Origin of the sequence: Rheinheimera pleomorphica, assembly GCF_011634895.1 — a bacterium.
Lineage (GTDB): Bacteria > Pseudomonadota > Gammaproteobacteria > Enterobacterales > Alteromonadaceae > Alishewanella > Alishewanella pleomorphica.
In genome coordinates, this window is record NZ_SIRR01000001.1 from 1 (window position 1) to 56,949 (window position 56,949).

At 52.4% G+C, this 56,949-nt stretch carries 57 protein-coding genes and 1 pseudogene (1 of these 58 only partly in view); 6 read left to right on the plus strand and 52 right to left on the minus strand.

What is annotated here, in order from left to right; genetic code table 11:
• From EYB30_RS00005 to wecB, 3 genes and pseudogenes are all read right to left on the minus strand, one after another.
• A pseudogene (locus EYB30_RS00005) lies at positions 1-134 on the minus strand (Vi polysaccharide biosynthesis UDP-N-acetylglucosamine C-6 dehydrogenase TviB); the annotation flags it as partial.
• Positions 135-193: 59 nt separating this feature from the next.
• Positions 194-1,198, minus strand: a complete 1,005-nt coding sequence (locus EYB30_RS00010; RefSeq protein ID WP_166835660.1) for an SDR family oxidoreductase — start codon at positions 1,196-1,198, stop codon at positions 194-196.
• Positions 1,199-1,231: 33 nt separating this feature from the next.
• Complete coding sequence (wecB, locus tag EYB30_RS00015; RefSeq protein ID WP_166835663.1) at positions 1,232-2,365, minus strand: non-hydrolyzing UDP-N-acetylglucosamine 2-epimerase; 1,134 nt, start codon at positions 2,363-2,365, stop codon at positions 1,232-1,234.
• A 101-nt stretch (positions 2,366-2,466) separates the two neighbouring features.
• Here wecB and EYB30_RS00020 point away from each other — a divergent pair, with 101 nt between their 5' ends.
• Positions 2,467-2,769 carry a DUF6170 family protein gene (locus EYB30_RS00020; RefSeq protein ID WP_166835667.1) on the plus strand — a complete coding sequence of 101 codons (303 nt, stop codon included), beginning with the start codon at positions 2,467-2,469 and terminating at the stop codon, positions 2,767-2,769.
• 145 nt (positions 2,770-2,914) lie between these two features.
• Positions 2,915-4,471 (plus strand): peptide MFS transporter, encoded by a 1,557-nt coding sequence (locus EYB30_RS00025; RefSeq protein WP_166835670.1) that lies wholly within the window; start codon positions 2,915-2,917, stop codon positions 4,469-4,471.
• A 262-nt stretch (positions 4,472-4,733) separates the two neighbouring features.
• On the opposite strand, the gene EYB30_RS00030 is transcribed toward EYB30_RS00025, so the two are convergent.
• Positions 4,734-5,057 (minus strand): DUF440 family protein, encoded by a 324-nt coding sequence (locus EYB30_RS00030; protein ID WP_166835673.1) that lies wholly within the window; start codon positions 5,055-5,057, stop codon positions 4,734-4,736.
• Positions 5,058-5,354: 297 nt separating this feature from the next.
• Between EYB30_RS00030 and rlmA the strand changes: the two genes are divergently transcribed.
• On the plus strand, positions 5,355-6,149 hold the full coding sequence (gene rlmA, locus EYB30_RS00035) for a 23S rRNA (guanine(745)-N(1))-methyltransferase (protein ID WP_166835676.1): 795 nt from the start codon (positions 5,355-5,357) through the stop codon (positions 6,147-6,149).
• A 50-nt stretch (positions 6,150-6,199) separates the two neighbouring features.
• On the opposite strand, the gene EYB30_RS00040 is transcribed toward rlmA, so the two are convergent.
• The 6 genes from EYB30_RS00040 to EYB30_RS00065 form a co-directional block, all read right to left on the minus strand.
• Entirely contained in the window at positions 6,200-7,636 is a 1,437-nt protein-coding gene (locus EYB30_RS00040) for an alpha-amylase family glycosyl hydrolase (RefSeq protein WP_206674534.1), read from the minus strand.
• Positions 7,637-7,728: 92 nt separating this feature from the next.
• Complete coding sequence (locus EYB30_RS00045; protein WP_166835679.1) at positions 7,729-8,910, minus strand: serine hydrolase domain-containing protein; 1,182 nt, start codon at positions 8,908-8,910, stop codon at positions 7,729-7,731.
• A gap of 19 nt (positions 8,911-8,929) precedes the next feature.
• A complete protein-coding gene (locus EYB30_RS00050; protein ID WP_166835682.1) occupies positions 8,930-11,638 on the minus strand; it encodes a S8 family serine peptidase in 2,709 nt (902 codons plus the stop codon).
• Positions 11,639-11,741: 103 nt separating this feature from the next.
• Positions 11,742-12,371 (minus strand): hypothetical protein, encoded by a 630-nt coding sequence (locus tag EYB30_RS00055; RefSeq protein ID WP_166835685.1) that lies wholly within the window; start codon positions 12,369-12,371, stop codon positions 11,742-11,744.
• Complete coding sequence (locus tag EYB30_RS00060) at positions 12,358-12,936, minus strand: RNA polymerase sigma factor (RefSeq protein WP_166835688.1); 579 nt, start codon at positions 12,934-12,936, stop codon at positions 12,358-12,360. Before EYB30_RS00060 ends, EYB30_RS00055 begins: the two co-directional genes overlap by 14 nt.
• A 35-nt stretch (positions 12,937-12,971) precedes the next feature.
• The gene (locus tag EYB30_RS00065) at positions 12,972-13,613 is read right to left on the minus strand and encodes an energy transducer TonB (RefSeq protein ID WP_166835691.1); all 642 of its coding nucleotides are present in this window, start codon (positions 13,611-13,613) and stop codon (positions 12,972-12,974) included.
• A gap of 194 nt (positions 13,614-13,807) precedes the next feature.
• Between EYB30_RS00065 and EYB30_RS00070 the strand changes: the two genes are divergently transcribed.
• Positions 13,808-15,352 (plus strand): methyl-accepting chemotaxis protein, encoded by a 1,545-nt coding sequence (locus EYB30_RS00070; RefSeq protein ID WP_166835694.1) that lies wholly within the window; start codon positions 13,808-13,810, stop codon positions 15,350-15,352.
• A 7-nt stretch (positions 15,353-15,359) separates the two neighbouring features.
• On the opposite strand, the gene EYB30_RS00075 is transcribed toward EYB30_RS00070, so the two are convergent.
• From EYB30_RS00075 to ccmA, 10 genes are read right to left on the minus strand one after another with little or no spacing between them, the layout of a single operon-like run.
• Positions 15,360-16,145 (minus strand): MlaA family lipoprotein, encoded by a 786-nt coding sequence (locus EYB30_RS00075; protein ID WP_166835697.1) that lies wholly within the window; start codon positions 16,143-16,145, stop codon positions 15,360-15,362.
• A gap of 1 nt (position 16,146) precedes the next feature.
• Entirely contained in the window at positions 16,147-17,343 is a 1,197-nt protein-coding gene (ccmI, locus tag EYB30_RS00080; protein WP_166835700.1) for a c-type cytochrome biogenesis protein CcmI, read from the minus strand.
• Complete coding sequence (locus EYB30_RS00085) at positions 17,340-17,801, minus strand: cytochrome c-type biogenesis protein (RefSeq protein WP_166835703.1); 462 nt, start codon at positions 17,799-17,801, stop codon at positions 17,340-17,342. Before EYB30_RS00085 ends, ccmI begins: the two co-directional genes overlap by 4 nt.
• Entirely contained in the window at positions 17,798-18,370 is a 573-nt protein-coding gene (locus EYB30_RS00090; RefSeq protein ID WP_166835705.1) for a DsbE family thiol:disulfide interchange protein, read from the minus strand. The genes EYB30_RS00085 and EYB30_RS00090 overlap by 4 nt, the downstream gene beginning before the upstream one ends.
• Complete coding sequence (locus tag EYB30_RS00095; protein ID WP_166835707.1) at positions 18,363-20,321, minus strand: heme lyase CcmF/NrfE family subunit; 1,959 nt, start codon at positions 20,319-20,321, stop codon at positions 18,363-18,365. Before EYB30_RS00095 ends, EYB30_RS00090 begins: the two co-directional genes overlap by 8 nt.
• Entirely contained in the window at positions 20,321-20,836 is a 516-nt protein-coding gene (gene ccmE / locus EYB30_RS00100) for a cytochrome c maturation protein CcmE (RefSeq protein WP_166835709.1), read from the minus strand. Before ccmE ends, EYB30_RS00095 begins: the two co-directional genes overlap by 1 nt.
• Entirely contained in the window at positions 20,836-21,036 is a 201-nt protein-coding gene (gene ccmD, locus EYB30_RS00105; RefSeq protein ID WP_166835712.1) for a heme exporter protein CcmD, read from the minus strand. Before ccmD ends, ccmE begins: the two co-directional genes overlap by 1 nt.
• On the minus strand, positions 21,037-21,774 hold the full coding sequence (locus tag EYB30_RS00110) for a heme ABC transporter permease (protein ID WP_166835714.1): 738 nt from the start codon (positions 21,772-21,774) through the stop codon (positions 21,037-21,039).
• Between the two features lies 1 nt (position 21,775).
• Positions 21,776-22,441 carry a heme exporter protein CcmB gene (gene ccmB, locus EYB30_RS00115; protein WP_166835716.1) on the minus strand — a complete coding sequence of 222 codons (666 nt, stop codon included), beginning with the start codon at positions 22,439-22,441 and terminating at the stop codon, positions 21,776-21,778.
• Positions 22,435-23,133, minus strand: a complete 699-nt coding sequence (gene ccmA, locus EYB30_RS00120; protein ID WP_166835718.1) for a cytochrome c biogenesis heme-transporting ATPase CcmA — start codon at positions 23,131-23,133, stop codon at positions 22,435-22,437. The genes ccmB and ccmA overlap by 7 nt, the downstream gene beginning before the upstream one ends.
• A 65-nt stretch (positions 23,134-23,198) precedes the next feature.
• On the opposite strand from ccmA, the gene EYB30_RS00125 reads away from it, so the two are divergent.
• On the plus strand, positions 23,199-25,022 hold the full coding sequence (locus EYB30_RS00125; protein WP_166835720.1) for a flagellar hook-length control protein FliK: 1,824 nt from the start codon (positions 23,199-23,201) through the stop codon (positions 25,020-25,022).
• Between the two features lie 11 nt (positions 25,023-25,033).
• Positions 25,034-25,342 carry an EscU/YscU/HrcU family type III secretion system export apparatus switch protein gene (locus EYB30_RS00130; protein WP_166835722.1) on the plus strand — a complete coding sequence of 103 codons (309 nt, stop codon included), beginning with the start codon at positions 25,034-25,036 and terminating at the stop codon, positions 25,340-25,342.
• A 37-nt stretch (positions 25,343-25,379) separates the two neighbouring features.
• Here EYB30_RS00130 and EYB30_RS00135 read toward each other — a convergent pair whose 3' ends face one another.
• From EYB30_RS00135 to EYB30_RS00290, 32 genes are all read right to left on the minus strand, one after another.
• Complete coding sequence (locus EYB30_RS00135; protein ID WP_166835724.1) at positions 25,380-25,817, minus strand: DUF2802 domain-containing protein; 438 nt, start codon at positions 25,815-25,817, stop codon at positions 25,380-25,382.
• Positions 25,818-25,825: 8 nt separating this feature from the next.
• Complete coding sequence (locus tag EYB30_RS00140) at positions 25,826-26,320, minus strand: chemotaxis protein CheW (RefSeq protein WP_166835726.1); 495 nt, start codon at positions 26,318-26,320, stop codon at positions 25,826-25,828.
• A gap of 29 nt (positions 26,321-26,349) precedes the next feature.
• Positions 26,350-27,150, minus strand: a complete 801-nt coding sequence (locus tag EYB30_RS00145) for a chemotaxis protein CheW (protein ID WP_166835728.1) — start codon at positions 27,148-27,150, stop codon at positions 26,350-26,352.
• Positions 27,151-27,153: 3 nt separating this feature from the next.
• The gene (locus tag EYB30_RS00150; RefSeq protein WP_166835730.1) at positions 27,154-27,930 is read right to left on the minus strand and encodes a ParA family protein; all 777 of its coding nucleotides are present in this window, start codon (positions 27,928-27,930) and stop codon (positions 27,154-27,156) included.
• Position 27,931: 1 nt separating this feature from the next.
• Entirely contained in the window at positions 27,932-28,918 is a 987-nt protein-coding gene (locus tag EYB30_RS00155) for a flagellar motor protein MotB (RefSeq protein ID WP_166835732.1), read from the minus strand.
• 3 nt (positions 28,919-28,921) lie between these two features.
• A complete protein-coding gene (locus tag EYB30_RS00160) occupies positions 28,922-29,665 on the minus strand; it encodes a flagellar motor protein (RefSeq protein ID WP_166835734.1) in 744 nt (247 codons plus the stop codon).
• Entirely contained in the window at positions 29,658-30,803 is a 1,146-nt protein-coding gene (locus EYB30_RS00165) for a protein-glutamate methylesterase/protein-glutamine glutaminase (protein ID WP_166835735.1), read from the minus strand. Before EYB30_RS00165 ends, EYB30_RS00160 begins: the two co-directional genes overlap by 8 nt.
• Positions 30,804-30,815: 12 nt before the next feature.
• The gene (locus EYB30_RS00170) at positions 30,816-32,969 is read right to left on the minus strand and encodes a chemotaxis protein CheA (protein WP_166835736.1); all 2,154 of its coding nucleotides are present in this window, start codon (positions 32,967-32,969) and stop codon (positions 30,816-30,818) included.
• A 15-nt stretch (positions 32,970-32,984) separates the two neighbouring features.
• On the minus strand, positions 32,985-33,737 hold the full coding sequence (locus tag EYB30_RS00175; protein ID WP_166835737.1) for a protein phosphatase CheZ: 753 nt from the start codon (positions 33,735-33,737) through the stop codon (positions 32,985-32,987).
• A 25-nt stretch (positions 33,738-33,762) separates the two neighbouring features.
• Positions 33,763-34,134, minus strand: coding sequence for a chemotaxis response regulator CheY (gene cheY / locus EYB30_RS00180; RefSeq protein WP_206109480.1), 372 nt, complete (start codon positions 34,132-34,134; stop codon positions 33,763-33,765).
• A gap of 52 nt (positions 34,135-34,186) precedes the next feature.
• Entirely contained in the window at positions 34,187-34,906 is a 720-nt protein-coding gene (locus EYB30_RS00185; protein WP_166835738.1) for an RNA polymerase sigma factor FliA, read from the minus strand.
• Positions 34,903-35,781: a MinD/ParA family protein gene (locus tag EYB30_RS00190; protein WP_166835739.1), complete on the minus strand. Its 879-nt coding sequence runs from the start codon at positions 35,779-35,781 to the stop codon at positions 34,903-34,905. The genes EYB30_RS00185 and EYB30_RS00190 overlap by 4 nt, the downstream gene beginning before the upstream one ends.
• Entirely contained in the window at positions 35,774-37,147 is a 1,374-nt protein-coding gene (gene flhF, locus EYB30_RS00195) for a flagellar biosynthesis GTPase FlhF (RefSeq protein ID WP_166835740.1), read from the minus strand. The genes EYB30_RS00190 and flhF overlap by 8 nt, the downstream gene beginning before the upstream one ends.
• A 10-nt stretch (positions 37,148-37,157) precedes the next feature.
• A complete protein-coding gene (gene flhA, locus EYB30_RS00200; protein WP_166835745.1) occupies positions 37,158-39,260 on the minus strand; it encodes a flagellar biosynthesis protein FlhA in 2,103 nt (700 codons plus the stop codon).
• A gap of 90 nt (positions 39,261-39,350) precedes the next feature.
• Positions 39,351-40,478 (minus strand): flagellar biosynthesis protein FlhB, encoded by a 1,128-nt coding sequence (flhB, locus tag EYB30_RS00205; protein ID WP_166835748.1) that lies wholly within the window; start codon positions 40,476-40,478, stop codon positions 39,351-39,353.
• Positions 40,479-40,493: 15 nt separating this feature from the next.
• A complete protein-coding gene (gene fliR, locus EYB30_RS00210; protein WP_166835751.1) occupies positions 40,494-41,267 on the minus strand; it encodes a flagellar biosynthetic protein FliR in 774 nt (257 codons plus the stop codon).
• 6 nt (positions 41,268-41,273) lie between these two features.
• Positions 41,274-41,543, minus strand: a complete 270-nt coding sequence (gene fliQ / locus EYB30_RS00215; protein WP_166835753.1) for a flagellar biosynthesis protein FliQ — start codon at positions 41,541-41,543, stop codon at positions 41,274-41,276.
• A complete protein-coding gene (fliP, locus tag EYB30_RS00220) occupies positions 41,540-42,286 on the minus strand; it encodes a flagellar type III secretion system pore protein FliP (RefSeq protein WP_166835756.1) in 747 nt (248 codons plus the stop codon). Before fliP ends, fliQ begins: the two co-directional genes overlap by 4 nt.
• A gap of 8 nt (positions 42,287-42,294) precedes the next feature.
• Positions 42,295-42,897: a flagellar biosynthetic protein FliO gene (gene fliO, locus EYB30_RS00225; RefSeq protein ID WP_166835760.1), complete on the minus strand. Its 603-nt coding sequence runs from the start codon at positions 42,895-42,897 to the stop codon at positions 42,295-42,297.
• On the minus strand, positions 42,897-43,289 hold the full coding sequence (fliN, locus tag EYB30_RS00230) for a flagellar motor switch protein FliN (RefSeq protein WP_166835764.1): 393 nt from the start codon (positions 43,287-43,289) through the stop codon (positions 42,897-42,899). The genes fliO and fliN overlap by 1 nt, the downstream gene beginning before the upstream one ends.
• A 5-nt stretch (positions 43,290-43,294) precedes the next feature.
• Complete coding sequence (gene fliM / locus EYB30_RS00235; protein ID WP_166835767.1) at positions 43,295-44,383, minus strand: flagellar motor switch protein FliM; 1,089 nt, start codon at positions 44,381-44,383, stop codon at positions 43,295-43,297.
• A gap of 12 nt (positions 44,384-44,395) precedes the next feature.
• A complete protein-coding gene (gene fliL / locus EYB30_RS00240; protein ID WP_166835770.1) occupies positions 44,396-44,917 on the minus strand; it encodes a flagellar basal body-associated protein FliL in 522 nt (173 codons plus the stop codon).
• Between the two features lie 95 nt (positions 44,918-45,012).
• Entirely contained in the window at positions 45,013-46,761 is a 1,749-nt protein-coding gene (locus EYB30_RS00245; protein WP_166835773.1) for a flagellar hook-length control protein FliK, read from the minus strand.
• 89 nt (positions 46,762-46,850) lie between these two features.
• Positions 46,851-47,303 carry a flagellar export protein FliJ gene (fliJ, locus tag EYB30_RS00250; RefSeq protein WP_166835776.1) on the minus strand — a complete coding sequence of 151 codons (453 nt, stop codon included), beginning with the start codon at positions 47,301-47,303 and terminating at the stop codon, positions 46,851-46,853.
• Entirely contained in the window at positions 47,300-48,646 is a 1,347-nt protein-coding gene (fliI, locus tag EYB30_RS00255) for a flagellar protein export ATPase FliI (protein ID WP_166835778.1), read from the minus strand. Before fliI ends, fliJ begins: the two co-directional genes overlap by 4 nt.
• Positions 48,647-48,648: 2 nt before the next feature.
• Entirely contained in the window at positions 48,649-49,593 is a 945-nt protein-coding gene (gene fliH / locus EYB30_RS00260; RefSeq protein WP_166835780.1) for a flagellar assembly protein FliH, read from the minus strand.
• A 33-nt stretch (positions 49,594-49,626) separates the two neighbouring features.
• On the minus strand, positions 49,627-50,661 hold the full coding sequence (fliG, locus tag EYB30_RS00265; protein WP_008220066.1) for a flagellar motor switch protein FliG: 1,035 nt from the start codon (positions 50,659-50,661) through the stop codon (positions 49,627-49,629).
• Positions 50,654-52,342 (minus strand): flagellar basal-body MS-ring/collar protein FliF, encoded by a 1,689-nt coding sequence (fliF, locus tag EYB30_RS00270; protein WP_166835782.1) that lies wholly within the window; start codon positions 52,340-52,342, stop codon positions 50,654-50,656. The genes fliG and fliF overlap by 8 nt, the downstream gene beginning before the upstream one ends.
• A gap of 14 nt (positions 52,343-52,356) precedes the next feature.
• On the minus strand, positions 52,357-52,692 hold the full coding sequence (gene fliE / locus EYB30_RS00275) for a flagellar hook-basal body complex protein FliE (protein ID WP_166835785.1): 336 nt from the start codon (positions 52,690-52,692) through the stop codon (positions 52,357-52,359).
• 128 nt (positions 52,693-52,820) lie between these two features.
• The gene (locus EYB30_RS00280; RefSeq protein WP_166835787.1) at positions 52,821-54,257 is read right to left on the minus strand and encodes a sigma-54-dependent transcriptional regulator; all 1,437 of its coding nucleotides are present in this window, start codon (positions 54,255-54,257) and stop codon (positions 52,821-52,823) included.
• Positions 54,258-54,260: 3 nt separating this feature from the next.
• Positions 54,261-55,406, minus strand: coding sequence for a sensor histidine kinase (locus tag EYB30_RS00285; RefSeq protein WP_166835789.1), 1,146 nt, complete (start codon positions 55,404-55,406; stop codon positions 54,261-54,263).
• Between the two features lie 107 nt (positions 55,407-55,513).
• Positions 55,514-56,949, minus strand: the 3' portion of a protein-coding gene (locus tag EYB30_RS00290) for a sigma-54 dependent transcriptional regulator (protein ID WP_166835791.1). It continues 19 nt past the right edge of the window; the window shows 1,436 of its 1,455 coding nt (coding positions 20-1,455); the start codon falls outside the window, past its right edge; it ends in the stop codon at positions 55,514-55,516.

Sequence of the window (56,949 nt, forward strand, 5' to 3'; positions counted from 1 at the left end):
TTTAGCTCTTTTATCCGCGCTTGGTTGATGTCAAACCCCAACGTCGGGTAATGCTTGCCAAACTCGACCGCCAGCGGCAGACCGACATAGCCCAGCCCGATAATGGCGATATGGCTGTCTGTGATATTTTTCATGCTATCAATCCTGTGTAAATCCGTTTACGTGCTTTAAGTTAATGCGTTTTGCCGGATGGCTATTGCTGCTGAATATACCACGGCATCGCCAGTTTCAGGCCATCGCGGATGCGATACTCCGGCGTATAACCGAGCATAGCGCTGGCTTTACTGATATCGGCCTGGGAGTGGCGCACGTCGCCGGCGCGAAAATCAGCGTACTGCGCCGTTTTTGTATACTGAACGCCATTGTCGGCCAGGCTTTGACGAATCGCCGCAAAAAGGTCATTTAACGTGGTGCGATCGCCCACGGCGACGTTAAACACTTCGCTTTGGCTGATACCAGCCAGCGCCGCACGAATATTGGCCTGTACCGCATTGGCGACGAAGCAAAAATCGCGGCTGGTTTCGCCGTCGCCATTGATAGTAACGTCCTGGTTAGCGATCATCGCGGCGGTCCATTTCGGGATCACTGCGGCATAGGCGCCATTGGGGTCTTGCCGTGGGCCGAACACATTAAAGTAGCGCAGGCCAACAGAGTGAAAACCATAGCTGCGCGAGAAGACGTCGGCATACAGCTCGTTAACGTATTTGGTAATAGCATAAGGCGATAATGGCTTGCCTATCACCGCTTCTACCTTAGGCAGCGCCGGATGATCGCCATAGGTAGAGCTGGACGCGGCATAAACAAAGCGTTTAACGCCGGCATCACGCGCCGCCAGCAGCATATTTAAAAAGCCACTGATATTGGTGTCGTTAGTGGTGATAGGGTCGTTTATTGAGCGCGGCACCGAGCCCAGCGCCGCCTGATGCAATACATAGTCAACGCCGGCGCAGGCTTGCTGGCAAACACTAAGGCTGCGGATATCGCCGTTAATAAATTTAAAATTAGCCCACTGCGCCGGGCTGACCAGCTGTTGTACTTCGTCCAGATTACGCTGATGACCAGTGGCAAAGTTGTCCAGCCCCACCACCTTCTGATTGGCTTTTAGCAAGGCCTCTATCAGGTTAGAGCCAATAAAACCGGCACAACCGGTTACCAGCCAGGTATAGGTCCCCGTCGCTAACTGCTTGGTAATATCCATATTTTTATCTCCGTGTGGGGTCTTGGTATGGTGTCAGAGTGCTCTGACCCCATTTTTAATGGCGTCGATTATACGCTGACAAGCCTTGCCATCACCATAGGGGTTATGGGCAAAACTCATGCTGTCATAATAGGCGCTATCGGTAAGTAAGCGGCTGGCCTCACTGACTATTTTCGCCTTATCAGTGCCCACCAGCTTAACAGTACCGGCAGCAACGGCTTCCGGGCGCTCTGTGGTATCGCGCATTACCAGCACGGGTTTGCCCAGCGACGGGGCTTCTTCCTGAATACCGCCAGAGTCGGTCAGCACCAGGGTGGCGCGGCTCATCAGATAGACAAAAGGCAGATAATCCAGCGGTGCGATTAAATGGACATTCGGCGCATCTGATAACAGTCGATAAACGGGCTCGCGTACATTCGGGTTTAAATGCACCGGATAAACAATATCGCAATGGGGGAAGTCGTTGGCCAACTGTTTTAACGCGGCACAGATATTGTCAAAGCCTGCACCGAAACTTTCGCGGCGGTGGCCGGTAACCAATATAAGCTGTCTGTCTTGCTGGCCATAAGGAAACTGTGCCGCAAAACTGGCCTGTAGGGCGCTATCCTGGTCTATTTTTGCCACCACCTGCAGTAAAGCATCAATGACCGTATTACCGGTTACCACGATGTGCTCAGGGTTAACCTGTTCATTTAACAAATTTTGCTCTGAGGTAGCCGTTGGCGCAAAGTGAAAACGGGTAATGGCACCGGTTAATTTGCGGTTAGCCTCTTCTGGCCAGGGGCTGTAAATATTGCCGGTGCGTAAGCCGGCTTCAACATGGCCGACGGCAATTTTTTCATAGTAACAGGCCAGCGCCGTTGCAAAGGTGGTGCTGGTATCACCATGCACCAACACCACGTCGGGTTTAAAGTCGCGTAGTACCGGTTTAATATTCAGCAGTATGCTGGTGGTCACATCATACAAGTCCTGGCCGGCTTTCATGATAGCCAGGTCATATTCAGGCTTAATATCAAACAGTTGCAGCACCTGATCTAACATTTCCCTATGCTGACCGGTAACACAGACGCGGCTGTCGATATCAGTTTGCTGTGTTAATAAATTGACCAGCGGTGCCATTTTTATGGCTTCAGGGCGGGTACCGAACACACTGAGAACTTTAATCATCACAGATCCTTATGTGGTTAATGACGTAAAGCTTACCAAAAGCCCTTTTAAAGCGATAGGCACAACCGCTAAACTAGCGCGCCGACGACGAGGACTCAAGTATGTTATATCTAAACAGCCAGAACATTCCCGAGCTTGCCGGGTTAACCTTTGCCCAGCGCATGGCGGTGATCCGCAAAGCTGCCGATAATTTACCGGTGCCAACCAAAATTACGTTGAATATTATTAAATTACTGGTGCTGGTGCCGCTATTTTTATTGATTGCCCGTGCCGATGGCTGGGCCATAGCCGGCTATGCCTTGTTGCTGGTGGTCGTGTATCCGCTTATTACCCGCCCTGTTACCTTTGCGCTGTGCCGCAAAGACTTTGCCCGTCTGCGCGCTCAGCTTTACCCTGAGTCTTAAGCAAAACCGGCGCTAACGCCGCTAATATCAGTCTTTTTATCCGATCCAAACCGTGCCGGTGATGACAACGGCACTTAACATCTGCATAATCGGCGCAGCTTCGGCATAAAAAGAAGCAGATAATTCTAATAAAACTGGGGACTCCATGACTGATTCAAGCACTGCGACGCTGGCACCGGCCAGTCAGCCGCAATTTCTCGGCCACCCGGTCGGGCTTTATGTGTGCTTTCTCACCGAGATGTGGGAACGCTTTTCGTTTTACGGCATGAAATACCTGTTGTTGCTGTATTTAACAAAGTATCACTTATTCAGCGATGCCGGCGGCCTGGATGTGCTGGGTAGCTATGCCGGTTTGGTGTATGCGATGCCGGTGATTGGCGGCATGCTGGCCGACCGTTATCTGGGGATGCGTAAAGCTGTCACCTTTGGTGCCATTTTGTTGTGTCTGGGCCATTTAGGCTTGGCCTATGAAGGCTTTCAGGCCTACATAGAAAACGGCGTGGTGGTGCAGGACAGTGGCGCTATACAGGTGTTTTACTTTTCACTGGCGCTGATCATTATGGGCGTCGGTTTTTTAAAGCCGAATATCTCTACCATAGTGGGCCAGCTGTACGGTAAAGAAGATGCGCGGCGCGACTCAGGCTTTACCATCTTTTATATGGGCATTAACCTGGGCTCTTTTATTGCCACTATTACGGTAACTTATCTGGGTGAAACCTACGGCTGGGGTTATGGCTTCGGTCTAGCCGGTATTGGTATGGTGCTGGGCTTAATCGTGTTTTTAGCCGGCCAAAAATACTTGTTTGGCTATGCAGAGCCGGCCAACCCGGCGCTGCTAAAAGAAAAAGTGTTCGCCGGCATTAATAAAGAGTGGTTAATTTACCTGGCCACCCTGCCTGCGCTGTTTGTGGTGTGGCAGCTGGTACAATACAACCCTGTGGTACACAACACCCTGTTGGGTATGTCGGTTGTTGTATTAATTGGCGTGATCTGGTTTATGGTAACCCAGTGCAACAAGGTAGAGCGCGACCGCATGTTAGTGCTTATCGTATTAACCTTCTCTACCGTAGTGTTTTGGGCGTTGTTTGAACAAAGCGCCTCGTCGATGACCTTATATGCTGACCGGGTGTTAGACCGCAACGTGTTTGGTTATGACGCTACCGCCGGCCAGTTTGGCTCGCTTAACGCTTTCTTTATTATTACGCTGGCACCGTTTTTCGCCATGCTGTGGATTTTTCTGGCGAAAAAGGGCTTAGAGCCCAGTACACCGGTGAAATTTGCTTTGGGCATTATTCAGGCAGGTTTGGGCTTTGGCGCGCTGGTATATGGCGCACAGCACCCGAATGACGCCGGTTTAGTGGCGGCCTGGTGGTTAATTCTGGCGTATATGCTGCATACGATGGGTGAACTTTGTTTGTCGCCGGTGGGTTTATCAGCGGTAACTAAGCTGGCAGTGCATAAAGTGGTTGGCGTAATGATGGGTGCCTGGTTTTTGGCTACCGCTTACTCCGAACTGCTGGCCACCCAGTTGGCCAAGCTGGCGGCCATTGATACCCACGCCGGTGAAGTGGCTGACGTAAGCCAGGCGTTAAATGCTTACACTGAGTTATTCAGCTTTTTGATGTACTTTGGTGTGGGTGTGGGCGTGTTTATGTTGCTGATTAGCCCCTGGCTGAGAAAGCGGATGCACGGCGTGCATTAAGCGCAAAATGTTACTGTAGGGGCGTATTGTTACGCCCCTTTTTTATGGCGGATGGTTTATAAACCAGCGGGCGCAGTATTGGGAATAATATCGGGCGCAATATCGGGCGCAATAATGCGCCCCTACAGGGTTGGTGCTCAGGGCGCAATGATGCGCCCCTACTGTTGGTTTATTGTCGGGCGCAATAATGCGCCCCTACAGGGTTGGTGCTCAGGGCGCAATAATGCGCCCCTACAGCTTAGCTTCGCCATTGTTAGTTTATTTAGTGGCTTCGCCACTGGGCATGGCACAGTGATTCGTGTTTTTCGCGGCTAAGTAAGATGCGGGCCAGCACCCTGTCAGCTTCACCGTTTTCACCGCTTAAGCCTATTTGTGCTTCAAAGTGCAGCTCGGGTTCAAGCTCCTGCATCATGATCTCTACCCAGTCTTCGCCCGGCGGTGTTAAGTCGACATAGCCGCGGCTTTCATAATGTTGCTGATATAACGCATAATCTTCAGCGGACAGGTTTTCGCTGGCCAGTTCTTCAAATATATCAAAGGCGTGGTCGCACAGTTCGTCCAGTGTCCATAATTCTAAATCTTGCATTGCTGCTCCGGTTTAATACTTAAAAATGTTGCCCAGAATTTGGCCTCTAACTCTTCTGTACTGGCCGGTTAACGTACATCTAAACCGCAGGCCTTGCGTTACAACGCTGCTGTGCTCGCCGAAGCAACTCGCTCGCACAAGGCTCGCTCAGACACTCTTCGCCTGTGCGCAGCAGGTTCTAACCGGCCTGCTACCTGAGCTGCACCGTCGGTTTGTCGCCCGCCAGTATAGCAAGGCTTTGGCTAAAACACTGCTGTGCTGCTACACTAACCGCCTTTTTTCCAGCCAGACGTTGCTATGTACCTGTGCCCGCTTTGCCAGCAGCCGCTGCTGCTGACCGACAACTACTACCAGTGTGCTAACCGCCACAGCTTTGATCTTGCCCGCGAGGGCTATGTTAACTTATTACCGGTGCAGCAAAAGAACTCGAAAGACCCCGGCGATAATAAAGATATGATGCAAGCCAGGCGCAGCTTTTTACAGGCCGGCTGGTATGCGCCACTGGCCAAGGCGGTAACCACTATGCTGGCACCACTGCCAGCGCACAGCATACTGGATTTGGGCTGCGGCGAAGGTTACTACACAGCCTTTATCAAACAAGCACGGCCACAGTCGCAACTGTATGGCGTGGATATTTCGAAAAGCGCCATTAAATTTGCTGCCAAAGCCAACCGCGATATTCAGTTTAGTGTTGCCAGCGCGTATCAGCTGCCGTTTGCCGATAACAGCTTGGACGCCATAGTGCGTATTTATGCCCCGTCGAAAGCCAGCGAACTGCAGCGGCTGGTGAAAACCGGCGGTTATTTGTTGACCGTCACCCCAGGCCCACAGCACTTAGTGCAAATTAAGCAAGCGGTATACGACAGCGTACGCTTGCATGATGATGCGGTTGCACAGATCGACGGCTTTGCGCATAGCAAGCGGCAGCGGTTGCAATTTACACTGCACTTTAACCGCAGCGAAGATGTGCTGGCACTGGTGCAGATGGTGCCGCTGGCATGGAAATTCAGCGCTGAGCAAAAGCAGCAGTTTGCCGAAGGCCTGCCGGCCATCAGCGTCGATTTTTTACTGGATATATATCAGCGCAACTGAAGCTGAGGTAGGGGCGCACTAATGCGCCCCGGATGCCGAGTGTTGAGCGTTTAATTTTTAATGTAAATACGGTAAGACCAGGGCGCCAGCATCAGCTTAGTGTCAGCGCTAAACTCAGCGTTATCGCCAGTTAAATATTCACGATACTGGCCATGATGTAAATGCGCTTTAAAGTTAACGCTCTGCTCGCTGTCGCTAAAGTTAAACACCGCAAAAACTTTATCCTTGTCGTTTTGCCGGACAAAACTCAGCACCTGCGCAGCCTGGCTGTTATGCACCGGGATCATCCTTGCGCCCCAATCAGCATTCCACAGCGCGGTGTTGGCTTTTTTCAGCGCAAACAGCTTTTGGTACAAGGCGCCGTTTTCATGCTGGATAAAGTTACCCTTGTCGTCATGCCAGATAATAGGGTCGCGTTCAAAAAACGCCAGTCGCCGGTTGTTACCCACTTCCTGACCGTTATAGATCATCGGCATGCCCTCACCGACGACCGATAACGCTATCACCGCTGGTAGCGCATCGCCAAACATCTCAAACTCAGTGCCTTCCCAGGCGTTTTGGTCGTGGTTGCTCACCCCCAGCATGCGCATAATATTCTGCGGGTAGTATTTTTCATTCCAGGAGTAATAGACGTACAGCTTGTTAACGTCAGCATGGCCCTGCGCTATGGCATGCACGGCCTGATGCCAGGTCCAGCCGTAGGTCATATCAAAGGCCCGGGCGTGAAAATCGCGGCCTTCAAATTCGGCCAGCATAAAGACGGGCTTAATAGCATCCAGCTCCTTACGGGCGTTGTTCCAAAAATCCAGTGGTACAAAGCCGGCAACATCGGCACGAAAACCATCGAAACCAACCTCTTTTACCCAATACTTCATCGCCTCTGTCATATACTTGCGCAGGCCCGGTTGGTTGTAGTCCAGCTCGATAATATCGCTCCAATCCCACCAGGGCGTGGGGCGAAAATCCCCTTTCCAATCGCGGATATACCATTCGGGATGTTCACTCACCAGTTTATTGTCCCAGGCACTGTGGTTGGCGACCCAGTCAAGGATCACGTACATGCCCTGCTCATGGGCGGCACGGATAAAGGCTTTAATGTCGTCCAGGCTGCCAAACTCGGGGTTAACACCATAGTAGTCTTTTATTGAATAGGGGCTGCCGAGGCGGCCTTTACGGTTTAACTCTCCTATTGGCTGAATTGGCATCAGCCAGAGAATGTCCACCCCCAACGCCTTTAGCCGCGGTAACTGCTGTTGTGCGCTGGCAAAGGTGCCTTCGGGCGTAAACTGCCTGGTGTTAATCTGATAAATAACCGCGTTTTTGCTCCACTGCGGGTGCGCCACCTGCACGTAAGGCGTGGCCTGGTATGGGTCACTGTGCGCAGCTGTCGTGCTAAGTGGCTGGCTGCATGCCGTCAGCATGCTCAGGCTGGCCAGCAGCCAGGCCAGGCGGTGCCAGAGATCAGTAAAACCGGCTTGATAATACATCTTGTTGTCCCCCGTCTTGTCAAAGCAGTTATAATCTTTATCGTTTAAGATTAATACGCCCTGTACAGAAAAGACTCAAGTTGAATACGTATTCAGTCGGCAGTGGTTGTGTTGTCTAAACGCTGCTGATGGATAGCTGACAGCATGCCCGACCAGAAATAGGTGCCCAGTTCGTTAATCAGATTAGACTCGGCGTTCATCAGCATCACCAGCCCCAGCTGATGCTCACGCGAGTAAGCAATCTCAGCGCGGTAGCCCTTGACCCAGCCACCATGGTACATCAGGGTGTCCTGGCCAAACTGGTATACGCGCCAGCCCAGTGCATAGTGGGCATCCGTTAAATAACGCCGCCACTCTTTACGGCGTAAATCGCGCCGGGTTTTAATGCGCTTGTCGGTGAGACTTTGCAGTAAAGTGTCAGAAAACACCTGCGGGTTGTGGCCCAGTTGGGCGATCAGCCAATAGCCTAAATCGATGGCACTGGCATTAACCCCTGCTGCCGGAGCAAACCGGTAATAGCTTTCTGCCACTTTGGTGCTGTGCCATTTTCCGCGCGCTCGCACATGCGGCATAGCGCGGTTTTCTGTGCTAAAAAACCCATCCAGCCCCACAGAAGCGGTAGGTAACTGTAAGGGGGTAAAAATACGTTCCTGCAGCAACTGGGCATAGTTTTTACCGGTGGCCTGCTGCATGACCGGCTCAATTAAACTAAACAGCACATTCTGATAGCCATAGCACTGGCCGGGTGGGCAAAGCGGGTCAATTTTGCCAAACTGCGGCAAAATCCGCTGCAGCGGCACATTGGCTTCAATTAAATTATCATAGGCGTTAGGCATAACACCGGTACTTTGCGACAACAGATGTTTTAGCTTCAGTTGCTGGTTATATTTTTTGCTTTTAAATGAGAACCCGGGCAGATAGTCCACCAGCTTATCGTCCCAGCTAAAGTGGCCTTCGGCTTCGAGCAACCCCGCCAGACCAGCGGCAAAGGTTTTTGACACTGACGCAATGCGAAACACGGTATAGGGATCGACGGCGGTGTTGCTGCCACGCTGGCGCACACCAAAGCCAGCAGTAGCAATAATTTTATTGCCCTGCACTATGGCGTAAGTCGCGCCCGGAATATCGTGTTCGGCCAGTTTAGCTGCATAGTACTGATCAAAATCAGCCACCAGCGGTGCCAATACCTCTGTCGGTAAGGGGCTGCTATCAGCAGTGGCCCATGGCGAAACTGCCAGAAAACAGCCTGCAACTGCAGAAAAAAACGCTTTCACCCTGCCTGTTTATCCTTTGTTATGCTGTACCACAACGGCAAAGCCGGCCGGCATTGTAGGCAGTCAGCGCGCCGTTGCCAAGCCTTAAGGCGAATAACACCACCAGCAATACCAACGCTAAAACGGCCATACTGCCGCCCGAAGTCCCGCCGCTACTGCTGCCGCTGCCAGCTGTAGCGCGCACCGTAATGCTGACCTCGGCGCTACTTTGGCTAATGCCGTCGTCAGCAGTAAAGCGAAACCGCAGCTGGGTATCATTACTGACAACGGGGGCGGTAAAACGGCTGGTTAAAGCCTCTGGCTCACTTAAGCTGACCGCCGGGCCAGACAGTTGCTGCCATTGGTAAGACAACACATTAAATTCTGCATCGGTTGCACTGGCGCTTAGCTGCACAGTGGTGCCGCTGCTAACGGTTTGCGCACTGCCCGCCGACACCTGAGGCGCGGTATTGGCGCAATCGGTGTTTATTTCCAGCACCTCAAGCTGGGCCAGCCAGCTGCCAAAGCCGGCGTTAGCCGGGGCGCATACATCGGTGCCGGCAAAACTAAACGACTGCAGCTGGCTTAGCTCAATTAAACTTTGCGGCAAGGTGCCGGAAAAATCGTTATTCTCCAGCCATAATATTTGCAACTGGCTAAGCTGGCCCAGTGTCGAGGGCACAGCGCCACTGAGAAAGTTATTCTCGACAAACAGCTCACGCAACTGGGGTAAATTGCCCAATCCGGATGGCAGCGCGCCGCTAAAACGGTTAAAGGATAAATCCAGCGCGACAAGCTCGGTTAAATTGGCTAATGCTGGCGGAATGGCGCCATCAAAGGCATTGTTCCATAACTGCAAACGTTGCAGTTTAGTCAGTTGCAGCAGCGCAGGCGGAAAACTGCCCTGCAGCGCATTAAAGCTAAGATCCAGCTCGGTCAGCTCACTTAACTGATTCAGGCTGTCCGGTAACTGCCCGACCAGGCCATTGTCATCCAATACCAGCGAGGTTACCCGGCCAGCACTGCAACTGACGCCGTGCCAGTTACAGGGCGTGGCCGTTTGCAGCCAGTTTTGCTGATTTAGCCAGTCCTGCCCCTGAGTGTCATAGTACAGTTGCACCAGGGCCGCACATTCTGCCTGGGGAATTTCGCTCACATTATTCAGCATGCAAAAATCATCGTTGCGCAGCTGCACCTGTACCTGGCCATCAGGAAAATTAAGCACGGTATTGTTGCCGTCAAAGGTCCAGCTGCCGCTGTGCAGACCATCATCAGCAAAACGGTCAAATTGCTGGCCGGCATCATTCAGCGCCAGTGGCTGGGCGTCATCGCCCTGGGTGACGCTGGTGGCGATGCTGTTGCCGTCGCAATCCAGGCTCAGCACCTGGAGTTCCAGCGCGGTATTAGCCGCCAGAAATACCTGGTTGCTTAACGGTTTGACACGCCGTTGCAGCTGCGCATTAACGCAGTTAAGCGCGCCACTTTGGTTATCACCACTGGCCAGCAGCAGCCGGCCGGTGCTGGTTTGCTGCGCCAGCGTATCGTCACTGGCCTGCACGCCGGACACCAGCAGCCTGGCCCGCAATTGCGCCGCGTTAAGTGAGGGTTCGGCTGCTTTTAACAAGCCCGCTACCGCGCTTACCATCGGCGCCGACATAGAGGTGCCGGAGGCCTGGCTATAGGCATCGGCTAAATCGGTGGCATAAATGGCCACGCCGGGGGCGGATAAGTCGACCCAGTGGCGGCCATAATTGGCAAAACCGGCCTTAGCGCCGCTTTGCTGATGTGCGCTGACGCTAATAATATTGGGTAAATCAAAGGCCGCCGGATAAAATGCGGCCTGGGTATTATCATTACCGGCGCTGGCGATAAACAGTATGCCTGCCTGATGGTGCGCCGCGATAGCGTTATACAGTGCCTGTGAATACGACGGACTGCCCCAGGAGTTGTTACTGGCAACGATGTTTACGCCGTGGTTTTGTTTTAAATCCAGCAGATAATCCAGACAGGCGATGGCATCACTGATAAAGCCATCACCATTGACGTCCATAAAGCGGCAGGGTAACAATTTGACCTGCCAGTTGATGCCGGCTACGCCGAGGTTGTTGTTACCACGGGCACCGATAATACCGGCGACAAGGGTGCCGTGACCATCTTCGTCCATAGGGTCGACGTTGTCATCGGCCGGGTTAATACCGTAAATATCGTCAATATAGCCGTTGTTGTCGTTGTCGATACCATCACCGGTAATCTCGGCCGGATTTTGCCAGATATTGGCCGCCAGATCCTGATGCAGATAATCTATACCAGTATCAATTACGGCTATCACCACCTGCTCATCGCCGGTGGTGCTGTCCCAGGCGGCCACAGCATTAATGCCGTTATCGGCGTTTAAGTGCCATTGCTGATTAAACAAGGGATCATTGCTGGTTTGGGTTTTACGTACTTTATGGTCAAGCTCTACCGCTTTAACGCCCGGCATTTGCCGGTACTGCGCCAGTGCTTGCGGCACTGGTGTGTCTGAGGGCACGCTTGCCACGGCCAGTTGTGGCAGATGAGCAAAAGTACGCAGCTCACGGGCCTGGCCATGTGAAGCGTCGGCCGCACGCACTGCGCTCAGGCTGTCAGCACTGGCACCTTGCTCTAACGTAATAATAAGCCGCACCGGAGCGCTGGCTGCGGACACGGAGCAACTGGCCGCAGCGACCAGGGCTAACATGATCTGTCTTAGCATGGTCTGTTTTAGCATGGTACGGCTCCTGACATCGCACTGAGTAGAGTTAATACTACGACACGAACCGTAAAAAGGTGCAACGCTTTTTTAGCCCGCCGCGCGCTAGCCTGACACCAATTTACCCCTGGCTGCAGTGTAGCGGCGCCGCTGCGGGTTTGATTGCGATAAGTAAGCCAGCGGCGTCACTGGTAAATTCTACCCACTGCGCAAACTGCGGTGTAATATCCGCCGATAAGTCAATTTGACGAAGCAACTGTTTATCAATTGTCAGCAGTAGCTCGTCACATACCTTTATTTGCCAATGATCCTGCTGTTGCTGCAACAGACCAGTTTGCGCATAAAAGGCCCTACTCTGCTCACCGGATAGCCGGTATTGCTGCTGCGCCTGTGCCAGGGCGTTGCTTTGCCGCTGTGGCCGGATATTGCTGGCCACATGATGTTGCACCTGACGATACGCTTCATCCTGGCTATAGCTTATCTGATAATACAAAGGGCTGTGCGGCTGCACCGGCTGCAACAGATAGCCCAGCAATAGCAGTAAAGCACAGCATAACGCCAGCTGGGTGTTACGCCACAGCCCTTGCCAACCATTGCGGCACAACCAACCGGCCTTATGCCTTTGCCTGGCCTGATTTTGCCGGGCCTGTTTGAGCAGCGCATTTTTTACCTGCGCCGGCAGCACATGCCTGGCCTTATCGTGTTGATATTGCTGTTGTAGTTGTTGTTCAAATTGATCAGGCCTGTTCATTGGATGCTCCGTTCAACTGTTGCAACATCTGCTTTGCATATCGTAGCCGGCTTTTAACGGTTTCCTCTCCCTGCGCCGTTATCTGGCTGATTTGCGCCAGCGTAAAACCCTCCAGTTGCAGCATAAGCGCTTCACGCTGCAAAAAGGGTAAGGCATTTAACTGTGCTGCCCAGCGCTGCTGTTGTTGCTGTACGTTAAGCTGTTGCAGCGGGCAGGTTGTTGTATCAACCAGCGGCGCGGTGATGTCTTCGGCCAGCCAGCGGCTACGCCGGCGTAATTCATCAATCAGACAATGACGGGCCACGGTAAACAACCAGGTTTTAAAACTGCTGTTACCGCCAAAACCGTCTGGCTGCTCGAGTAATTTTAGCCAGCATTGCTGGCTGATATCTTCAGCCAGCTGACGATCAGACTGACGTAGCAGGTAGTAATACAACGCATCGCCGTGTAAGGTAATCAGCTGCTGCAAAAACGCGGTGTCTGCGCTATCACGATACAAGGCATACAACTGCTCACTACTGTAGTCTTTGCTGCCAAAGCCACTGATAAAAAAGGATAATGCCATATTACGACTCCTTGCGCTTACCCTGTGATCTCAGCCTAGTCTGTTTGTAAACTAAAATCGAGCTGAACCTGCATATTGGGCTGACTGACCGCGACGCCGTCAACAATTTTTGCCTGATACTTCCAGCGGCGTAATGCCCGTATTGCCTCACGATCAAACACTCTGGCCGGTTCAGCCGCGATTACGCTGACGTCGGTAACGGCGCCATTGGCAGCGATAGTAAACGCCAGCTTTACCCAGCCACTGATGCCATCACGGGCCGCGTCGGTCGGATACCGCGGTTCTACCCTGACCAGCGGTGTGGCACCACGATCAGCCGCGGTCCAGCCGTTGTCCGGTCCACCATGCTGTGGTAGCTGCACCGGGGCTATACTGACCGGCCCCGGGCTGATATTCGGCGTGCTATCAACCGGTGGCAACGGCTTGGGTAACGGCTGCTGTTGTGCCGGTGGCATTGGTGGCGGCGTCTGGCGTACTATAATTTCAGAGTCTTCTGCTACCTCGTATAGCTGAACCGGCTCAGCCTGAACCGGTTCAGGCCGCGCTGCTGTGTTGCTTTTTATCAGTTGCTGCATGGCGGCAAATAATAAAATGGTGATCACAGCAGCGGATAGCATAGCGCTGGTTATTTTTACCGGTTCTGACCGAATAACATTGGCACTGCTCAGTGTTGACATAAAGGCTCCTTAATCACATGGGGGCGTTATTTAGTGATTAGACGAACCAGCGGTGCAAACGGGGTTAAATTTTTTGCCTGTTGTGCAAAGTAGACTTTAGTCGGCTACCACCGATAAACAATTGACAGCGCACAACAAACTACTAACACTGCATACTTATCAATTGTTGTGTTTTGCTGTTTTGCGGGGCTTTTATGTTTAACCACAACACCAAACCTGCGTTATTTGTCTTGCTGTTTACCCTGACGCAAACGGCATTGTTTATGTTAACCGGCGCGGCAATATGGCCGCTGCTGGCGGCACCGGTATTGCTGCTTGGCTACCTGTACTGGCCCACACCACAGCAGGCTGATGACAGCGCTGAACAAGCTGAACAACTGGCCAATACGGCCGATAACATTACCCAGGCGACGTCAAAAATGGCCATCGGCGCGGCCGAAGTGTCGTTTTATATTGATAGCCTGATTAACGATATTCAGCACAGCAGAGACGACAGTGAAAACATTGCCGATGTTAGCAACTCGCTGGCCAGCACCAGCAGCCAGCTGACAGCGTCGATACAAGCTATCGCCACCACCTTGCAACAGACAGCCAGCGCCTCGGTTAACGCTGATAGCCAGTTACACAGCGCTGTGCAGAGTATTAACACCCTGGTGCAGGCTGTCAGCCAGGCCGCCGATGATTTACAACAACTGCGCAGCAGCAGCGATAATATTCAGCGCATTACTGAGGTGATCAACACGGTGGCCGAGCAGACGAATCTGCTGGCATTAAATGCCGCAATAGAAGCGGCCCGGGCCGGGGAGCAAGGGCGCGGCTTTGCCGTTGTTGCTGACGAAGTGCGCTCACTGGCCGGAAAAACGGCAGCCGCCACTCAGGATATTGCCGCCATGCTCAGCGACATCCGCCAGCAAAGCCAACACACAGCAGCGCAAATGCAGCAACTGCAAGGCAGCGGCAGCGCGGTACAGCATGAGTTAACCCAGGTGGCCGATGGCTTTGCCGGCATTAATCGGCAAATTGCCGATACGTCTGGCAGCCTGGAGCAGATTGAGCAGGCCAGCAGTGAGCTAAACCACACCAGCATAGCGCTGGCGCAATCGGTTGACAGTATTAGCCAGACACTGGCCAATATCAGCGCTAAAGGTGGCTCGGTTGCCGAACAGGCGATTGGCTTGTCAGAGGAAACCGAGAGCATTTACCGTGAGCTCAATAGCCTGAGCAACCACAGTTTTTACAGTGATATCCTGCGCGACGCACAGCAGGCCGCGGCAGATATTGGCAACCTGTTCAGCCAGGCGCTGGCACAGGGCAAACTCAGTCAGGAGGCGTTATTCAGCGACAAATATCAGCCGATTGCCGGCACTAAACCAACTAAATACCATACCGGCTTTGACAGCTTTACCGATCAACAGCTGCCAGCTATTCAGGAGCCCATTTTAGCCAGACATAAGCAGGTGCAATATGCCATTACCGTTGACCGTAAAGGCTATGCACCAACGCACAACACTAAGTTTAACCAGCCGCTAAGCGGCAATTACGACAAAGACTTAGTACAAAACCGCAGTAAACGCATCTTTAGTGATCGCACCGGCAGCCGCTGCGGCAGCCATACCCAAAGCATGCTGCTGCAAACCTATAAGCGGGATACCGGAGAGATTTTGCATGATTTATCAGTGCCGATCTATGTTAACGGCCGGCACTGGGGAGGCTTTCGCATTGGCTTTAAACGGGCTTAACTGAGTGTTACTCTAAATCGTCGAGTAAGTCATCAAACACGTCTTCGTCAATTTCCGGCTCTTCTGGCTGTGGTGGATTACCATCGTAGATTTTAAACTGTTGGCGCTGAAAGTAAGACTCTTTAATAAAGGCGTAAGGGTCAAGCGATTCTTCCAGTAAATTCTCCATCGACATCAACTGTTCACGGCTATCCAGCGCCCCAACTAACGCCCGGGTTATTGATAGCGGGGTGTTTAGCAAGCCAAGTGGAAAATACAGGTTATCCACCACCCCGCCGGCAGTACCGCGCACTGTGGTGGGCCCCAGCGCCGGCAGCATTAAAAAGGCACCGTCGCCTACGCCCCACACCGCCATGGTCTGGCTAAAGTCTTCGTTTTGTTCCTGTAAACCTATGGCACTGGCCACGTCAAATAAACCAAACAGGCCCAGCGTACTGTTAACTAAAAAGCGACCGGCACTAATAGCCGCTCGGTCTGGCTTGGCCTGTAGGGCTCCGTTAACAAAACTGGCCGGCTCATTCAGGTTGTTGGCTACATTCACCAGGCCTTTGCGCGCCGGTTTGGGCACAACAGCCATATAGCCCACTGTCGCCGGACGCAACAGGTATTTATCCAGAATGTCGTAGTTAAAGTCCCATAATGGCCGGTTAATGGTTTCCAGCGGATCGCGGCTGTCGCTATAGTCAGCCTGCTGCTGCACTGCCGCCTGTTCAGTGGCAGGTTTAGACGCGCACGCGCCCAGCAGTAAAACACTACTCAGCGCGGCTAGCCTGAGCATAAGAGTAAAAGCCATATCAGGGTTCCAACGTTAAAGAAATCGAAATTGAGGTTGCGGTTAAATCCAGCAGGCCAGATTCGGTCTGGATATCACCCGGGCGCTGCTCTACCGTGCCCGATAACGACATACGCGCTACCACCTGCACCTGATCAGTGCTGGCCAGCGTCCAGTTAGGTTGCATTGCCATTTGCTCGGTAAGCAACAAGTGTACCTTCCCTTCTGGCAGCGGAATACGCTGCACCGCTAATGGTAGGCCAGTACCTTCACTGGCGCGGGCGAATAAAAATAAGCTGGCATCCGGATTAGCCTGTTTTAGCCTGGGGTCGACATATAAAGTGACACTAATTTGCCGGCCCGGGCTTTTAATTTCTGCGCCCATCTCGGCTAAGCGTTGCTGTACAGCGCCATAACGCGGATCGTCCTGCGGCAATTGCAGTAACAGCAGTTGCCAGGCACTGGTCGCCTCGGCCATATCGCCCTTTTCATAGGCAATCAGCGCCATCAATGATAATGCATCACTGTTGTTACTATCACGGCTTAATACCTGCGCAACCGCCCGTCCGGCACGGGCCAGGCTGTTATCGTCCGCTAACAGAATTAACGCCTGGGCATAACTTAACAGCAGCGGCACCCGCTCTGGTGAAAGCTTTAGTGCACGTTCAAAAGCGTCTACGGCTTGCTCTGCCGCACCTTGTGACAAACGGATGCGGCCAAGCAGCATCCAGGCTACAGCGTCGTCACCTTCGTTCGCCAGCCGGCTACGTAGCCCCAGCGCAAAAAGTTCTGTTTCATGATCTGACAACGGCTCGCCCTGCCCCAGCAGCGCGCGCTCGCCATACTGCTGCAATTGCTGCTGTGCCAGTTGCCAGTCGGCCAATTGCCGGTAATGGCCGGTACTGGCATAAATGGCTGCAACACACAACACCACCAGCAGCAACAGGGCTACCGGTAAGCGCCAACTGCTGCCAGCGCTTGTGGTATCGGCCGTTTGCTGTTGCGCCAGAAACTGCGCTTTTAGCTCTTGCGCTGCACTGGTAAAGTCCTGCTCCGCCAGCTCGCCGCTATCTCGTGCCAGCGCCAGCAACTGTAAGCGCTCTTCAAATAACTGTGCCGGCGTTTGTTTCGCCTGCGCCGGTGCGCGGCGAGGCCAGAACAGACATAAGGCGGTGAAAAACAGCATAGCGATAGCAGCATACAACAGCGGCCAGATCATGGTTTTTTACTCCGGTAACGTTCAATCAACTGGTCCAGCTCGGTATTAAGATTGGCCGGGTTAGTATTGTCGCGCTCTGCGCTGTGCCGTGTGCGCCGGTAGATACCGGTCGCCGCCAGGCCCAGCAGTAATAACACTGGCGCCAGCCATAACCACAGGGTGTAGCGGTTTAGCGGCGGCTGATAATGCACAAAGTCACCATAACGCTGCACCATATAGTCCAGCACTTGTTGCCGGTCTTTACCTTCACGGATCAACTGATAGGTTTTTTGCCGCATATCTACCGCAACAATGGCGTTAGAGTCAGCAATATTCTGGTTTTGACACTGCGGGCAGCGCAGCTCTTCGGTTAATTGATTAAACAACTGCCGCTGCTGCTCGTTGTCAAACGGCAATATATCCTGTGCCATCAGACTAATGCTGGCGCACAGCAAGCCGCATAACAGTAGTGCTCTCATGGCTGGCTCCATTGCTGATACAAGGGCGCCAGCTTAGTGCGCCATACCTGAGGGTTAATGTCGCCAATATGGTGCGCCCGCACTATGCCGTTGGCATCAACAATAAAGGTTTCCGGCGCACCGCTAACGCCCAGATCCAGCGACAGGCTGCGCTCAAGGTCAAGCATATTAAACTGATAAGGGTTGCCTTGCTGCTGCAGTTTTAATGCTACGTCCTGTTGCAGCACAGCCAGGTCAAAGGGAGCGTCAAAGGCCGGATCACGTGGCAGTTCGTAGTACAGACCGACAATGTTAACCCCCTGCTGACGCAGCTCGGTTAAATAACCCAGCTCAGCGTTACAGGTAGGACACCAGACACCCCAGACATTTAATAAAAAGGTTTCGCCGGTTAATGCCTCTGGCGTCCAGATTTTGTCTGGCTGCATTAAGTCAGCCAGCGCAAAGTTTGGTAAGGGCTTATCGATAATGGCCGAGGCGCGCTCACGTGGATCTGAGAATAAGCCACTGAGTAAAAACAACGCCAGCGCTAAAAACAGCGCCAGCGGCGCATAAAAAATTATCTTACGCATTGGCTTGATTATACCCCGTTAGTTTACGCCGGTAGCGTTTATCACACAGTGCCAGTAAGGCGCCTAACGCCATTAACAAGCCGCCGAGCCAAATCCAGCGCACAAAGGGTTTTACCTGTATCCGCATGGCCCAGGCATTACCCGGCAGCTCTTCACCTAATGATACATATAAGTCGCGGCTTAATCGTGCATGCACTGCCGATTCGGTCATAATGGTTTTTTGGATACGGTAAAAACGCTTTTCCGCGTGCAGATGCGTCACATAGTTGCCCGCCTTTGACACATCCAGCTCAGCCGCCTGACCACCATAGTTCGGGCCATTCAGCTCGTATACGTCTTGCAGGGTAAATTCATAGCCCGCTACCACCGCCGTATCACCTTCCTGCATCCGCACATCGCGCTCGACCGTATAGGTTTTGGTCATTGCCACGCCAATTACTAGTACCGCAAAACCGATATGTGCCAGCGTCATGCCGTAATGGCTGGCGTTAAGTTTGCTGATACCGTTTGTCACCGAGCCAAATTGCTTCAGCCGCAACATCACCTCGGCCAGCGCCGAAACACCCACCCAAGCACCCAGCAGCAAGCCCAGCAATGCCAGATTAGCCTGCACACTTTGCATTAGCGCCAGTGTGCCCAGTGCCAGCATTAACGCAGCTATCAACACCATCGCCATTGGCTTAATCAGTGGCATCAGTTGCTGCTGTTTCCAGCGCACCCAGGGGCCCAAGCCCAGCATTAAGGCAAACGGAATAGTAAGATAGTAAAACATCTGGTTAAAAAACGGCTCACCGATAGAGATAGAGCCCAGCCCCAGTTCTTTATGAAACAACGGAAACAGGGTGCCGAGAAACACAATTAAACAGGCGGTGAGTAAAAAGATATTATTGCCCCACAGCAACATCTCACGAGAGAACAACTGATAGCGGGCCTGAGAGCGCACCGAGTTCATCCGGCTGCCGTAGAGTAATAACGAACCGCCGACGACCAGCAGCAAAAACACCAGCAAATACATACCGCGGCCAGGGTCAGTGGCAAAAGAATGCACTGACACCAGTACACCGGAGCGGACCAAAAAGGCGCCAACCAAACTTAACGCAAACGCCGCCAGTGCCAGCAGCACCGTCCAGCTTTTAAAGGTGCCGCGTTTTTCAGTTACGGCCAGGCTGTGAATTAATGCCGTACCGGCCAGCCAGGGCATAAAAGAGGCATTTTCAACCGGGTCCCAGAACCACCAACCGCCCCAACCCAGCTCGTTGTAAGCCCACCAGCTGCCCAGCATAATGCCCAGGGTTAAGAACAACCAGGCGGCTAAGGCCCAGGGCCGTACCCAACGCGCCCAAACGCTGTCAAAGCGGCCGCCCATCAGGGCTGCCAGCGCAAAAGCGAAGGCCACCGCAAAACCGACATAGCCCATGTATAACAATGGCGGGTGTAAAATCATCCCAAAATCCTGCAACAGCGGATTAAGGTCGCGCCCTTCTACCGGGAAAAACGGCAGGCTACGCGCAAACGGATTAGACATGAACAGCGAAAAGGCGATAAAGCCAACGCAAATTAGCCCCAGAATGCCAAGAATACGGCCTTGCAACAGCAGCGGCAGTGCTTTGGAATACTGCGCCACCAGTGCTGTCCAGCCGGCCAGCATCAGTACCCATAACAACATAGAGCCTTCGTGCGAGCCAAAGCTGGCCGTGATCTGATAATACCAGGGTAAGCTGGAGCTGGAATTTTGCGCTACGTTTATTACGGTAAAGTCGTTAGTGCGAAAGGCGTAAATCAGCGCCAGCATGGCCAGCAAACAAAAGATAAATTGCCCCAACGCCAGTGGCTTGGCCAGCAGCAGCATACGCTGGTTGGCGACAAAGCTGCCATATAACGGCACCAGGGCTAATAACAGCGCCAGCGCAAAAGCAAAGGTAAGCGCCAGCTGACCGGCTTCAGCGATCATTAGTAACGTCCTTCTGTGCTGTTATCAGAACTGTTCTGACGACTGACATCGCCTTGTTGCGACGGCGGTACATGGCGGATGCCTTTTAACGCTTCTGCCACTTCAGGCGGCATATATTCCTCGTCGTGTTTAGCCAGTACTTCGGTGGCGGCAATGGTAGTGGCATCAATCAGAGTGCCCTGCGCCACTATGCCCTGGCCTTCACGGAACAGGTCCGGCAAGATGCCCTCGTATGTCACTGTTACCAGCGGGCCGGTATCCACCAGATCGAAGCTGACTTTCAATGAGTCCGGGTCACGCTTTACTGAGCCCTCAACCACCATACCGCCAATACGCAGACGCTGACCGACAACCGGCTTGATTTTATCTTTACCCAGCCCCTCGACCAGCTGGCTTGGCGTGTAAAATAAGTCAATATTCTGCTGCAACGCATATAACATGCTGCCTACAGCCGCCGTTAGCAGGCCAATGACCAGTAACACTGCGACTAACCGTTTCTGACGTCTGGGTTGCATTACTCTGTTTGCTCCTGATACTGCTTAATACGTTGCTCACGCGCCAGCTTTTGCGCCAATTGCCGTTTAAACTGGCGTTGCTGGTAATGGCTGTAACCGATAAGGGCCACTAACAAGGCGTAGGTAATGCCAAAGGACAACCAGACAAAGAGGCCGTAACCGCCCATGGCCCAAAAATCACTCCACGACTGAAAATGCATTTATTCTTCTCCCGCCATTGCTTTAACCCAGGGCCGGTGCTGCTCGTTCAGTAAAATGGCCGTGCGCAGGCGCAGGCACAACAATGCCAGCATCAGCACTTTAAATGCCAGTATGCTGATCAACAGAGGCCACAACATACTCGGATCTATCGACGGCTTGGCAAACTTGGTTATAGACGCGCCCTGATGCAAAGTGTTCCACCATTCCACCGAAAAATGAATAATCGGCAGATTGATCACGCCAACAACCGCCAATAACGAGGCCGCCTTGGCACCGGTTTGCCGGTCAGAAAAAGCGCCGCTCAGCGCGATAACACCCAGATACAAAAACAATAAAATCAGCTCGGAGGTAAGCCTGGCATCCCATACCCACCAGGTGCCCCACATTGGCTTACCCCAGGCCATACCGGTAATTAACGCTATGGCTGTGTATACGGCGCCGATAGGAGCTATAGCCAATACAGACCACTGCGCCACTTTTACCTGCCACACCAGCGCAATAAAAGCGGCAATGGCCATGGCGGAATAACTGCCCATCGACATAATGGCCGAGGGCACATGAATATGAATAATACGGTAGCTGTCGCCCTGCTGATAATCCGGTGGCGTAAAGGCTAGCCCCCAAATATTACCCAACAGCAACAGCAATAAGGCCAGGGCCATCAACCACGGATACCAGCGACCACACAGGTGATAAACGGTTTCAGGCTTAGCGTAAGGATGCAACCATTTAAACATATCAGCTCACATTCAGTTTTAAGGCACTGAGCACCGCCAGCGGAACCAGTGCCAGAGCAAATAACAACATCGCCAGCATAATTGCCAGCTGACCATGATACGGCAGCGCCATGCTGGCGGCCTCCATTGCCGCACTGGCAAAAATCAGCAGCGGAATATACAGCGGCAGAATCAGCAGTGCCAGTAAAATGCCACCTTTATCGGCAGATACCGTAAGGGCAGCGCCCATTACGCTAAGCAAGCTCAGCAGAGGCGTACCCAATAACAGCGTCAGTAACATAGCAATAAAGGCTGGCGTCTGCAGATTCAGCAGCAACGCCACCAGTGGCGATAACAATACCAGCGGCAAGCCGGTACTTAACCAGTTGGTGACCAGTTTGGCCAGCACAAAACTGAGCAAAGGCTGGCGCGCCGCGACCAACTGCTCAATCACGCCGTTGCGAAAGTCGTCTTTAAATAAGCGCTCTGCCGCCAGCAACACGCTAAGCAGGGCCGCTATCCAGACAATGCCGGGGGCCATCAGTTGCAGCATATTCGGTTCAGGCCCGACACCGAGCGGGAACAAGCACAAAACAATAATGAAAAACAGCACCGGGTTAAGCCAGTCAGCTTTTTGCCGCGCCAGTAATCGCAGCTCGCGGCGAATAAAAACCCCTAAAGTTACCATCGGTAAGCCAGCTCCAGTGTGTTCAACTTGTCATACTTAAGGCTCAGGCTCTGGTGGGTGGTCAGCACTATGGCGCCGCCTTGCTGCAAATGCTGCAAAAAATGTTGTTGCAGCATGGCGATAGCGCCCTGATCCAACGCCGTAAAGGGCTCATCGAGGATCCACAGTTGCCGGCTGGCAAACCACAGCCGCGCCAGCGACACCCGCCGCTGTTGGCCGGCCGATAACATGCGACAAGGAATATCCTCCAGTCCGGCCAGGCCTAAACGGGCCAGCAAAGCTAAATCATCTGCTGGCGCCTGCTGCGCCGCGGCACGCCAGAAGCTGAGATTCTCCAGCGCCGTTAATTGCTCATGAATCCCGCTCTGATGGCCGATATAACATAGATTGGCGGCATAGTCGGCAGCAACGGCGGTGACATCTTGCCTGCAGTATTGCACCCTGCCCTCGTCCGGTTGGGCCAGGCCGGCCAGCAGCCGTAACAAGGAGCTTTTACCGGCGCCGTTTTTACCGGCGACCTGTAATAGCTCACCGGCATTGACGCTGACAGCCAATTGTTCAAACAATACCCGATCCTGACGGATACAAGCCAGGCCGCAGGCGGTCAATAACGGTTGACCGGGCAAAACAGGAAATGCTGTTGGTTTAATCACTAAGCTCTGGCTATCGACGACAGTAAAAATTGGGCGCATATTACCATATTGACGACATAATACGAATGCGCCGCAACATCAGACCAAGGCAAAACAGGTAAAATATGAACCAGATCAATCTGGATAAACTGCTCCAGTTAGCGCCGGCCGGCAAAGCTGACGCCGCGACACTAAAGCTGGTGATTGCGCAGCTGTATCAGGCCCGCATTACCCAGCTAAGCGAAGGCGGCGTGGTGCTGCGCCTGCCAACACCACAGGCGCCGCTGCAGCTAAGCCTGCCCGGCAGCGCCAGTGCTACAGTGCAGCACTGGTTGCACAGCATCGCCTTACCTGAACATAGCGCCACGGCGAACAAAGCCAATGTCACAACGGGTGAGCTACTAAAACAAGCGGTGCAAGTGCAATTTGCACCAGGGAGCAACAGCCAGGTGTTGGTTACCTTGCACAGCCCGGCAAAAGTGCTCAGTTATCCGCTGCCGGCAGCGCAGGTGCGTCAGCTGTTAATACAGCTATTTGTCAGCCTTAGCCAAGCTACTGCCAGCCAGGCCCTGCAGGATAGCAGCAACAGCGCCTTAGTCAGCGCACGCTTACTTAACCAAAGCGGTCCGGCAAGCATCCAGTTACCGGCACTGCCAGCACTGCCCATTCCGCCAGCGGTACAAAAGCATCTGAGCCAGTTACTCAGCAGCAGCCATTCCAGCCAACTTACCGTGCTGTTGCAACTTAGCAGCAGTGCCGACAAACTCAGCGCCAACCTGTTGCTGCCAGGCACAGCCGCTGCCGGTAATCATCAGGCTATTCTGGAAAAGCCACAGCAGGCCCAGCTATTACAGCAACTGGTTAAGTTATTTAATCAGCAACAGCTTACCCCCTCTGACAACCGCCTTGGCGCTGTGGCATCGCTTAAACTGCCCGCGACTGCGGCCAACTATCACTTGCAGCTACAACCTCTGGCGAATCAGCAGTGGCAGCTGCAATTAGTGCCGGACAAAGCCAGTGTGCAATTTATAGCAGCGCCGGACGACTTTAACCGGCCACTGCAGCTTGTCAGCCAGTCACTGCAATCCAGGCCCGGTCAGACAGCCACGCTGGCAACGCCGGTTGTCACCAGCACTGCGGTGCAGCAGGCCTGGCGGCATCTGTTACCACTGCTGCCGGCACAGCCAGCGCCGCTGCAAGATCTGCCTGAGCTGCCCGTCGCCGTACAACAGGTTTTGCAGCAGCTACGGCAAAGCCAGCCTGACGGCAACAAAGTGCTCTCCCCTGCTCAACTGATGCCGCAGCTACTGAGCTTGCTGCAGTTTCAGCCACTGCAAAGCAATGCCAATGTGCAAACCAGTGGTGGTGCTTTGGCGGTCGCCATTCAACTGTTACTCGGACATTTGGCGCAGAAACCACCACCCGCTGCGCAAACCTTAGCCAACCAGAAACTGGCGCAGTTGGTCAGTAACCTGGAGCCGGCCCAGGCCAGCACTTTACTGCGCCAGCTGGCCAGCCACAGCAGCACCTTACAACAAAGCCAGCTGGCCACGCTGGACAGCAGCAGCCAGGCACAACAGCAAATTCTGCTGCAACTGCCGCTACAGCAAGGCGACAGGACGGTATTCAGCCAATTGCAACTGGAACAACGTGAAGCCGATGGTAAGCAAAAAGGCGAAAAGCAGCACTGGTGGCAACTAACGATGAAATTCGACTTACAGCAGTTGGGGTCTTTGCTGGTGGTGGCCAAATTACAGCAGCAACAACTGCAGCTGCAATTTTATACCGAGCAACCGCAGGCCAAAGCACTGGCACTGCAATTTCTGCCACTGCTAAAAGACCGCTGTAAAATGCAGGGGCTAAACGTCAGCCAGGCTGACTGTGTGCTGGGCAAAATTCCAGACTCATTGCTGCCGCGGGCTAACAGCCTGCTGGCCGTTAAGGTATAAGGACATTAACAATGACAGATAGCGATAAGTATAAAACCGCCACGGCGCTGCAGTATGATGGCAAACAGGCCCCTACGGTTACCGCCCGGGGCCATGGCCAGCTGGCTGATGACATTATTGCCCTGGCGCAGCAACATGGCGTGTTGGTGCATCAGGATGATGAGCTAAGCAGACTGCTAAGTCAGTTAGAGCTGGGCGAACAAATTCCTCCCCAGCTGTATATTGTGATAGCAGAGTTAATTGCGTTTTCCTATGTATTGCAGGGCAAGTTTCCGCAGAACTGGCATAATATTCACCAGAGGGTCGACTTTAAAAGCTAATGCCGTTCAAGGGGTCACTTGAAAAGAAGATGACGGGTTACTTTTTCGCCTGATGTAAATTATACAGCAGTTCAGCCTCAGCCCGTGGTAACTCGCACTCGCGCATGATTTCTTCTAAATCAGCACCCAGCTGCACCATTTTCATCGCCCGGCTATAAATTTTTGACTCCGGATCAGACAGCGCCAGTGCTTGCTGTTTATCAGACAATTCCTGCAGCGCACTGCTAACCTGGCTACTTAACTGGTTTAAAGCTGAATCAAGTTGCAACACACGTTGGCCTACACCAATAATACCGGCCCGCAGCTCCTCAACTTCATGCTGACTTTGCTGCAGCTGTTGTGCACTGAATTCAAGCCGTTTCTCCAATTCAGTCCGCTGCTGTGCATGCTGTTGCAAAGTGCGGTTAAGCCAAATATACCCCGCCACAGCGCACAGTAGCACTATGGCAGCTTGAATTGTGATCGTAAGCCACATAAGGTTTCCTAGATCGAGCTGATCTCGTCCCACTCTTCGTCACTGAGCAGTTTATTCAGATCAACCAGGATCAGCAGCTCACCTTCGCGGTTAGACACGCCCTGAATAAAGCGGGCACTTTCTTCTGTTCCCACATTCGGTGCTGTGTCGATTTCGGACGACTTCAGGTAGACCACCTCAGCGACGCTGTCTACCAGGATACCAATGACCTGCTTTTCCGCCTCGATAATCACAATACGGCTATTATCCGTCACTTCCGCCGGCTCCAGACCAAAACGCGATCGGGTGTCGATAACGGTGACGACGTTACCACGCAGGTTAATAATACCCAGTACATACTCTGGTGAACCAGGTACCGGTGCAATTTCGGTGTATCGCAGCACTTCCTGCACTTGCATCACGTTAATACCGTAGGTTTCTTCCTGCAGTTTAAACGTTACCCACTGTAACACTACATCAGCAGCGTCAGTTTTTTTCACTGACTGCTTGGTTAAATTACTCATGCACAGCTCCTGTCTAAATAGCCAAACCGTTAGGCACTGATATCCTGGCCCCGGTTTAATAAGTCAATCATCGCGTCTACATCAATCAAAACACACATATGTTTTTTAATCAGGCCTGCCATCCAGGGCCGCTTGCCTTCTGCTTCACGCCACTTTACATCGTCTTGCTCTAATACATAAGTGTTTATCAGCGTTTCGCAGCTCAGGCCCCAATTACTGTTGCCCAGCATAATAACATATTGATAGTTTAGCTTTTGCTGCATGCTTTGGTCATATTTTTCTGGCATCACCCAGCGTGCGGTATCAACAATACTGATTTTCTGCTCACGGTACAGCATAATGCCTTTAAACCATTCTGGCTTACCAATCAGACTACTGACACTACCAAGCTGATGAATACCGCCAAGCTCTTTTAGCGGCACGGCCACTTTTAAGCCGGCAACGTCAAAAAACAGCGCCTGAAACCGGCCTTGCCGATAGTCTTTTGTTGCCGCCTGCACCGGCGCAACTGGTGTTTGAGACTGGACGGAGGCAACGCGCTCTGCCACGGGGATGTCACGCTGCTGTAGCTGCTGCGCCTGCTCGGCTACCGCAAACTTCGCCTTTAGTGCTGCCAGTGCCGTATCTGTCGCGGTGGCAGTTTGCACCGCAGTGTCATGCCGTGGCGCAGTAACCGTGGCGGTTTCAGTGACAACCGCCTGCGCCAGTAACTGATTTAATTGCTGCTTTTTTTGTTCAGCCAGTAAGGTAGCGTCAAGCGGCTCCTCTTCTGTCAATAATGCCGACAGATAGTGCTGCATCACCTTTTGACTGGCAATTAAGTTACTCATGCCTTACTCCGGTGCCAGCTGTAGTAAATAAGTGAGCAGGGTGTTGTAAGCAAACACCCCACGCGAGGCAGAGGCAAACTGGCTTGGCGGTGTTTGCGCCAGGCTGGCATCGCGAAACTTGGTATCTACCGGTATCACTGCCGACCAGACTTTGTCCTGATACTTGGCTTTAAGCTCTTTATACGCTTCAAGCGATGCCTTAGTGCGTTTATCATACATGGTGGCAATGATGGTATAGGCGTACTCTTTTTGCTGTGAGGTGCGCATAAGCGCCATGGTCGCAATCATCCGCTCCAGGCCCTTTAAGGCCAGAAACTCGGTCTGTACCGGGATCAAAATACGGTCACAGGCGGCGATGGCATTTACCATTAACACGCCCATTACCGGCGGACAGTCGATCAGTACATAGTCGTATTCTTTGCTGATTTTCTGCAGCGCTTTTTTTAGCATCAGGCCCATGCCGCCTTTGTTGCCTAAGGCGCGATCCAGCGTGGCCAGCGCCATAGATGAGGGCAGAATATCCAGATTATTCATTCCACTTGGGCACAGCGACTGTAGAATTTCTTCACTGCTGATATCTTTGCCGCGGATAAAAATGTCATAAACACTGACTTCAAGTTCTTCAGCATCAATACCAAAGTAATAGGTAAGAGACGCATGCGGATCGGTATCGACCAGCAAGACCTTATAGCCACGCTGTGCCAGCAGGCCTCCAAGCGTGACGGTGGTGGTGGTTTTACCCACTCCGCCTTTTTGATTAGCAACGGTCCAAATAACCACTTCAGGGTTCCTGTTGTTTTGCCGGCTCAGCATCCGGATTATCGTCACGAGTCGTAATACGAATACCACCACCGGGTAAAGCGATGACGCGAATACTGCCGTCTTGCTGTGTGATCTGCTCCAGCTGTTGTTGTAAAGCTTGCCTTGCCGCAGCATCATCTGCCGACGGTGCCTGGCTGGCGTCAGAGGCCACATAGCCATAGCGCGAGATGGCTATCACTACTTTACGGTTTGCCGCTCTGCCCTCAGCGCTGTCATTAGGAACAAACGGATAATACTGGCCATAGCCTTCTATCGCCATACGTTGTGGCGCTGTGCCCAAGCGCTCCAACAGCCGTAATACTGAGGTGGCGCGGCTTACCGACAACTCCCAGTTTGAGGCAAAAAGTTCGTTATTAATCGGCTGATTATCGGTATAGCCCCGAATGCGAATATAGTTGTTAATCGGGTTAATCACAGCGGTAATTTCATTCAACAAGGTTTGCGCCGATTGGGTGGTGGTAGCACTGCCGCTGGCAAACAGCAAACCGCTGCTAAGCTCAATACTGAGCCAGTTGTCATCTTGCTGCAGCTTGGCCAGGCCTTGTTCCAGCAAATTCGCCAGGGCTTTAGTCAGTTGTTGTTCAACCGATTGCAATGGGCTACCCAATTGCCGTTCGTTCGCAGCAGACAACTGCGTTGCATCAGCCAGCAGCGTCGGCCCTTTGGCTTGTTGCAACGAGCTGCCGTGTAAATCGAGTTCGCTTTGCGGTGCCGGTACCGTTAGCACTGAACTGCCGGCTACACCTGTGCCGGAGTGCGATGGCTTTTCAAACATTTTCGTCAGGCTGTCAGCCAGCACGCTGTACTCTTCTTCTTTAACGATCGACATCGCATACAGCACTACAAACAGGGCAAACATCAGCGTCATATAGTCAGCATAAGAGACCAGCCAGCGATCTAATTGCTCTTGCTCTATATGTTTGTGCTGCTGTTTATGCCGGTACATAGACTATCCCGGATGGTAAGCGGCCAGCTTACGCTCTATATTGCGCGGGTTTTCACCGTGCGCTATCGACACCAGCCCTTCAACAATCAGCTCATGGTATAACGTACGCTGATGTACCAGGCTTTTCAGCTTGTTGCCGACCGGAATAAACAACAAATTGGCAAAACCGACACCATAAATAGTCGCCACAAAAGCGGTGGCGATACCCAGTCCGAGCAATTGGGGTTCAGAGATATTTGCCATCGCCTGAATCAGCCCCAGCACAGCGCCGACTATACCTATGGTCGGGCTATAACCGCCCATGGCATCAAAAATACGCGCACCGCGCAATAAGCGCTCACGCTCCAGCGTCAGCTCCGCATCCAGGGTATCTTGCAATGCTTTGGGCTCTACCCCGTCTACCAGCAAATTCAGGCCGCGGTGTAAAAAGGGATCCTGCTCGGCCAGGGCATCATTTTCCAGTGCCAGAAAACCACTGCCTCGCGCCGCACTGCCCCAGTGCACTATGCGCTCTGCGGTATGTTGCAATGGTAAAGCAGCCGGTCGAAAGACCCAGGGCAGCATTTTCAGCCCCAACATAAACTGATTTAACGGTGTTTGTAGCATTACTGCACCTAAGGTACCGCCAAAAACAATCAAAAATGCCGGAAAATGTATTAAGGTGGCCAGGCTGCCACCTTCAATAACAAAGCCGCCTGCTACGGCCAGTACCGCCAGTATAAAACCACTGATCGCCAGTTTATCCATGGCCCACTTCCGTTATCAAACGTGATGCAACGTCATTCAGGCTAACTTCCATATCCATCAACCCGGCGGCGGCTATGGCTTGCGGCATGCCGTACACCACACAACTGGCTTCATCCTGCGCCCAGATCCGCGCACCGGCCTGTTTTAATAGCCGGGCACCTTCACGGCCATCGGCTCCCATGCCGGTTAAGACAATGGCAAGGACTTTGTCGCCATAACTTTTCGCCGCTGTGGCAAAGGTAATATCAACACTGGGTTTAAAGGTGATACGCGGTGAGTCATCTTCTTTAATGCGTAACCGGGCGTCGCGCTCACTGCCCTCGATCAGCATTTGTTTGCCACCCGGTGCCAGATAGGCTACGCCGGGGCGCAGCACATCGTTATCTTTGGCTTCACGCACTTCAATTTTTGCCAGGGTATTCAGGCGCTGGGCAAAGGCGCCGGTAAAGGCAGCAGGCATATGCTGAATAAGCACTATAGGTAGCGGAAAGTCTGCCGGTAAGGCAGTAATAATGCGCTGCAGTGCAACAGGGCCACCGGTAGAGGTGCCAATGGCCACCAGTTTGTAGCTTTTACCGCTGGCGCTAAAACGCGCACTGCTGGCCGGGGCCAGCCGTTCACTTAATTTGGGCCGTTCAAAACTGCTGCGGGTTAAGGCTGGCCGCTGTGCCACGCCAGGCGAAGCCGGGCTGGTGTTGCGTTCGGTAACAGTGCTACTAAAGGTGCTGCGGCCAAGTTGGCGTTTACGGGCTACAGCCCTGACACGGTCGCGTAACAGCTGGCCGGCTTCGTCTTTATCGCGGGCGATGTCTTCAAACTTTTTCGGTAGAAAATCCACCGCACCGGCGTCCAGTGCATCTAAGGTAGCTTTGGCACCTTCATGCGTCAGTGACGAAAACATCAGAATGGGAATGCGCTGCTGTGCCATGATCTGCCGCACCGCTGAGATACCATCGAGCACTGGCATCTCAACATCCATGGTAATCACGTCTGGCTTAAGCGCCAGCGCCTTGTCAACGCCTTCTTTACCGTTTACGGCAGTGTCAATAATGTCAATGTCGCCGTCTTTTGCAAGGATCTCCGTCAAACGGCGGCGAAAAAAACTTGAATCATCAACTACTAACACCTTAATCGCCATAGGGTTCTCTCTTTAGGCGTGCATTTTATTGAAGCGATCAAACTTAATTTTTGATTTCTTCGCATAATGTTTCAGCAAATTAGGCACATCCAGAATAAGTGCTATGCCACCGTCCGAGGTAATCGTTGCCCCGGCCATTCCCGGCGTGCCTTGCAACAAGGCGTCCAGCGGTTTAATCACTACCTCTTCCTGGCCAATCAACGAATCAACAACAAAGCCAACCTGCTGAGTGCCTATCTGCACGATAACCACATGTCCCTGCTCACGCCGGCGTTTTTTGTCTGAACCTTTCACCAGCCAGTGTTCGAGGAAAAACAGCGGTATCGCTTTATTGCGCACGACAACGGTAAGTTGGCCGTCGACGACATTGGTTTTGTTTAAATCCAGATGGAAAATTTCGCTGACACCGGCCAGCGGCAAGGCAAAGGTTTGTTTGCCTACCATCACCATCAATGTCGGCAGTATTGCTAAGGTTAGCGGCACCTTAATTTCCAGCAAGGTACCCTCACCCATTTTTGAGTGAATATGCACAGTACCGTTAAGCTGGTTAATTTTGGTTTTTACCACGTCCATGCCAACACCACGGCCGGAAATATCCGAGATCTGCTCCTTGGTAGAAAACCCCGGTGCAAAAATCAGGTTAAACGCCTCAGTGTCAGACATACGAGCGGCCGCATCGGTATCGAGAATACCGCGCTTAATGGCAATACCTTTGAGTTTTTCCGGGTCCATACCGGCGCCATCATCATGGATGGTCAGCAGTATATGGTCCCCCGCCTGGGCCGCTGCCAGCTTCACCGTACCGGTGCGTTTTTTGCCAGCCTTTTGCCGCACATCCGGCATTTCAATACCATGGTCCACCGAGTTGCGCACCAAGTGCACTAACGGATCGGCCAGCGCCTCCACCAGATTTTTATCTAAATCGGTTTCTTCACCTTCCAGCACCAGTTCAATGTCTTTTTGCAGTGAACGCGCCAGGTCGCGAACCACGCGCGGGAAGCGGCCAAAAACTTTTTTAATCGGCTGCATGCGGGTTTTCATCACAGCACCCTGAATATCCGCCGTCACCACATCTAAATTAGAAATGGCTTTGCTCATTTCCTCATTTTGTACCGTGCCGGATAAACTGACCAAACGGTTACGCACTAATACCAGCTCACCTACCATGTTCATGATCTGGTCCAGCCGTTTAGTGTCCACCCTTACTGTCGTTTCAGCCTGTGCCGCCTGCTGTGCGGCCGCGGCTTTGTCTGCTGGTGCAGCAGCTGCCGGTGCCGGAGCTGCACTCTTAGCGACTGGCGCTGCGACAGGCTGCGGTTTTGCCACTACTGCATCAGCAGCCGCTGTTGCTGCGGGCACAGCGGCCGGCGCTTTGCCTTTGCCATGTAATTGATCTAATAAGGCTTCAAATTCGGCATCATCAATTTCATCATCAGCTTTGCTGCTATTTTGCGCTGGTTCAGGTGCAGCAGGCGCGGCTTTGGCAGCTGAATCCGGGATAAAAGAGCCTTTCCCATGTAACTGATCAAGAATGGCTTCAAACTCGTCGTCGGTAATGTCATCGCCTGACGCCGTATCAGCAACCGGTGCACTAACGGCGGGTGCAGCGGCAGTAGGTGAGCCCTTTTTACCATGCAGCTCATCCATCATCCGTTCGAATTCTTCTTCGGTGATGTCGTCAACCCCTGCACCGGCGGCGGGTTCAGCATTAACCGGCGCTGCTACAACCGGCGCTTCTGGCGCTTTGGCAACGGCCGGTGCCGGGTTATCGGCTGATTCTGGTTCACTGTAGTGATGCAGCGCATCGAGAATAGCCGGCGAAGCTGGTGTTAACGGCTGACGGTTTTGTACCTCGACAAACATCGCATTGATGCTGTCCAACGATTGCAGGATCACGTCCATCAGCTCAGGCGTAACCCGGCGTTTACCGGTACGCAGAATATCAAACACGTTTTCGGCACCGTGGCAGGCATCAACCAGTTCAGTTAACGACAGAAAACCGGCACCGCCTTTTACCGTGTGAAAGCCGCGGAAGATAGCATTAAGCAAGTTGGCATCGTCCGGATTATTCTCCAGCTCAACCAGCTGCTCCTGCAACAATTCGAGGATTTCGCCGGCTTCAACCAGGAAGTCCTGCAGTATATCTTCATCCATATCAAAGCTCATGCAAAGACACCTCTGTTAAAAACCTAAACTGGACAGCAAATCATCGACGTCATCCTGACCACTGACCACATCGTCGCGCTCGGCAGCGTCAATAATCGGGCCTTCGGCCTCATGTGCTTTGGGTTTGCTCTTCGCCGGTTTGGCTTCGGTTGGCACCATCATGCTGGATTGGCCAAATGCTGTTAACAGGCCAATCAGGCTTTCCTCAACTTCGCGTACCAGCTCTATTACCCGGCGTAAAATTTGCCCGGTTAAATCCTGATAATCCTGCGCCATCAGTACGTCGGTAAGCAGCGCATTTAACGTATTAGAATCGCCGCTGGCTTGCAAAAAGAAACCGTCAAGCTGATGACACAACGCTTTAAACTCACCAAGTTGCAGTTGACGCTGCATCAGCTTTTGCCACTGTGGCTCAATTTTGCCCAGTTGCTGGCTGAGCTGATCAGCGATAGGCAGACAGGATTCTACCGCATCCATGGTGCGGTTAGCAGCTTGCTCTGTCATATCAATAACGTGATTAAGCCGCTTTTTCGCATCCGGAATATCTTCTTCAAGCAGGTTGTTTAACGATGGGTCTATCTGAAAGTTTTTCAGTGAATCATGAAGCTGCCGGGTCAGTTTACCTACTTCGGCAAACAGTTCTGACGAACCTGGCACAGCAAGTTGCTGTACCAGCTGATTGGCGCTGTCGTGCTCTCCCATTTCCAGTAGCTGCACCAGCTCCCGGGCCTGCTCCAGTGAAATTAAAGGCGCCGTAATTGCGGACATGGCAACGCTCCTTTGTCAGTTACGGTTAGCCGATCCGTTCAAATACTTTAGCTAACTTCTCTTGCAGAGTGGCTGCAGTAAAAGGTTTCACAATATAGCCATTCACGCCAGCCTGAGCGGCGGCAATGATTTGCTCTTTCTTGGCTTCAGCTGTCACCATCAGCACCGGAATATGTTTTAATTTAGCATCGGCACGAATAGCCCGCAGCAGGTCAATCCCTTGCATGCCCGGCATATTCCAGTCGGTCACGACAAAATCGAAGTCCCCATTTTGCAACATAGGCAACGCCGTGCTGCCATCATCAGCTTCGGAAACATTGGTAAAGCCAAGGTCACGTAACAGATTTTTTATTATGCGTCTCATGGTAGAAAAATCATCCACCACCAGAATTTTCATGTTTTTATCCAAAATCCCCTCCGGCGAGATATTACTGTTATCTCAGAATAGGTTACAACCAATCCTGCATTCTGGCTTTTAATCTGACCAATGCCTGACTATGTATTTGACTGATCCGGGACTCGCTAACATTAAGTACGGCCCCAATCTCTTTTAAGTTTAGCTCGTCATTATAATACAGTGAAAGTACTAATGCTTCACGCTCAGGTAAACTACTGATTGTTTTTGCTAAATCCTGATGAAACGCTTCACTTGCCTGATTCTCAAACAGATGATCGCTATCGCTGTCGCCAGAGGTTACCAGCACATCTTCTGACACACCAAGATCTTCAATGCCAATAATACGACCACTGCTGATATCACTTAGCATATGATGGTATTCATCAAGAGATATATCAAGTTTTTCAGCAACTTCAATATCTTTTATATCGCGGCCATACAAGCCCTCTAATTCGGCAATCGTCTCTGCAATTAACCTGGCATTACGATGCACTGAACGCGGCGTCCAGTCGCCACGGCGCATCTCGTCAAGCATAGCACCACGAATGCGGATGCCGGCAAAGGTTTCAAAACTGGCGCCTTTGCTGCCATCAAAGTTCTTTGCCGCCTCGATAAGACCAATCATGCCAGACTGAATTAAATCATCTACCAGTACACTGGCGGGCAGACGGGCCATCAGATGATAAGCAATACGCTTAACTAAAGGCGCATGGCGTTCGACCAACTGCTGCATATGGTCAACACCGCCATAAGCTGCAATTTTGCTGTTCACGCCAGCCCCCGGTTTATCTGCGGTTGCACCAGTTGCTCCAGGAAAAACTCCAGATGGCCAGACGCACTGGCCGGCAGCGGCCATTTTGCTGCTTTTAATGCCAGGCTTTTTACTGCCATGCTGGCGGCCGTTTTCGGGAAAGCTTCAACGAACGCTTTTTGTTTACGTGCTGCTTTGCGCACATTTTCATCGTATGGAATCGTCGCCACCAGCTCCAGGCTCACGTCTAAAAAGCGGTCTGTCACCCGGGTCAGTTTAGCAAACAGTTCCTGGCCTTCTTTCAGACTACGCACCATATTAGCGACAATTTTAAACTTCTCTACACCGTGATCCCGGCTCAAAATTTTCATCAGCGCATAAGCATCGGTAATCGAAGATGGCTCATCGCACACCACTACCATCACATCCTGCGACGCACGGGAAAAGCTCAGCACCATATCTGATATGCCGGCAGCGGTATCGACCAGTAATACATCTACCGGCGTTTTTAGCTCGCTAAAAGCGCGAATAAGACCAGCATGCTCAGCCGGTGCCAGCTCAGTCATATTTTGCGAGCCGGAGGTTGCTGGGATAATTTTAATGCCAAAAGGGCCATCAATGATGATGTCATCCAGCTCAACCTCGCCGGATAACACGTGCGACAAGTTTTTTTCTACTCTAAGGCCCAGCATAACATCACAGTTAGCCAGGCCAAGATCGGCGTCTAATACCAGTACCCGCTTACCCAGCTGGGCCAGCGACATGGCAAGGTTTAGCGTAACGTTGGTTTTACCCACGCCGCCTTTGCCACCGGTAACCGATATTACTTTTACCATCTGCTTATTCATTCGTCTCAGGCCATGGGCTTGATCATCAATATTGTCATGACTATGCATAGGTTCCGTCCGCGCGGTTCATCTCGTCGTTATACCACTGATGAGCCGTACTGCTTTGTGCGATTCGTAATTTTTCGGCCTGTTGCACCAGTTTGTGTGCATCGGCCACAGCTATATCTTCCGGCACCCGCTGGCCGTTCGTCAAGTAACTGACCGGCAGTGCGTTGGCAATAGCCACATTAATGACTTCACCTAAACTTAAGCATTCATCAAGTTTAGTGAAAATACAACCAGACAAGGGAATGCGTTTAAAATGCGTCACGCTTTCCTGCATTACCCTTGATTGTGCTGTGGCAGACAATACCAGATAACTTTTTATTTTGACACGACTATTATGCACCAGACTGGCAAGTTTTTCTGCCAGGCGCACATCACGCTGGCTCATACCGGCGGTATCTATCAATATCAGTTTGCGCTGTTGTAACTGGTTTATTAACAGTGCCAGTTCATCACTGTCTTTCGCCTGTTTTACCGGACAACCAATAATACGGCCGAAGGTCGCCAGTTGTTCAAAGGCGCCGATGCGGTAACTGTCTGTGGTAATAAGTGCCACCTGCTCTGCACCATGGCGCTTGGCAAACTCTGCTGCCAGCTTAGCCACGGTAGTCGTTTTGCCGACACCGGTCGGGCCGACCAGCGCGACAACGCCACCACGGCGTAAAATATCATCATTCGTCGTGCTGAGCTGGCCGCTCAGCAGCTCCAGTGCCGCGTTCCAGGCCTCACTGGTGTTAAGCTCCTCAGGCATAAAGCACGCCAGTTGATCGGCAACCTGCTCGGATAAACCCAGCTGTTGCAGGTTTTCAATTACCAGTGCCCGCACCGGTTCACGCCGGGCTAAATCCTGCCACATCAGGCCAGATACCTGATGCTGCAGCAACTGGCGCATTGACAGCATTTCGTTACGCATGGCGTCCATTTGTTGCTGCAGTAATTTTGCCTGCTGCTCCTGCTGTTTGCTGATTTCAGTAAATTGCACTGTGTTGACACCGGGCACAGCGCCAGAAGTTTGACGCTCGAATTGCGCTGCCCGCACCGGCTCAGCTGCCGGTTTGCTGCCAGCCGCGCCCTGCGACACTTGCTGCTTAATCATCTGCCGCGCCAGTAAGGCTTTTAGTGAATCAGCCGGCGCTTCAGACGAGGCTTCGTCGGCGTCATCCACGGTAGCCACAAAGCGCGGTTCAGCGCGTTTAGCCGGTGCTACAGCCGCCTTTACCGGTGCAGCTTCCTGGTCAATGGCCGCGACGATCTCAACCCCCTCAGCGACTTTCTTATTGGACAGAATAATGGCGTCAGCGCCTAAAAACTCTTTCACTTCCTGTAAGGCAGTGCGCATATCTTTAGCAACAAAGCGTTTGATTTTCATAAGCTAACTCCTAACTTGCCTGGCCAATAACGCTGACAATACGAATTTGTTTATCGTCCGGTATTTCCTGATAAGACAATACCCGAAGCCCTGGAATGGTGTATTTCACAAATCGTGCCATGACTGAGCGTAAAATTCCTGACGTTAACAATACGGCACTGTCACCATTAAGCTCCTGCTCCTGATGGGCCTGCTGCAATGACTGTTGAATCCGATCAGCCAGGCCCGGCTCGATACCGGCACCGTCGTTGCCGGCAGCCTGCATCGACTGATGCAACATCTGCTCTAACTCTGGCGCAAAGGTAATCACCGGAATTTCTTGGCGGCTGCCCCCCACTTCCTGCACGATCAGACGGCGCAGCGCAATGCGGCATGCTGCGGTCAGTACATCAACATCCTGGCTCTTAGCGCCATACTCCACCAGGGTTTGCACTATGGTGCGCATATCACGGATTGGCACGCCTTCATTGAGCAGATTTTGCAGCACCTTAACCACGGCGGTCAGCGGTAAGGTATCCGGCACCAGGCCTTCAACCAGCTTCGGCGAATGTTTGGCCAGCATATCCAGCAGGTTTTGCACTTCTTCGTGACCCAGCAGACTGGCGGCATGGTTGGTTAAGATCTGGCTTAAATGGGTAGCCACAACGGTAGCGGCATCGACCACGGTATAGCCCAGGGTTTGCGCATGTTCGCGCTGATCTTTGGCTATCCATACCGCGTCCAGACCAAAGGCGGGATCCTTGGTGGCGATACCTTTTACCGTGCCAAATACCTGGCCGGGGTTAATCGCCAGCTCGTTGTCATGGCGCAGCTCGCCCTCGCCGCTGGTGACGCCCATTAACGTCATGCGGTAGCTGTTAGGCTCTAAATCCAGATTGTCGCGAATATGTACGGCCGGTATAAGAAAACCAAGCTCCTGCGACAGTTTTTTGCGTACGCCTTTAATGCGGCTTAATAACTCGCCGCCTTGCGATTTATCCACCAGCGGAATTAAGCGGTAGCCGACTTCCAGGCCGATGGTGTCGACTCCCTGCACATCATCCCAGCCAATTTCTTTTACCACGTTCGACTCTACCGGCGCTAAATCTGCCGCATTCTGATTAACCAGCTGTGCGCTGGCGGCCTTGCCACGCTTATGCAGCATATAAGCGGCACCGCCAACCACTGCGGCCAACGACAAAAACGCAAAATGCGGCATACCCGGCACTATGCCCATCAATGTCAGCACGCCGGTCGCAACAAACAGCACCTGAGTATTACCCAGCTGCGCTGTCATCTGCTCGCCCATATTTTCTGATTTGTTCTGCCGGGTTACGATAATCGCAGTACCGATAGACAGCAACAGCGCCGGAATTTGTGCCACCAGACCATCACCAATGGTCAGCAAGGTGTATATTTCCATCGCATCGCCAAAAGACAAGTCGTGCTGCATCATGCCGATAAACAAGCCGCCGACCAGGTTAATCACCAAAATAACAATACCGGCAATGGCATCACCTTTAACAAATTTACTGGCACCGTCCATCGAGCCATAGAAATCCGCTTCGCTGGTCACTTCTTCACGTCTTTTACGCGCTTCTTCCTGCGTAATCAGGCCAGAGTTTAAGTCGGCATCTATCGCCATTTGCTTACCGGGCATCGCATCTAAGGTAAAACGGGCAGACACCTCGGCAATACGGCCGGCACCTTTGGTGACAACGACAAAGTTGATAATAATCAGAATTAAAAATACCACTATACCAACGGCATAGTTGCCGCCAATAACCACTGAGCCAAAAGCCTCAATCACCTTACCAGCCGCATCACCGCCGTTATGGCCTTCCAGCAGCACCACCCGGGTACTGGCCACGTTCAGCGCTAAGCGCATAATGGTTGCCACCAGCAAAATTGCGGGAAACACGCCAAAGTCAAGTGGCCGTAACGAGTAAATGGTGACCAGCAGCACCACCAGCGCCAGCGCGATATTAAAAGAAAACAGCACATCCAGCAGCATAGGTGGCAGTGGCAACACTACCATGGCCAGCGCAGCAAGAATAAACAGCGGCGTGCCCAGGCCCTTGGCAAAGGCAAAACGCGAGCGGTCGAATTTGGTGAAGTAACTGGTTAACTGCATGACAACCCTGACAGTAAATTGGCGCTATGTCTGGTGTCAGCAAGAAGTGTTCCAACCCATTTTCAACGGGTCAGAACACTTGAAATGGACTTAATGGCGATAGCCTTCCGGGATTGGCAGGTCTTTGGCCAGAGTTTTCGGCCGGCTGCCTTTGCCTTTTTTGTACATTTTCAGCTGATACACGTATGCCAGTACCTGAGCGACAGCAGCAAACAGTTGCTCAGGGATCGGATGATCCAGTTCCGTAGTATGATAAATAGATCGCGCCAGTGCTGGTGATTCAATTATTGGCACCTTGTGCTCGTTGGCAATTTTGCGGATATGCATTGCCACTTCGTCGACACCTTTGGCCACCACCACCGGAGCGCGAAACTTGCCCTGGTCGTATTTCAGCGCTATGGCATAGTGCGTTGGGTTAGTTACTATAACGTCAGCCTTCGGCACTTCCTGCATCATGCGTTTCATTGACATTTGCATTTGAGTGCGGCGGATGCGCGCTTTAATTTGCGGGTCACCTTCGGAGTTTTTATATTCGTCTTTGATTTCCTGCAGTGACATTTTCAGCTGTTTAATGTGGTTCCATTTTTGATATGGTGCATCGACTATCGCAATCACGGACACGCTGGCACACAGGCCTAAAAACAACCAGGCCAGAAAATACAGCGCCGATTCAATATTATTGGGTTCGCTCATCAGCGACAGCGCCATAATATCGAAGAAAAACAGCTTAAGTAACAAATAGGCAATGCCGACAACCACAATAACTTTAAGTACGCTTTTTAACAGTTCCACCAGCGCCTGCAGGCCAAACATGCGTTTCAGACCAGTTAAGGGGTTCATTTTACTGGCTTTGGGCCCGGCAGCCTGCCAGCTAAAATTAAAACCACCCAGTAAGATATTGCCAACAAAAGCGGCAATTAAAATCAGTAAAAAAATGCCCGCCATCGGCGCTGCCAGCTTTTCACCGGCAGCGCCCCAAACCGTGAACATCGAATTGGTTTCAAAAATGTCTTTGTGGTTTAGCTGCAACATACGCTGACAAATTTCCAGCATGGCTTTGGCCAGCATTTTGCCAAACACCAAAATGGCGGCGGCACTGCCAATCAGTACAAAGGCGGTGCCCATATCTTTAGAACGTGCTATCTGGCCCTTTTCCGCTGCGTCTTGCAGCTTCTTGGGCGTGGGTTGTTCGGTTTTTTCGGCGCTTTCATCTGCCATCGCAGAGCCCTCCGGTTAACAACCAACCAGCCGGCAGCTGTAGTCGATAGCGTGCTGCCACTGTTTGTCATAGTGAAATAAAAACGTATCCAGCGTTAACCATAAAATGATTAAACCAGCCAGCATGGTAATAGGAAAACCGATAGAAAAAATGTTCAGCTGCGGCGCGGCGCGCGTCATAATGCCAAAGGATAAATTCACCACCAGCATCGACACTATCGGCGCCAGCGCTATTGCCAGCGCGGTGGCAAACATCCAGCCACCAAATTCAATCACGGTCCAGTAACTGGTGACTTCCCACCACTGGCCATTAATTGGCAGGGTGTCAAAACTAAACACCAGCATCTGGATCATGATTAGATGCCCATCAAAAATCCAAAATAGTAAGGTCGCCAGGATCAAATAAAACTGACCTATGGCTGCCACGTTGACGCCACTGGCCGGGTCCACCATCGAGGCAAAGCCCAGACCGGTCTGGGTGGCTAATAACTGCCCGGCCAGCACAAAGGTGGTAATAAACATCAACGAAATAAAACCAAGCGCAAAACCGATTAACAGCTGCAGTAAAACTTCGAGAAACATCTGGCCGGACATCAGATCCGGGTTGGCCACCGGTGGCAGCGTCGGCATAATAATCAGGGAAATAAATACCACCAGGCCGGTTTTAATCCGCATCGGAATATTGCGTACACCAATGCCAGCCATAATTAAAAACATACCGGTTACCCGGCACAGCGGTAACAGGTAGTCGGCCAGCGTTTGCATTAGTACACTCAGCGGAAATTCCATCAGCGCTTAACCTACCACCGTCGGAATGCTTAAAAACAGCTCATTGGTGTATTCCATAATCACCCGGGTAAACCAGTGGCCGCCAAACATCAGCGCCAGCAGCGTCACAATAAGCCGCGGCAGAAAGCTTAAGGTTTGTTCGTTTATCGAGGTAGCGGCCTGAAATACCGCCACAATAAGGCCGACAAACAGCGATGGCAAAATCATAGCGCTAACCAGCAGGATCACCAGAAACAGCGCATCGCGTAGTACATCAACAAAAATTTCCGGGCTCATGTACCGACTCCATAACTGGTGGCTAAGGTGCCCATCACTAAAATCCAGCCGTCAACCAACACAAACATCATCAGCTTAAATGGCAAAGAGATAATCATCGGCGACAACATCATCATACCCATCGCCATCAGCACGCTGGCGACGACTAAGTCGATAATCAAAAACGGAATAAACAGCATAAAACCAATTTGAAATGCCGTTTTTAGTTCACTGGTGATAAAAGCCGGAATAACCACAGTGATCGGGTAATCCTGTGGCTGGGCGGCCACTTCCAAGCCTGCTATCTGGGCAAAAGTATCCAGATCTTTGGTGCGGGTCTGGTGCAACATAAACGCTTTAATCGGCACTATGGCGGCATCCAAGGCCTGCACCGGCGAAATGTCTTCCGCCAGATAAGGCTGGATCGCGGTGTCGTTTATGTTTTTAAACACCGGCGCCATAATAAAAAAGGTTAAAAATAATGTAATGCCAATAAGCACCTGATTCGACGGTGACTGTTGCAGGCCTATGGCCTGGCGTAAAATGGCCAGCACCACAATAATACGGGTAAAGCTGGTCATCATAATGACCATGGCAGGAATAAAACTCAGCGCTGTCATCAGCGCCAGCACTTGCAGCGTCACGCTGTATTGCTGGCTGCCATCAGCAGCGGTAGTTACGGTTATAGCAGATAAGGCGCCATTATCGGCCAATACCTCAGGGCTTAGCAGTATTGCCAGCAGCACGCACAACAGTCGCAGCATAGTTCACGCTATTTTTTCAGGAACGATTGCAACTGTGTATGAAAGTCTGATGCCAACTTTTCTTCCGGCAGCGAATTTTCCAGTTCAAACAGTAAATTTATGCTGTGCGCCGTAACCCCTAAAACCCGTTGTTTACCTTGCATTTCAATAACTAACAAGCGCTCTTTTGGCCCAAGTGGCATAGTGGAAATTATTTTAATATGCCGACTGCCAGGCAGGCGCAGCGTCAATTTTTTGAATGCCCAGCCCAGTGCTATCACAATGGCCACGACGATGGCCAGCGACAGTGCCATCTTGCCCAGCCCCAGGCCGCCGCTGGGGCGTCCGCTACCGGGCTCCGCTCTGGCTGCCATCGGATTGGCTTTGTCTGCTCCCCTGGCCTGTACTGCAGGCTCAGCCGTTGCCGGCCCGGCCTCAGCCTGTAGCTGCAGGGCTTCTGTCTGAGCAGTCTCTGTTGTCTGCCCAGCCTCTGTTGTCTGAGCAGCTTCTGTTGTTTGCGCTGTCTCTTCTGTTTGCGTTGTCTGCTCAGGCTGCGATACCGCTTGCTGCTGTGCCAGCGCCGATAACGGGCAGCACAGCAACGCCAGCAAAATTAGGTTGAGTAACGGCATTAGCGCAGTTTCTTAATCCGTTCAATCTGGCTTATTACGTCAGTTAAACGGATACCAAACTTATCGTTTACCACCACTACTTCGCCGTGGGCGATCAGGGTACCATTTACCAAGACATCCAGTGGCTCGCCGGCAACCCGCTCTAATTCAACCACGGAGCCCTGGTTTAGCTGCAACAGGTTGCGGATACTGATCTTGGCCCGGCCCACTTCCATCGAAATGGTGACCGGAATATCTAAAATAGTGTCGAGCTTACGTTTTTCATCTACCGTAATATCGGCTTTTTCATCGCGCAGCTCTTCCAGCTCTACCGGCTCGGCACCGTCACCTGAGCCTTCAGCCTCTGCCATGGCGGCAGCCCATTCGTCCATGGTGTCTTTATCATCAGCCATTATTATTACCTTCTATCGCGATCTGATAAGTTCAGATCGGCCTCTAATTCAGAAATATCCGCATCGCTATCCAACCGACGCCCACCTTTGGTAAAGACATGCATCTCCGACTTCACCGACTCCGGCCGTTTAATTTTTTCGGTAATTTTCAGCGCGACATTTTCGCGTGACCGGCCAAGTTTCGCCCGGTAAGTGGGTAAATCTTCAACTAACACCGTAATGTGCTCCGGAATTTCTACCGGAATAATGTCGCCGGCTTTTAGCTCCATCACTTCACGTAAGGTTAAATCGACGTCCATCATTTTAGTGGTTAAGTCGACCTTCACATCCATAATTTCGTCGCGCAGCGCCTTACTCCAGCGCAAATCGGTGTCTTCTTTATCGCTTTGCACACCGGCATCAAGCAACTCGCGGATGGGCTCCAGCATGGAATACGGCAAGGCGACGTGAAAATCGCCGCCGCCGCCGTCCAGCTCAATATGAAACGAGCTGATCACCACCACTTCGGTTGGGCTGACGATGTTGGCCATTGCCGGGTTAACTTCAGAGTCGAGATATTCAAACGACACGTCCATTACCGGTGCCCAGGCTTCTTTGTAATCTTCGAAAATCAGCTTCAGCAGCATCTGAATAATGCGCCGCTCAGTCGGGGTAAATTCGCGGCCTTCAATTTTGGCATGATAGCGGCCATCACCACCAAAAAAGTTATCTACCAGAATAAATACCAGCCGCGCTTCCATCGTAATCAGGCCGGTGCCTTTTAACGGCCTAAACCGCACCATATTCAAACTGGTCGGCACAAACAGCGTATGCACATATTCGCCAAATTTAATCATTTGCACGCCGTTAATAGACACTTCAGCTGTGCGGCGCATCATATTAAATAAACTGATACGCATATGGCGGGCAAAACGCTCGTTAACCATTTCCAGCGTGGGCATACGGCCACGGACAATACGATCCTGTGACGAAAAATCGTATTCCATGGCAGAGCGGCCACGGCCTTCGCCGGACTCGTCTATTTCCTCTTCTTCAACGTCATCAACGCCATGTAATAGCGCGTCAATTTCGTCTTGTGACAGTAAATCGGTCACGGCTGCTCACTCTTATTGCATCACAAAACCGGTGAAAAGGACTTCATCGACCACCACCGAACCCACTACTTCAATCATTGCCTGTTGCAAGTCACTCAGCGCTTTGTTTTTCAGCGCATCACGCCCTGCTACAGTAACCAGTTCATCAGCATTGGATGAACTGAAGGTTTCTAATAAACTGCCTTCAATCAACGGAATATGCCGCATCGCCAGGGTTTCATTATTACTGCCACGCACCAGCAACTGCACTTTAATTTGTACCATGCGATCGCGTGACGCACCGGGCACATTAAACACAAAAGGTCTGGGTAAGGCCACATACAGCGCGGTTCCCTTCGGCTCGTTAGCCGCCTGACCGCTGTCGGCCCCCGCGGCTGCACTGCTCGTTGGGCTTTGTACCGTACTGTCGTCACCGGAGAACATCAAAAAAGCCACTACTGCCAGTACAATCACCAGCGCCGCACCGCCGCCCAGCAGCAACCACTTTTTTTTGCCGCCACCTTCTGCTATCACCAAATCTTTTTCTGCTGCCATCTAACTGTCACCCAATATAATCGTCTGACGTTATTATGCTCATCTGCCTGCGCCAATGTAAATCATTGCCGGCTAAATTAACGCTTGCGCCGGTTTTATGCGTAATAATCCACCAGTCGCTCACTGACTGCTGCGGTTACCTGCACGGCCGCGGCTGGCAGATCGTCAGCGTTGTCATCTATGTTGCCACCTTGCTGATTGCCGGAGCGGCCATGCTGAGCAAGTTGCCGCTCCTGTTGCTGCGACTGCTGCTGCACACTGCCTTCGCTTAATACTATGCCTTGCTGCTGCAGTAACTCACGCAAACGCGGCAATTGTTGCTCCAGCAGCTCTTTAGCCTGAGGTTGCTGCACAACAAACTGTACCGAGGCCTGCTCTTGCTGCATATCTATTTTAATTTGCATCTGGCCAAGACCGGCCGGATCGAGCCGGATTTCCGCCACCTGAATATTTTGCCGCAGCATCAGGTTAACCCGCTGTTGTAGCTGTGCCGGGCTATCCTGCTGCAGTAAATTCAGGCTTTGTTTTAGCTGCTCTGCCACAGCAGGCCTGACCGCCTTAGCCGCGTTACTGAGCTGGCGCTGCTCTACCTGTTGCAGCGCCTGACCAAAGGGGCTTTCTGCGCGGTGCAACGCCGTGCTGGGATCATTTTGTTTGTTATTTAGTGCAGCACCGGCCTGCAGCGCCAGCTCAGACAATGCCGCTGAACTTTGCTGGCGCTGGCCGTGCTGCTGTGCACTACTATCACTACTACTTTCTTTGCTGTTGTTGGCACCATCTGCTTTGTCAGGCATATTGGCTGCAACACGACCAGCCAGGCTTGAAGGTTTAGCATCTGCTTTGTTGTCAGCGTTGGCCTGGTTTACTGCTTCTGCCGGCATCATCCCGGCAAGCGCAGCGCCGTCAGAAGGAAGCTCTGTTGTTTCAGTCGTTTGTAACCCGGGGTTTTGCACAGCGCTCTGTGGCGTCGGCTTAACGGCCGGTGCGCTGGCGTCCGCCTGCACAGCCGCTTTGTTGCTGTCTGTACTCTGTTGCTGTTGCAGCACAGCTGCAACGTGCTCGTCATCTGCAACAGTAGCCGACATTGCAGTATCAGCAGGTGTTAGTGTTGAACGGGTAGCATCAGGCTGCTTCGCTGTATCAGTTTTAGCCTTATCATCCACTGTGATGACATTTTTAGCCAGCTCGCCTGCGATAGCATCTGTATTATCGCCGCTTTTAGCCGCTACGCTGGTGCCGTCTGCGACATTCAGGCCGGCCTTCACTGTGGCTTCAGTATCGACAGCTTGAGACTGCTCAGTATCTTCGGCACTTGTCAGCTGCTTAGCCGCTGCAGCCAGCAAGCTGTTATCGCCGGCAGCAAGCTCTGTATCCGCGCCTGCTGAGGTAGTATTGGCTTTAGCCGCGATAATGTCACCGAGTTCTGCCTCAGCCTCGCCGCTGGCGTTCGCCATGTCTGCAGTAGCCTCAGCAGCATGTTGTTGCGCGCCGCCGCTGTGCGCAGCAGTACCATTCAGTGCCAGTTGCGCTAAGATGCTGCTGGTAAGGTCACTGTCCTGGCCGGCCCCGCTAAGCATCGCCTCTGACAGGTCGCCATCGGTGGCAGCCGCTATAGCCTGGCTAACACCGGATAACAGGCTGATACCGGCAGGCAATTGCCGTGCAGTTTTAGCACTAAGGCTATTTTTTTCCGGCTGTACCAGCTCGCCCAGCATACTACCAAATAGCATACCGCTGTCGGTGCTGGCGGCATCTGACGCTCCGCTATCTGCCGACACGGTATCAGACAACAGCGCAGTGTCTGCGCCTGTCATCAGCATGCTAAAGTGTAAGCCCTGCGTCATCGTTATCTCCTGTGCGGCGGTTATAGCCTAAGTGCTATTCAACGTTATTCTGGCAACTGCATTTAACATTCAACTTTCAGGCCAATTTGTTACACATCAACTAAAGCCCTTTGCCGCATAAACTGTTGGCTGGCATATTCGTCGGCATTTTTTTGCTCTAAACGTAGCTGTTTCTGCAGTTCGGCGGCATCGTTGCGCTGCACTAACAACTCCAGCGCTTTGCGTTTTTGCTGCATCGCCAGCCAGCTCTGCTTACGCTGCTCAGCAGCCGCCTTAGCTTGCTGCACGGCGCGGCCTTGCTGCGCAATAGCCTGATCCAGCTTGGCGATAAAATTAACAAACTGGTTGTACTGCCGGCTTTGCAAACCGGCACTGCCCTGCTGCTGGCTTTGCTGAATATAGTCGGTGCGATAGTTAGCCAGGCCTTGGTATTTTTGCTCGGCCTGAGCATAAAACTGCTGGGCTTTGACAAATAACGCCTGCAATTTTTCTTCACGTTCCTGCTGAATTTTAATCAGCATGGCAAAGCGATGCGACATCATAGGCCGTTACTCCGGTTTTGCGGCGCTATAGCGCTTAATGCCTGCAAGCTGTCATCATAGGTAATCACATCATGCATCCCCTGCTGTAAAAAGCGGTTAATGTTTGGCATCATGCCAATGGCTTTATCCAGCTGGGGATCACTGCCGCGCACGTAAGCGCCTATGGCAATAAGGTCCTTACTTTGCTGATAGCTGGCGTACAACTGCTTAAGTGAGCGCGCCATCAACTGGTGCTCATTGCTGGTAATGGCCGGCATGACCCGACTAATGGATTTTTCAATATCTACGGCCGGAAAATGGCCAGCATCGGCCAGCGCACGCGACAAGACAATATGGCCATCGAGTATCGCCCGTGACGCATCCGCTATCGGATCCTGCAAGTCATCCCCTTCAGACAGTACAGTGTAAAACGCCGTTATCGAGCCCTGACTGCCACTGCCATTGCCTGCCCGTTCAACCAGCGCCGGTAATTTGGCAAACACCGACGGCGGATAGCCCTTGGTCGCTGGCGGCTCCCCCACCGCCAGCGCAATTTCCCGCTGAGCCTGGGCATAGCGGGTTATCGAATCTATCAGCAGCAGCACATCCAACCCCTGATCGCGAAAATACTCCGCCACCTGCACTGCTGTTTCACAGCCTTTTAACCGCATCAGCGGTGACACATCGGCCGGTGCCGCAATCACCACAGAGCGCGCTTTGCCCTCTTCGCCTAAAATTTCGTCAATAAACTCTTTTACTTCGCGACCACGCTCTCCTACCAATCCCACGACCACGACATCAGCTGAGGTACCGCGGGTCATCATACCCAGCAGCACGCTTTTACCCACGCCCGAGCCGGCAAATAAGCCCATTCGCTGGCCTTTACCCACGGTAAGAATGCTATTAATGGCCCGTACCCCAACATCCAGCGGCTGCTTAATCGGCCGGCGGTGTAACGGGTTAATGGGTTTACCTTTAGCGCCGCCATGCTGTTGGGCCGCTATCGGGCCTTTACCGTCCAGCGGAGTGCCGACACCGTCGATAACCCGGCCGAGTAAATTCATACTCAGAGGCACGCCTTTAAAGTTCAGCAGCGGTGTCACTTTGGCGCCGGGCACCACACCGGATACGTCATCTTTTGGCATCAGAAAAATACGGTCATTGGCAAAGCCTACCACCTCAGCCATGATATCGCCGCGCTCGGCCTGAACACTGCACGGCTGACCAATAGCCGCGCTGCAGCCGGTGGCTTCCAGTGTCAGGCCAACCACCCGCACCAAATGCCCAGCCACAGCAGGCCTGGAGCGATGGATATAGCTGTGTTGTTGCTGTAAAAACTGGCTTAGGCTGTCACTGCTGGCCATGCTTAGTCTCCACTTGCTGGCGCATCACTGTTATCTGTGGCATCGTCGTCCGGCATGTCCTGGCTATCTGCCATCACGTCGTGATCTGTTGCCGTATGGCGATCAGAGCCCGGCTTATGCTCTGCCATAGCGGCTGCGCTGGCATCATACTGCGCCTGTAGCTGCAGAAAATGTTCCAGGCTACTTTGCAAACGCTGCGCCAGGGAGCGGTCAACGCTGCTGCGCGCCGTTTCCAGCAGGCAACCACCGCGGGCGATGGCCGGATCGGCTCTGAGCTGCCATTGCTGCTGCGCCAGCTGTTCAGCAGGGTAATGCTGTTCAACAATCGCTAAATCGGCCGGGTTTAGCTTTATCTGGATCTGGCCGGCATCAAGCGGCAAGGCGGCGATAGCGTCACTTAGCGCCTGCAGTATCACTTGCGGGTTAGTATTCACTTCAACACCAATCACCGCTTGCGCCATGGCCAGACTAAGCTGCAACAGCTGCTGTTTTACCTGCTCGTTAATATCGGCCAGCGGCTGCTGCAACTGGTTCAGCAGCGCGCTAAGCTGGGCTAAGCGTTCGGTCAGTTCAGTTTCGCCCTGTGCCAGGCCTTGTTTTTTGCCCTCAGCCAGGCCTTGTGCCAGGCCATCTTGCTGGCCCTGCTCGCGCCCTTCTGTATAGCCTTTGCTAAAGCCTTCCTCTTTACCTTCGGCAAAGCCTTCGTCATAGGCTGCCTGGCGAATTTGCTCGATATCATCGGCCGTCAAAGGTTTGACAACCAGCTCTTCGTCAGCCGTTGCCGGGTGCGCTTTTGCCACCGGCTGGGTTTTATTTAACGCATTGGTGCGGCTGTCACCCTGTAACCGCTCTGCGGTTAAATCGGGCGTTTGCCAATGCTTAATCAGCTCATCGGTTTCTTCATCCGGTGAAAACGGCCTTTTATATTTAAAGGCATCGGTGTTCATACTACTGCCCCGCTAAAATACAGCGCTGCTGGCTTACAGGAAGTCATCGCCACCGCCACTGCCCAGCATAATTTCACCGGCATCCGATAAGCGCCTTGCCGTAGATAAAATTTCTTTTTGTGCCGCTTCAACATCGCTAACGCGCACCGGCCCCATCGCTTCTAAATCATCCTGTAGCAGCTCGGCAGCGCGTTTAGACATATTCTTAAAGATTTTCTCTTTTAAGTTTTCATCTGTGCCTTTTAACGCCTTCATCAGCACATCCTGCTGCACTTCTCGCAGCAGAGTCTGAATACCACGGTCATCAACATCTATCAGGTTTTCAAACACAAACATCAGATCCTGAATTTGCTGCGCCATCTCTTCGTCATGCTCACGGATAGAATCCATCAGCTGGCCTTCAATATTGGTATCCATATAGTTGAGGATATCGGCTGCGGCTTTGAGGCCACCCATTTTCGCCGTTTGGGTACCGGCCTGACCGGCAAACTGTTTCTCCATGATCTCGTTTAACTCCTGCAATGCCGCCGGTTGCACTTCTTCTAAGTTGGCTATACGCATGGTTAAATCCAATCGCACCTTTTCCGGGAACTGCGATAAAATCTCTGCCGATTGCTCCGGTTCTAAGTAAGACAATACAATGGTCTGAATTTGCGGGTGCTCGTTGCGAATAATATTGGCAACCTGTTTCGAGTCCATCCATTTTAATGAGTCCAGGCCCTTGGCTCCGCCACCCAGCACAATCTGATCGATCAGATTAGCGGCTTTTTCTTCACCCAGCGCCGCCGTTAAGGCGCGCTTGATAAACTCTTCACTCTGGAAGCCGATGGTACTGAAATTCTGGATCTGTTCAATAAACAAGCGGTGCACCGCCGAGATCTTGGCCTGGTTCAGATCTGTCATCTGCGCCATCGCCAAACCGACTTTCTGCACCTGCTTTGGCTCTAAGTGTTTTAAAATTTGCGCAGCATCTTCTTCTGACAAGCTCAGCAGTAAGATGGCGGCTTTTTCGACACCGTCCAGTTTACCTACGTCAAACGCAGGTTTTGTTGCTTCTATGCTACTCATCTTCAGCCAACCAGTTTTTCACTACTAAAGAGGATAGTTCCGGCTCGTTTGCAACTAAGGCCCGAACTGCGCGTAATAAATCATCATCACCGTGTAAATCCGGCAGCATCAGGGTGCCATCCGGGGCAAAGCCTACCGCGTTCTCATCAAAGGTAGAGCTTAGCATGTCGATAGTATCATCTCCCAAATCCAGACCGCTGGACAATGCATTATCGTCGTAGGCTTCTTTGGTGTCTTCAGGGTAGATCAGCTTTTTCAGCATCGGCCGCACTATGGCCACAATCAGTACGATGATGATCAGACCACCGATAACCAGACGCAATACGCGCAGGAACCATTCTTCTTCATAAAAGTTTGGTGCCGGCTGCTCAACCACTTCATCTTTGATAAAGGGCACGGAAATCACTTCTATCATATCGCCGCGCTGGGCATCAAAACCAATACCACCCTGCAATAAACGACGGATATTCGCCAGCTCGGCCTGAGTACGAGGTTCAGCTTCGCCATTGGCACCTGCTGTGTAGTCTATCGCCACCGACACGCTTAAACGGCGGATCACACCGCTTTGCTGTGAAATATGGCTGATAGTGGTGTCCAGCTCGTAGTTACGGGTGGCTTCTTTATGGTTGCGCCCCGGTACTACCGGCTTGGCATTGCCCCCGGTGGCCTGCTCCGGAATATTTGAATTCAGTGGCGGTTGGTTTGATAAGGCGCCCGGAATGCCACCACTGACACCGCCGACACTGTTTTCTTCAATGGTCATTTCACTGCGAATAGCCGGTAAATCCGGATTAAAACGCTTTTGTGTTTGCTCCGTCGCGGTGAAGTCCATCAGTAAGTCAACCTGGGCGGTGTAGTTACCATAGCCCAGCACCGGCATTAAAATAGAGTCGACTTTCTGACGGTATTCTTCTTCGCGGGTACGTTGCAGCTCATACTCTTTGCGGCTACGTGCTGAGCTGGCATCCTGTGAACCGCTGTTTAACAAGCGGCCGTTCTGATCGGTAACCGTCACCCGTGACGGTGCCAAGCCCTGCACTGCTGACGCGACGATATCAACAATGGCATCCACTTCGCTGTCACGGATCACTGTGCCACCACGGGCCGTTACCAGCACCGTTGCTGATGGCAGTTTTTCTACCCGGGCAAACACATTTTCTTTAGGAATAGCCAGCAGTACCCGGGCACGGGACACGCTTTGCAGCTCTTCAATGGTGCGTGCCAACTGCTGCTCACGGCTGTGTTTTAACCGCTCCATTTCCAGACGCTGGCTCACACCAAAGCCACTGTCCTGCAGCAAAAACTCGGTGCCGCTGGAGGGCTCTTTTGCCAGGCCGGCACGTGATAATGACAGTTTAATGCTTTGAAATTGATCTTCCGGCACGTAGATCACATTGCCTTCTAAGCTGTAATCGACCTTTTGCGCATCCAAATGATCCAGGGTCTGGATCAGCTCTTCAGTGGCAAAGGTACCCAGCGGGCGCATTTCCGGCTGGCGGGCCCACATAATAATTAAAATGGCAATTGCCAGACAGATAGTCAGCGCAACGATCAGCGTGATCTGGCGAACCAGATCCATACCGCCTAATGAGCCGACAAAGCCGGGTTTTTGCTCTTGCTGCTCGCCGCTGTTGTAATCGTTACCAGACAGTGCCAGCTCGGTGGATTGATTTTCAGCCACAACTTATTCCTCCGTTACACCGGCATCGACATAATGTCTTTGTAGGCTTCTACCAGTTTATTGCGTACCTGCACTGTCGCTTCAAACGCCAGTGATGATTTCTGGCTGGCAATCATCACCTGCGCCAGCGATACGCCCGGGTCGCCCATTTCTACTGCGGTGCGCATTTTGCTGGTTTCTTGTGCCAGGTTGTTCACATGGCCAAGTGCGTTAGTCAACATGCTGCCAAAGTCGCTCTGGCTGGGGTTAACCTGTTCAGTGTGTTGCAGTTTCAGCTCAGTGCCAACGCCTCTGGCCTGACTGGCCAGCGACTGCATTTCGGCATAAAGGGCCTGACCTTTGATATTCATTGCATCACCTGTCAAAAAATTGCTACTTGGACGATTAGTCAATTCAAAGCAGGAGTTATGCCACTTTTTAACATGCTGAATTTATACAAAAAAACCCTCTTTCGAGGGTTTAAAAAAGCATTTCAGGCTCAGGCGGGGACGGCGATGCCCTGCTGCTTCATCCGCGCCAGTTTATAGCGCAAAGTGCGATCACTGATGCCCAGGCGCTGTGCCACGTCTTTACGACGGTTGGCACAGGCTTTCATCGTTGCCAGAATAATGCGGTGTTCCTGCTCGTGCACACTGGCTTTAAAGTCACTGCTATCGTCAGGCAGGGAGCTGCGGCTGTCCGGGCAATGCTCAACCGGCTGAACAGTTGAGAGCTCAGTTAAGTGCTCAGCTGGCATGACTGTCGTCTCAGCTAGCGTACCCCCGCCCACAGTCGCCTGGTTTAAGTGCATAGCCGCTTGTTCCAGTAAAATATCATCGCGTTCAATCACATCGCCCGAGTTAATAATTAACGCGCGCTGTATCACGTTATCCAACTCGCGCACATTACCGGGCCAGCTGTATGCGGTTAAATACCGGGCGGCGGCGGCGGTTAATCTGACAAGGGTGCGCCCTGCTGCCTGACAGTGGCGCTGCAGCAAATGCTCTGCCAGCGGCACTATATCGTCCGGCCGTTCAGCCAGCGCCGGCCAGTTCAGCGGAAACACATTTAAGCGATAATATAAATCTTCACGAAAATGCCCTGCTGCTACTGCCTGCTTCAGATCCCGGTTACTGGTTGCCAGTACCCGCACATCCAGTTTAATGGTTTTACGGCCACCTAAACGCTCCACTTCACGCTCCTGCAATACCCGCAGCAGCTTAGCCTGCAGGTTCAGATCCATCTCGGTGATTTCATCCAGTAAAATAGTGCCTTGCTGCGCCTGCTCAAATTTACCGGGGCAAGCGCTAATGGCGCCGGTAAAGGCGCCTTTTTCATAACCAAACAGGGTCGACTCCAGCATATTCTCCGGAATAGCGGCGCAGTTAATGGCGATAAAAGGCCCGTTGCTGCGCGCAGACAGCTGATGAACATAACGCGCCAGTACTTCTTTGCCCGAACCACTGGGGCCGGTGATCATTACGCTGGCATCAGTGCGCGCCACTTTGCCGCACAGAGCCAGCAACTGCCGGGAGCTCTCAGCAGCTACCACCGGCTCTATGCGTTGTGCTGGCTCAGTGCTGACATAACGGCTAACAGTATTTAACAATACCTGTGGTGAGAAGGGTTTAGCCAGATAATCAACGGCGCCCAGCCGTATCGCCTCTACCGCCGCCTGTACAGTGGCGTAAGCTGTCATCATCAGCACCGGCAACTGCGGATACTGCTCGCGCAGGGTTTTAAGCAGGCTTAAGCCCGACACGCCCTGCATTTGCACGTCACTGATGAGCAATTGCACGCGGTGCTGCTTTAGCAGTAACAGTGCCTGCTCGGCACTGTCGGCAGTTATCACCTGATAATCGGCCAGTTGCAGTGTATCCTGCAGCGCTTCACACAGGCCACTGTCGTCTTCTACCAGTAATATGCGTTGGCTCATCGGCTACTCCTCACTGTGTTGCTGTTGCAACGGTAATAACATCTCAAAGCAGGCACCGCGCTCAGTTGCCACATAACGCACTGAGCCATGATGCGAGTGGGCCACCGCCTGTACCACGGCCAGCCCCAGGCCGGTACCACTGGCACGGCCGGTAACAAAGGGCTCAAACATACTGGCTTGTAGCGCCGGCGCCACCCCCGGGCCGTTATCAGTTACCCGCAATGACAGCATGCCCGAGGGTGCCACAGCAGGCATAACCTGCAGTTTAATCTCGGCGCCGCTGCCCGCGGCCTGAATGCTGTTTTGAATAAGATTTTGCAGGGCACCGCACAGGGCATTCTGATTACCCAGCAGATACAGCGGCTCATTACCTGCGTTAAAAGAGCTGCAGCTAACACTAAAACGCACCTGATGTTGCTGTAGCAGGGCGTCGATGCTGCAGTTTAGCTGCGCCAGTAATTCGCTTACTGAAAACCGCGCAACCTGCTGTGCTGTGCCGCTGCGGGCAAACAACAGCATGTCATCTACCTGCCCGGCCAAATCGGTCAGGCGGGACAATAACTTTTGCTGAAACTGCTGTTGCACCTGCAGGGTCGCGCGCGGGTTGGCCAGGTTTTGCGCGTACAGCAGCGCCGCCGATAACGGCGTACGAATTTGATGCGCCAGGGTAGCCATCATTTTGCCGAGCGTGGATAAACGCTGTAAATGCGATAACCGGCTTTGTAACTGCCGGGTTTCGGTCAGATCAGTTAACATAATCAATTGGCCCGGCTGACGGTATGGCTGCTGACTGTGCTGCTGCAGCGCACTGATTTCAAGCCTTACCCGGCGGCCATCCTTTAATGACACTTCCAGGCCATCATCACTGCGTGGCCGAAAACAGCGGCCTATCACATCAAACCAGGCCTGGCCGAGCAAGGGGTCACCTAACAGCCTTAGCGCTGCCGGGTTAGCCTGATACACCATGCCACGCTGATCAAGCAGGATCACCGCCGCCGGTAACGCATGCAGTAACGGATCGGGCGCGACATCAGGTAGCACCTGCAACGGCGCGCGCGTCAACGCGGTCAGCGCTAACGGTGCTGTACGGTGTATGGCATCAGATTGGCTTAGCTCGCTGTGATAGGCTGCGGCACGCTGTGCTGACATAGTTCCCCCTGCAAATTACGTATCAGCAGTGACTATGCAGACATTATGCCAGCAAAAAATTGATGTTATTTATATACTTAGCCGCGTCAAATCCCTGACAACGGCGCTTATTCGTCTTTGGCCAGGTTATATTTACGCATTTTTTCAACCAGGGTAGTCCGGCGCAGCCCCAATACTTCAGCGGCGCGGGCGACAACAAACTCATGCCGTTCCAGTGCTTGTGAGATAAAACGAATTTCAAGTTCAGCAAGATATTCTTTTAAATCCAGGCCCTGCTCCGGCAATTGCTGCAATGCACCCTCTGTACCACTCATATCTGGCGTGTCCTGCTCTGTCAGCTCATCGTCATCTGCGCTTTGGAACAACTCATTTAATAAGTCACGCTCCTGCAGGCTTTCCGGGTACTGCGGCACATAGCTCTCGACATCCAGATGACGATATTTCTGCGGCAGTTCGGCCACATCTACCACCTGATCGGGGTACATAATAACCATCCGCTCCAGCAAATTGGCCAGCTCGCGCACATTACCCGGCCAGCTGTGCAATTGCAGGCTTTGCATCGCGTGTTCGGTAAATTTAACCGTGGCCTGGCTGTGTTTGGCCTGACGCTTTAACAGCTCAGCAATGAGCAGCGGTAAATCGTCAGTTCGCTCGCTCAGCGCTGGCGTTTCTATCGGAAACACATTGAGCCGGTAGTATAAATCTTCACGAAAGCTGTTTTCGCTAATCATCTGCTCTAAATCGCGGTGCGTGGCAGCCACAATACGCACATCGGCTTTTATCGCCTGGGTACCGCCGACCCGCTCATAGGTACGTTCTTGCAACACCCGCAGCAGTTTAACCTGCATATTCAGCGGCATATCGCCAATTTCGTCTAAAAACAGCGTCCCCCCCTGCGCCAGTTCAAAACGGCCTTTGCGGGTTGATATCGCGCCGGTAAAGGCACCTTTTTCATGGCCGAACAACTCGCTTTCCAGCAGTTCTGCCGGTATAGCGCCGCAATTAATTGGTACAAAGGGGCCATCAGCGCGGTTAGATAATAAATGAATATTACGGGCGACAACTTCTTTACCGGTACCGGATGGCCCCAGCACCAACACATTGGCGTCGGTTTTGGCCACTTGCGAGATTAAAAACCGTACCTGCTGCATCGGCGGCGAATTCCCCACCATGCCATCAAATTTCAGGTTGACGCCTTGCTCGCGTTGCAATGGCAATAAACGGTGATATTGCTGACAATCCCGCAGCAGTTGCGTTAGCGTGGCATAAGCAAAAGGCTCACTGAGCAGGCCAACGGCATTGGCATGTTGCAGTAACGGCTGCAGCGACTCACCCAGTAACAAAAATGCCGTTGCCGGGTAGCGTTGTAATAATTCCGCCTGTACCGGCTCAGCTAACGCCCCCAGTAGCACGACAGCCGGTGCATCAGCGCTTAAGCGCTGTGTTAACTCAGCCAGACTAAGCTGTTGGTGCGGCTCATGAATAAAGCTCAGCACTGTGCTCAGTCTGCTACTACGGCCGCTTTGTTCATCAACAATATACA

What these genes read in the sequence shown, in the direction of transcription:
- EYB30_RS00090 (WP_166835705.1), bottom strand. Translation starts at nt 18,370, where the DNA reads ATGCGTAAGATAATTTTTTATGCGCCGCTGGCGCTGTTTTTAGCGCTG.
- ccmD (WP_166835712.1), bottom strand. Translation starts at nt 21,036, where the DNA reads ATGCATTTTCAGTCGTGGAGTGATTTTTGGGCCATGGGCGGTTACGGC.
- EYB30_RS00095 (WP_166835707.1), bottom strand. Translation starts at nt 20,321, where the DNA reads ATGATCGCTGAAGCCGGTCAGCTGGCGCTTACCTTTGCTTTTGCGCTG.
- EYB30_RS00140 (WP_166835726.1), bottom strand. Translation starts at nt 26,320, where the DNA reads ATGAGTAATTTAACCAAGCAGTCAGTGAAAAAAACTGACGCTGCTGAT.
- EYB30_RS00170 (WP_166835736.1), bottom strand. Translation starts at nt 32,969, where the DNA reads ATGAGCTTTGATATGGATGAAGATATACTGCAGGACTTCCTGGTTGAA.
- EYB30_RS00285 (WP_166835789.1), bottom strand. Translation starts at nt 55,406, where the DNA reads ATGTCAGCACAGCGTGCCGCAGCCTATCACAGCGAGCTAAGCCAATCT.
- EYB30_RS00010 (WP_166835660.1), bottom strand. Translation starts at nt 1,198, where the DNA reads ATGGATATTACCAAGCAGTTAGCGACGGGGACCTATACCTGGCTGGTA.
- ccmA (WP_166835718.1), bottom strand. Translation starts at nt 23,133, where the DNA reads ATGCGCCCAATTTTTACTGTCGTCGATAGCCAGAGCTTAGTGATTAAA.
- EYB30_RS00030 (WP_166835673.1), bottom strand. Translation starts at nt 5,057, where the DNA reads ATGCAAGATTTAGAATTATGGACACTGGACGAACTGTGCGACCACGCC.
- ccmE (WP_166835709.1), bottom strand. Translation starts at nt 20,836, where the DNA reads ATGCAACCCAGACGTCAGAAACGGTTAGTCGCAGTGTTACTGGTCATT.
- fliJ (WP_166835776.1), bottom strand. Translation starts at nt 47,303, where the DNA reads ATGATGTCGCATCGCTTTGCCATGCTGATTAAAATTCAGCAGGAACGT.
- fliP (WP_166835756.1), bottom strand. Translation starts at nt 42,286, where the DNA reads ATGCTGCGACTGTTGTGCGTGCTGCTGGCAATACTGCTAAGCCCTGAG.
- EYB30_RS00025 (WP_166835670.1), top strand. Translation starts at nt 2,915, where the DNA reads ATGACTGATTCAAGCACTGCGACGCTGGCACCGGCCAGTCAGCCGCAA.
- EYB30_RS00070 (WP_166835694.1), top strand. Translation starts at nt 13,808, where the DNA reads ATGTTTAACCACAACACCAAACCTGCGTTATTTGTCTTGCTGTTTACC.
- EYB30_RS00065 (WP_166835691.1), bottom strand. Translation starts at nt 13,613, where the DNA reads ATGTCAACACTGAGCAGTGCCAATGTTATTCGGTCAGAACCGGTAAAA.
- EYB30_RS00135 (WP_166835724.1), bottom strand. Translation starts at nt 25,817, where the DNA reads ATGTGGCTTACGATCACAATTCAAGCTGCCATAGTGCTACTGTGCGCT.
- fliG (WP_008220066.1), bottom strand. Translation starts at nt 50,661, where the DNA reads ATGAGTAGCATAGAAGCAACAAAACCTGCGTTTGACGTAGGTAAACTG.
- EYB30_RS00155 (WP_166835732.1), bottom strand. Translation starts at nt 28,918, where the DNA reads ATGTACCGGCATAAACAGCAGCACAAACATATAGAGCAAGAGCAATTA.
- EYB30_RS00085 (WP_166835703.1), bottom strand. Translation starts at nt 17,801, where the DNA reads ATGAGAGCACTACTGTTATGCGGCTTGCTGTGCGCCAGCATTAGTCTG.
- EYB30_RS00245 (WP_166835773.1), bottom strand. Translation starts at nt 46,761, where the DNA reads ATGACGCAGGGCTTACACTTTAGCATGCTGATGACAGGCGCAGACACT.
- EYB30_RS00040 (WP_206674534.1), bottom strand. Translation starts at nt 7,636, where the DNA reads ATGTATTATCAAGCCGGTTTTACTGATCTCTGGCACCGCCTGGCCTGG.
- EYB30_RS00130 (WP_166835722.1), top strand. Translation starts at nt 25,034, where the DNA reads ATGACAGATAGCGATAAGTATAAAACCGCCACGGCGCTGCAGTATGAT.
- EYB30_RS00075 (WP_166835697.1), bottom strand. Translation starts at nt 16,145, where the DNA reads ATGGCTTTTACTCTTATGCTCAGGCTAGCCGCGCTGAGTAGTGTTTTA.
- EYB30_RS00110 (WP_166835714.1), bottom strand. Translation starts at nt 21,774, where the DNA reads ATGTTTAAATGGTTGCATCCTTACGCTAAGCCTGAAACCGTTTATCAC.
- EYB30_RS00190 (WP_166835739.1), bottom strand. Translation starts at nt 35,781, where the DNA reads ATGCATAGTCATGACAATATTGATGATCAAGCCCATGGCCTGAGACGA.
- EYB30_RS00160 (WP_166835734.1), bottom strand. Translation starts at nt 29,665, where the DNA reads ATGGATAAACTGGCGATCAGTGGTTTTATACTGGCGGTACTGGCCGTA.
- EYB30_RS00280 (WP_166835787.1), bottom strand. Translation starts at nt 54,257, where the DNA reads ATGAGCCAACGCATATTACTGGTAGAAGACGACAGTGGCCTGTGTGAA.
- EYB30_RS00125 (WP_166835720.1), top strand. Translation starts at nt 23,199, where the DNA reads ATGAACCAGATCAATCTGGATAAACTGCTCCAGTTAGCGCCGGCCGGC.
- fliR (WP_166835751.1), bottom strand. Translation starts at nt 41,267, where the DNA reads ATGGAATTTCCGCTGAGTGTACTAATGCAAACGCTGGCCGACTACCTG.
- fliL (WP_166835770.1), bottom strand. Translation starts at nt 44,917, where the DNA reads ATGGCAGCAGAAAAAGATTTGGTGATAGCAGAAGGTGGCGGCAAAAAA.
- EYB30_RS00175 (WP_166835737.1), bottom strand. Translation starts at nt 33,737, where the DNA reads ATGTCCGCAATTACGGCGCCTTTAATTTCACTGGAGCAGGCCCGGGAG.
- flhF (WP_166835740.1), bottom strand. Translation starts at nt 37,147, where the DNA reads ATGAAAATCAAACGCTTTGTTGCTAAAGATATGCGCACTGCCTTACAG.
- EYB30_RS00020 (WP_166835667.1), top strand. Translation starts at nt 2,467, where the DNA reads ATGTTATATCTAAACAGCCAGAACATTCCCGAGCTTGCCGGGTTAACC.
- ccmB (WP_166835716.1), bottom strand. Translation starts at nt 22,441, where the DNA reads ATGGTAACTTTAGGGGTTTTTATTCGCCGCGAGCTGCGATTACTGGCG.
- cheY (WP_206109480.1), bottom strand. Translation starts at nt 34,134, where the DNA reads ATGAAAATTCTGGTGGTGGATGATTTTTCTACCATGAGACGCATAATA.
- rlmA (WP_166835676.1), top strand. Translation starts at nt 5,355, where the DNA reads ATGTACCTGTGCCCGCTTTGCCAGCAGCCGCTGCTGCTGACCGACAAC.
- fliQ (WP_166835753.1), bottom strand. Translation starts at nt 41,543, where the DNA reads ATGAGCCCGGAAATTTTTGTTGATGTACTACGCGATGCGCTGTTTCTG.
- flhB (WP_166835748.1), bottom strand. Translation starts at nt 40,478, where the DNA reads ATGGCAGATGAAAGCGCCGAAAAAACCGAACAACCCACGCCCAAGAAG.
- EYB30_RS00050 (WP_166835682.1), bottom strand. Translation starts at nt 11,638, where the DNA reads ATGCTAAAACAGACCATGCTAAGACAGATCATGTTAGCCCTGGTCGCT.
- flhA (WP_166835745.1), bottom strand. Translation starts at nt 39,260, where the DNA reads ATGCAGTTAACCAGTTACTTCACCAAATTCGACCGCTCGCGTTTTGCC.
- wecB (WP_166835663.1), bottom strand. Translation starts at nt 2,365, where the DNA reads ATGATTAAAGTTCTCAGTGTGTTCGGTACCCGCCCTGAAGCCATAAAA.
- fliE (WP_166835785.1), bottom strand. Translation starts at nt 52,692, where the DNA reads ATGAATATCAAAGGTCAGGCCCTTTATGCCGAAATGCAGTCGCTGGCC.
- EYB30_RS00060 (WP_166835688.1), bottom strand. Translation starts at nt 12,936, where the DNA reads ATGGCATTATCCTTTTTTATCAGTGGCTTTGGCAGCAAAGACTACAGT.
- fliO (WP_166835760.1), bottom strand. Translation starts at nt 42,897, where the DNA reads ATGCCGTTACTCAACCTAATTTTGCTGGCGTTGCTGTGCTGCCCGTTA.
- EYB30_RS00145 (WP_166835728.1), bottom strand. Translation starts at nt 27,150, where the DNA reads ATGAGTAACTTAATTGCCAGTCAAAAGGTGATGCAGCACTATCTGTCG.
- fliI (WP_166835778.1), bottom strand. Translation starts at nt 48,646, where the DNA reads ATGGCCAGCAGTGACAGCCTAAGCCAGTTTTTACAGCAACAACACAGC.
- EYB30_RS00165 (WP_166835735.1), bottom strand. Translation starts at nt 30,803, where the DNA reads ATGGCGATTAAGGTGTTAGTAGTTGATGATTCAAGTTTTTTTCGCCGC.
- EYB30_RS00055 (WP_166835685.1), bottom strand. Translation starts at nt 12,371, where the DNA reads ATGAACAGGCCTGATCAATTTGAACAACAACTACAACAGCAATATCAA.
- ccmI (WP_166835700.1), bottom strand. Translation starts at nt 17,343, where the DNA reads ATGATCTGGCCGCTGTTGTATGCTGCTATCGCTATGCTGTTTTTCACC.
- fliH (WP_166835780.1), bottom strand. Translation starts at nt 49,593, where the DNA reads ATGAACACCGATGCCTTTAAATATAAAAGGCCGTTTTCACCGGATGAA.
- fliN (WP_166835764.1), bottom strand. Translation starts at nt 43,289, where the DNA reads ATGGCTGATGATAAAGACACCATGGACGAATGGGCTGCCGCCATGGCA.